The sequence below is a fragment of the Collimonas sp. OK607 genome (genome assembly GCF_900111995.1).
GTDB lineage: Bacteria > Pseudomonadota > Gammaproteobacteria > Burkholderiales > Burkholderiaceae_D > Collimonas.
On sequence record NZ_FOKF01000036.1, the window covers coordinates 1 to 48,347 of the forward strand.

46 protein-coding genes are annotated in these 48,347 nt (G+C 55.1%); 18 read left to right on the plus strand and 28 right to left on the minus strand.

The genetic code is table 11. From position 1 onward, the window contains the following. Positions 1 to 483, plus strand: a 483-nt coding sequence (locus BM029_RS20020; RefSeq protein ID WP_139217304.1) for an IS66 family transposase, incomplete at its 5' end; no start/stop codon positions are given. 279 nt (positions 484 to 762) lie between these two features. On the opposite strand, the gene BM029_RS20030 is transcribed toward BM029_RS20020, so the two are convergent. The 5 genes from BM029_RS20030 to BM029_RS20050 all read right to left on the minus strand — a co-directional run bounded on the left by BM029_RS20030 (position 763) and on the right by BM029_RS20050 (position 4,866). After that, positions 763 to 1,770, minus strand: coding sequence for an NADP-dependent oxidoreductase (locus tag BM029_RS20030; protein ID WP_092439061.1), 1,008 nt, complete (start codon positions 1,768 to 1,770; stop codon positions 763 to 765). A gap of 90 nt (positions 1,771 to 1,860) precedes the next feature. Continuing rightward, the gene (locus BM029_RS20035; protein WP_092439063.1) at positions 1,861 to 2,274 is read right to left on the minus strand and encodes a hypothetical protein; all 414 of its coding nucleotides are present in this window, start codon (positions 2,272 to 2,274) and stop codon (positions 1,861 to 1,863) included. Between the two features lie 4 nt (positions 2,275 to 2,278). Next, complete coding sequence (locus BM029_RS20040; protein WP_092439065.1) at positions 2,279 to 3,355, minus strand: alkene reductase; 1,077 nt, start codon at positions 3,353 to 3,355, stop codon at positions 2,279 to 2,281. 37 nt (positions 3,356 to 3,392) lie between these two features. Next, the gene (locus BM029_RS20045; RefSeq protein ID WP_092439067.1) at positions 3,393 to 4,193 is read right to left on the minus strand and encodes an SDR family NAD(P)-dependent oxidoreductase; all 801 of its coding nucleotides are present in this window, start codon (positions 4,191 to 4,193) and stop codon (positions 3,393 to 3,395) included. 64 nt (positions 4,194 to 4,257) lie between these two features. After that, on the minus strand, positions 4,258 to 4,866 hold the full coding sequence (locus BM029_RS20050; RefSeq protein ID WP_092439069.1) for a TetR/AcrR family transcriptional regulator: 609 nt from the start codon (positions 4,864 to 4,866) through the stop codon (positions 4,258 to 4,260). Between the two features lie 461 nt (positions 4,867 to 5,327). Between BM029_RS20050 and BM029_RS20055 the strand changes: the two genes are divergently transcribed. The 7 genes from BM029_RS20055 (at position 5,328) to BM029_RS20085 (ending at position 12,605) form a co-directional block, all read left to right on the plus strand. Beyond that, on the plus strand, positions 5,328 to 5,903 hold the full coding sequence (locus BM029_RS20055) for a TetR/AcrR family transcriptional regulator (RefSeq protein WP_092439071.1): 576 nt from the start codon (positions 5,328 to 5,330) through the stop codon (positions 5,901 to 5,903). A 74-nt stretch (positions 5,904 to 5,977) separates the two neighbouring features. Next, a complete protein-coding gene (locus tag BM029_RS20060) occupies positions 5,978 to 7,189 on the plus strand; it encodes an MFS transporter (RefSeq protein WP_092439073.1) in 1,212 nt (403 codons plus the stop codon). A gap of 167 nt (positions 7,190 to 7,356) precedes the next feature. Next, on the plus strand, positions 7,357 to 8,109 hold the full coding sequence (locus BM029_RS20065; protein WP_092439137.1) for an SDR family oxidoreductase: 753 nt from the start codon (positions 7,357 to 7,359) through the stop codon (positions 8,107 to 8,109). 191 nt (positions 8,110 to 8,300) lie between these two features. Continuing rightward, complete coding sequence (locus BM029_RS20070; RefSeq protein ID WP_092439075.1) at positions 8,301 to 8,708, plus strand: nuclear transport factor 2 family protein; 408 nt, start codon at positions 8,301 to 8,303, stop codon at positions 8,706 to 8,708. A gap of 87 nt (positions 8,709 to 8,795) precedes the next feature. Then, positions 8,796 to 9,218, plus strand: coding sequence for an ACT domain-containing protein (locus BM029_RS20075; RefSeq protein WP_092439077.1), 423 nt, complete (start codon positions 8,796 to 8,798; stop codon positions 9,216 to 9,218). A gap of 121 nt (positions 9,219 to 9,339) precedes the next feature. After that, complete coding sequence (locus BM029_RS20080; RefSeq protein WP_092439079.1) at positions 9,340 to 10,746, plus strand: glycerophosphodiester phosphodiesterase family protein; 1,407 nt, start codon at positions 9,340 to 9,342, stop codon at positions 10,744 to 10,746. Between the two features lie 500 nt (positions 10,747 to 11,246). After that, the gene (locus BM029_RS20085; RefSeq protein WP_244545142.1) at positions 11,247 to 12,605 is read left to right on the plus strand and encodes an amidase; all 1,359 of its coding nucleotides are present in this window, start codon (positions 11,247 to 11,249) and stop codon (positions 12,603 to 12,605) included. A gap of 51 nt (positions 12,606 to 12,656) precedes the next feature. On the opposite strand, the gene BM029_RS20090 is transcribed toward BM029_RS20085, so the two are convergent. The 3 genes from BM029_RS20090 to BM029_RS20100 all read right to left on the minus strand — a co-directional run bounded on the left by BM029_RS20090 (position 12,657) and on the right by BM029_RS20100 (position 14,506). Continuing rightward, positions 12,657 to 12,971 carry a hypothetical protein gene (locus BM029_RS20090; protein ID WP_092439082.1) on the minus strand — a complete coding sequence of 105 codons (315 nt, stop codon included), beginning with the start codon at positions 12,969 to 12,971 and terminating at the stop codon, positions 12,657 to 12,659. 141 nt (positions 12,972 to 13,112) lie between these two features. Next, complete coding sequence (locus BM029_RS20095) at positions 13,113 to 14,057, minus strand: amino acid ABC transporter substrate-binding protein (protein WP_092439084.1); 945 nt, start codon at positions 14,055 to 14,057, stop codon at positions 13,113 to 13,115. Positions 14,058 to 14,083: 26 nt separating this feature from the next. Next, complete coding sequence (locus BM029_RS20100; RefSeq protein ID WP_092439086.1) at positions 14,084 to 14,506, minus strand: VOC family protein; 423 nt, start codon at positions 14,504 to 14,506, stop codon at positions 14,084 to 14,086. A gap of 127 nt (positions 14,507 to 14,633) precedes the next feature. Here BM029_RS20100 and BM029_RS20105 point away from each other — a divergent pair, with 127 nt between their 5' ends. After that, positions 14,634 to 15,557: a LysR family transcriptional regulator gene (locus BM029_RS20105; protein ID WP_092439087.1), complete on the plus strand. Its 924-nt coding sequence runs from the start codon at positions 14,634 to 14,636 to the stop codon at positions 15,555 to 15,557. A gap of 7 nt (positions 15,558 to 15,564) precedes the next feature. On the opposite strand, the gene BM029_RS20110 is transcribed toward BM029_RS20105, so the two are convergent. From BM029_RS20110 to BM029_RS20140, 7 genes are all read right to left on the minus strand, one after another. Continuing rightward, complete coding sequence (locus tag BM029_RS20110) at positions 15,565 to 16,749, minus strand: M20 aminoacylase family protein (RefSeq protein WP_092439089.1); 1,185 nt, start codon at positions 16,747 to 16,749, stop codon at positions 15,565 to 15,567. 71 nt (positions 16,750 to 16,820) lie between these two features. After that, positions 16,821 to 18,224, minus strand: a complete 1,404-nt coding sequence (locus BM029_RS20115) for a M20 family metallopeptidase (RefSeq protein WP_092439090.1) — start codon at positions 18,222 to 18,224, stop codon at positions 16,821 to 16,823. Positions 18,225 to 18,312: 88 nt separating this feature from the next. Further along, on the minus strand, positions 18,313 to 19,164 hold the full coding sequence (locus BM029_RS20120) for an ATP-binding cassette domain-containing protein (protein ID WP_092439092.1): 852 nt from the start codon (positions 19,162 to 19,164) through the stop codon (positions 18,313 to 18,315). After that, a complete protein-coding gene (locus BM029_RS20125; RefSeq protein ID WP_092439139.1) occupies positions 19,161 to 20,150 on the minus strand; it encodes an ABC transporter ATP-binding protein in 990 nt (329 codons plus the stop codon). Before BM029_RS20125 ends, BM029_RS20120 begins: the two co-directional genes overlap by 4 nt. A gap of 49 nt (positions 20,151 to 20,199) precedes the next feature. Further along, positions 20,200 to 21,081, minus strand: coding sequence for an ABC transporter permease (locus BM029_RS20130; RefSeq protein ID WP_244545143.1), 882 nt, complete (start codon positions 21,079 to 21,081; stop codon positions 20,200 to 20,202). 72 nt (positions 21,082 to 21,153) lie between these two features. Further along, entirely contained in the window at positions 21,154 to 22,071 is a 918-nt protein-coding gene (locus BM029_RS20135; protein WP_092439096.1) for an ABC transporter permease, read from the minus strand. Between the two features lie 74 nt (positions 22,072 to 22,145). Continuing rightward, a complete protein-coding gene (locus BM029_RS20140) occupies positions 22,146 to 23,660 on the minus strand; it encodes an ABC transporter substrate-binding protein (protein WP_244545144.1) in 1,515 nt (504 codons plus the stop codon). A 179-nt stretch (positions 23,661 to 23,839) separates the two neighbouring features. Between BM029_RS20140 and BM029_RS20145 the strand changes: the two genes are divergently transcribed. Further along, positions 23,840 to 24,748, plus strand: coding sequence for a LysR family transcriptional regulator (locus tag BM029_RS20145; protein WP_092439141.1), 909 nt, complete (start codon positions 23,840 to 23,842; stop codon positions 24,746 to 24,748). Between the two features lie 36 nt (positions 24,749 to 24,784). Here BM029_RS20145 and BM029_RS20150 read toward each other — a convergent pair whose 3' ends face one another. Beyond that, positions 24,785 to 25,294 carry an Lrp/AsnC family transcriptional regulator gene (locus tag BM029_RS20150; RefSeq protein WP_092439100.1) on the minus strand — a complete coding sequence of 170 codons (510 nt, stop codon included), beginning with the start codon at positions 25,292 to 25,294 and terminating at the stop codon, positions 24,785 to 24,787. A gap of 213 nt (positions 25,295 to 25,507) precedes the next feature. On the opposite strand from BM029_RS20150, the gene BM029_RS20155 reads away from it, so the two are divergent. Beyond that, entirely contained in the window at positions 25,508 to 26,524 is a 1,017-nt protein-coding gene (locus BM029_RS20155) for a 1-aminocyclopropane-1-carboxylate deaminase (RefSeq protein ID WP_092439101.1), read from the plus strand. A 75-nt stretch (positions 26,525 to 26,599) separates the two neighbouring features. Here the strand turns inward: BM029_RS20155 and BM029_RS20160 are convergent, their stop codons facing one another. The 3 genes from BM029_RS20160 to BM029_RS20170 are packed head-to-tail and all read right to left on the minus strand — an operon-like array spanning position 26,600 to position 30,622. Next, on the minus strand, positions 26,600 to 27,751 hold the full coding sequence (locus tag BM029_RS20160; RefSeq protein WP_092439103.1) for an NAD(P)/FAD-dependent oxidoreductase: 1,152 nt from the start codon (positions 27,749 to 27,751) through the stop codon (positions 26,600 to 26,602). Positions 27,752 to 27,786: 35 nt separating this feature from the next. Further along, positions 27,787 to 29,322: an amidase gene (locus tag BM029_RS20165; protein ID WP_092439105.1), complete on the minus strand. Its 1,536-nt coding sequence runs from the start codon at positions 29,320 to 29,322 to the stop codon at positions 27,787 to 27,789. After that, positions 29,315 to 30,622: an MFS transporter gene (locus tag BM029_RS20170; RefSeq protein ID WP_092439107.1), complete on the minus strand. Its 1,308-nt coding sequence runs from the start codon at positions 30,620 to 30,622 to the stop codon at positions 29,315 to 29,317. The genes BM029_RS20165 and BM029_RS20170 overlap by 8 nt, the downstream gene beginning before the upstream one ends. Before the next feature lie 217 nt (positions 30,623 to 30,839). Between BM029_RS20170 and BM029_RS20175 the strand changes: the two genes are divergently transcribed. Beyond that, positions 30,840 to 31,721, plus strand: coding sequence for a LysR family transcriptional regulator (locus BM029_RS20175; RefSeq protein WP_371329146.1), 882 nt, complete (start codon positions 30,840 to 30,842; stop codon positions 31,719 to 31,721). A 32-nt stretch (positions 31,722 to 31,753) separates the two neighbouring features. Here the strand turns inward: BM029_RS20175 and BM029_RS20180 are convergent, their stop codons facing one another. Beyond that, positions 31,754 to 32,218 (minus strand): Lrp/AsnC family transcriptional regulator, encoded by a 465-nt coding sequence (locus BM029_RS20180; RefSeq protein WP_092439110.1) that lies wholly within the window; start codon positions 32,216 to 32,218, stop codon positions 31,754 to 31,756. Between the two features lie 157 nt (positions 32,219 to 32,375). Between BM029_RS20180 and mdeB the strand changes: the two genes are divergently transcribed. Next, complete coding sequence (mdeB, locus tag BM029_RS20185) at positions 32,376 to 35,063, plus strand: alpha-ketoglutarate dehydrogenase (protein ID WP_092439111.1); 2,688 nt, start codon at positions 32,376 to 32,378, stop codon at positions 35,061 to 35,063. A 3-nt stretch (positions 35,064 to 35,066) separates the two neighbouring features. Here the strand turns inward: mdeB and BM029_RS20190 are convergent, their stop codons facing one another. From BM029_RS20190 to BM029_RS20205, 4 genes are all read right to left on the minus strand, one after another. Continuing rightward, positions 35,067 to 35,546: an acyl-CoA thioesterase gene (locus BM029_RS20190; RefSeq protein WP_092439113.1), complete on the minus strand. Its 480-nt coding sequence runs from the start codon at positions 35,544 to 35,546 to the stop codon at positions 35,067 to 35,069. Positions 35,547 to 35,697: 151 nt separating this feature from the next. Continuing rightward, positions 35,698 to 36,714 carry an ABC transporter substrate-binding protein gene (locus BM029_RS20195; RefSeq protein ID WP_092439115.1) on the minus strand — a complete coding sequence of 339 codons (1,017 nt, stop codon included), beginning with the start codon at positions 36,712 to 36,714 and terminating at the stop codon, positions 35,698 to 35,700. A 78-nt stretch (positions 36,715 to 36,792) separates the two neighbouring features. Continuing rightward, the gene (locus BM029_RS20200) at positions 36,793 to 37,677 is read right to left on the minus strand and encodes an ABC transporter permease (RefSeq protein ID WP_092439117.1); all 885 of its coding nucleotides are present in this window, start codon (positions 37,675 to 37,677) and stop codon (positions 36,793 to 36,795) included. 15 nt (positions 37,678 to 37,692) lie between these two features. Then, positions 37,693 to 38,496, minus strand: a complete 804-nt coding sequence (locus tag BM029_RS20205; RefSeq protein ID WP_092439119.1) for an ABC transporter ATP-binding protein — start codon at positions 38,494 to 38,496, stop codon at positions 37,693 to 37,695. Between the two features lie 145 nt (positions 38,497 to 38,641). On the opposite strand from BM029_RS20205, the gene BM029_RS20210 reads away from it, so the two are divergent. Together BM029_RS20210 and BM029_RS20215 are read left to right on the plus strand one after the other, a co-directional pair. After that, complete coding sequence (locus tag BM029_RS20210; protein WP_092439121.1) at positions 38,642 to 39,307, plus strand: response regulator transcription factor; 666 nt, start codon at positions 38,642 to 38,644, stop codon at positions 39,305 to 39,307. After that, positions 39,304 to 40,671 carry a sensor histidine kinase gene (locus BM029_RS20215; protein ID WP_092439123.1) on the plus strand — a complete coding sequence of 456 codons (1,368 nt, stop codon included), beginning with the start codon at positions 39,304 to 39,306 and terminating at the stop codon, positions 40,669 to 40,671. Before BM029_RS20210 ends, BM029_RS20215 begins: the two co-directional genes overlap by 4 nt. A 21-nt stretch (positions 40,672 to 40,692) precedes the next feature. On the opposite strand, the gene BM029_RS20220 is transcribed toward BM029_RS20215, so the two are convergent. Then, positions 40,693 to 41,163: a ferritin-like domain-containing protein gene (locus BM029_RS20220; protein ID WP_092439125.1), complete on the minus strand. Its 471-nt coding sequence runs from the start codon at positions 41,161 to 41,163 to the stop codon at positions 40,693 to 40,695. Between the two features lie 215 nt (positions 41,164 to 41,378). Between BM029_RS20220 and BM029_RS20225 the strand changes: the two genes are divergently transcribed. After that, positions 41,379 to 41,855 carry a YbhB/YbcL family Raf kinase inhibitor-like protein gene (locus BM029_RS20225; RefSeq protein ID WP_092439127.1) on the plus strand — a complete coding sequence of 159 codons (477 nt, stop codon included), beginning with the start codon at positions 41,379 to 41,381 and terminating at the stop codon, positions 41,853 to 41,855. Between the two features lie 80 nt (positions 41,856 to 41,935). On the opposite strand, the gene BM029_RS20230 is transcribed toward BM029_RS20225, so the two are convergent. Together BM029_RS20230 and BM029_RS20235 are read right to left on the minus strand one after the other, a co-directional pair. Then, positions 41,936 to 43,906, minus strand: a complete 1,971-nt coding sequence (locus BM029_RS20230; protein ID WP_139217305.1) for a hypothetical protein — start codon at positions 43,904 to 43,906, stop codon at positions 41,936 to 41,938. 473 nt (positions 43,907 to 44,379) lie between these two features. Continuing rightward, positions 44,380 to 45,321, minus strand: a complete 942-nt coding sequence (locus tag BM029_RS20235) for a proline dehydrogenase family protein (RefSeq protein ID WP_244545140.1) — start codon at positions 45,319 to 45,321, stop codon at positions 44,380 to 44,382. A 481-nt stretch (positions 45,322 to 45,802) separates the two neighbouring features. On the opposite strand from BM029_RS20235, the gene BM029_RS20240 reads away from it, so the two are divergent. After that, entirely contained in the window at positions 45,803 to 47,284 is a 1,482-nt protein-coding gene (locus BM029_RS20240; RefSeq protein ID WP_170851157.1) for a sensor histidine kinase, read from the plus strand. Positions 47,285 to 47,335: 51 nt separating this feature from the next. Here BM029_RS20240 and BM029_RS20245 read toward each other — a convergent pair whose 3' ends face one another. Beyond that, complete coding sequence (locus BM029_RS20245) at positions 47,336 to 47,824, minus strand: acyl-CoA thioesterase (RefSeq protein ID WP_092439135.1); 489 nt, start codon at positions 47,822 to 47,824, stop codon at positions 47,336 to 47,338. Positions 47,825 to 48,082: 258 nt separating this feature from the next. On the opposite strand from BM029_RS20245, the gene BM029_RS20250 reads away from it, so the two are divergent. Next, positions 48,083 to 48,347: transposase (locus BM029_RS20250; protein ID WP_139217306.1), on the plus strand; the 265-nt coding region annotated here is incomplete at its 3' end.

Sequence of the window (48,347 nt, forward strand, 5' to 3'; positions counted from 1 at the left end):
TTCTTCACGGCCCTTTATGACATTGAGCGAGAGGTCATAGCACTCGCTCCCGAAGAGCGACGTCAAATTCGCGAGACCCGGGCAAAGCCGATCACTGACAGGTTGTACGCGTGGATGCAGAATCAACGCCGGCTGGTGCCGGAAGGATCTGCCATCGCTAAAGCATTGGACTACAGCCTCAAGCGCTGGGATGCGCTGGTGCGCTTCCTGGATAATGGCAATGTTCCCATAGACAATAATTGGATTGAGAATCAAATCAGACCGGTGGCAATCGGTCGCGGCAATTGGCTATTTGTCGGATCGCTACGAGCTGGGAAACGGGCCGCTGCCATCATGAGCTTGATTCAGTCGGCCAAACTCAACGGGCACGATCCATATGCCTACCTGAAAGACGTGCTCACGCGCTTGCCGACGCATAAAGCCAGCGAGATCGCAGATCTGCTACCCCACCGCTGGAAGCACAACCCGCCAGTCAACGCGTAGTAGAACGCATTTGCTATTGGCGGTATCCGTCAACATGACTTTACCAGCCGCTTACAAAAGTAATAAGATTACCGATGTTTTTTCGGAGGCCAATGGGCGGCGCATCGTCGGCCCAAGCCGCCGACGCCATCAGTAGTGTGGTCAGAGTAAATCCGACGACACCTGTTTTTTTTTCAAAGTTAGCATCGCAAAATTCTCCATGGATGAGGTTGTGCTGCAGGCGCAATGATGTCCGCGCCAGCTACCACTGCTGATATCAATTAATGGCTGCAGGCGTGGTCACATCTTTATAATCTGCACAACGACCTTCCCCTTGGCTCGACCCGTTTCGAGATACGCCAGTCCCTCCTTCGCTTGAACGAACGGAAATACTTTATCAATCACCGGGCGGATATGCGATTCCTCGAGAAGTTCACCGATTTTTGCGAGTTGGAGGCCGTCAGGGCGCATAAACAGGAATGAATAGCTGGCATCATGCTTTTTCGCGAGGCGAATGATCTTACTGCTCAGCAGAGCGAACACGAACTTCATTAAAAAATTCATTCCGCGCGCGCGAGCGAAGGTTGCATCCGGCGGACCGATTAGCGAGACGACATTGCTCCCTGGCTTCACAATCTGCAGCGCCTTTTCGAGCCCGTCTCCCCTGATCGTACCCAGTACGGCGTCATAACCCCGCAGCACTTTCTCAAATTCCTGCTTCTTGTAGTCAACCACTTCATCAGCGCCAAGGCTACGTACCAGATCCACGTTACCTGTGCTGGTGGTAGTTCCTACCGTGGCGCCGAGGTGTTTCGCCAACTGGATAGCGAAGGTGCCAATGCCGCCCGCCCCCGCAGGGACAAATACCTTCTGTCCAGGCTTGATCTTTGCACGCTCATTGAACGCCTGCCATGATGCGAGTCCGACCATCGGGATCGAGGCGGCTTGCACAAAATCCAGTTTTACCGGTTTAAGTGCAGCTGCATGTTCAGGTACAACAGCAAATTCAGCGAGGCTGCCAGTACCAAGATCAAAGATACTGGCGAATACGGCATCGCCCACCCTAAAACGGCTAACGCCGCTCCCGACTTCCACCACGACACCGGCGAGGTCACTCCCCATCGTGGCCGGCAGCTGAAACTTGAGGATGGGCTTAAACGTTCCTTTTGGAATCATGTAATCAATCGGATTGAGACCGACGGCGTGAACCTGGACCAGAATTTCGTCCGGCTTGATCGTCGGCCGGGGAATGTCGGCGAACACGAGCTGGCCGGCGCCACCGTATTTTTTCAAAATAAGTGCTTTCATTATTGCCTTCCTTGTTTCGTTAAATAAGCCTGCTGTTCAAGTACTGGCGAAGACGTTATCCAAATCGCAAAGCAGGCGGTCATTGCTGACTTAAGCTTTCCTGCGCCGATGGCTGGTGTCCGACTGTGCGGGATGGCCGCACCCCACATACAGGAGCGCTAGCATGAACGCGAGTTCGATGAAAACGGCTATCAGGATTCTGGGAGTGGCGTTCCCCGCCTTAAACTCCAAAACCCCCAGTGCCGCGAGCATAAAACAGGCAACCACAACTCCTTTGATCAGCGCTGATCTGCCCACTGATGGCTCAGCATTTCTGGCTGAGAACAACATGACGGCGATTCCTGCATACAGCGCTGCTGCACGCCGACTGACCAATCCGGCTGAAGATGTGAATTCAACACCCCAGTCTGACAACAGGAGATCGGGCGCTAACATCCAGGTGAGCGCTAAAACCAAGAAAACGAGCGCAGACAAGATCGCGAGGCCTTGGAAGTTCAGCTTCATGGACTTAGCCTGCGAGCGCCGGATAGTCCGTATAGCCCTGCGGTCCAGGCGTATAGAACGTGCTTGGATCTGGGCTGTTCAACGCTTCGTTTTGGCGCATGCGGTCGATCAGGTCGGGGTTGGCCAAAAAAGCCCGGCCCATCGCTATCAGATCCGAGTGGCCCTCAATCAGCGCTTGCTCCGCGCTATCTTTGTCGAATCCGCCGGCAAGGATGAAGGCGCCGCTGAACGCGACTCGCAGATCGGCCTTCAGCTTGGCTGGAACAGGCGGAGCGCCTATCGCCGAGTGATCCAGGATGTGAACGTACATGAGGCCGAATGCGGAGAGCTCCTTCACCAGCGTCACATACTGCTCATCCACATCCGCGGAGGGTCCGGTGGCGTTAAAAACCCCATATGGCGATAAGCGGATGCCGACTCGTTCGGCGCCGATCTCCTTTGCTGTGGCGCGGACGACCTCAAGCACGAGTCGGTTACGCTCTTCGGGTGTGCCTCCGTAACCATCGGTTCGATGGTTGATATTGGCATTCAGGAATTGTTCGAGCAAATATCCGTTGGCGGCGTGCAGCTCGATGCCGTCGAAGCCGGCATCGATGGCCAGGCGTGCGGCGGTTGCAAATTCGTGAATCGCAGCCGCGATGTCGGCCTCGGTCATCTCGCGTGGCGGCGTGTGCAGCTGGCTCCCCTGGCTATCGGTCCACATCTCGCCGGGGCATGTATCGGATGATGGGCCCAGTACCTCGGCCCCGGTCGGCAGGTTTGCCAGGTGGCTCACTCGCCCGGTATGCATCAACTGCACGACAATCTTGCCACCCTTGGCGTGGACTGCATCCGTTACGAGTTTCCAGCCTTGTACGTGGGCATCATTGAATAATCCCGGTATGCGCGCGTAGCCCAAACCGTTCGGCGATGGCGAGGTGCCCTCAGTAATGATGAGGCCGGCGGAGGCACGCTGGGAGTAATAAGTGGCCATCAGACCGTTCGGCGTGTTGTTCTCGACGGCGCGACTGCGCGTGAGCGGAGACATCACAGCCCGATTGCTGAGATTGATGGCACGTAGAGAGAAGGTGTCAAATAGCATTTTCGGTGATCCTTTAAATAGAATTTCGTTTGCAAAATCAGATAGGTAGAAGGCGTTGTGCGACCTTGCCGGTTTGTGAGGTAGCGAAAAGTGCAAGGCGGGCTGATTCAAATCGCTCGATTACTTCCGTGTCAGCCACCGACGGCCAGGTGATGTTTTCGCCTTTATCAAGCGCGGACAAGGCCGCGTCCACCAGATCCTCCGTCGACATGACGGACTCAGGGGCAAGCGCTGCCAGGGGCACGCCGGAGTGGTCCCAGACCTCTGTGGCCGTGGCTGCGGGGAGCACAACCTGCACCTTCACACCGGTATCGGCTAGTTCTTGCTGAAGTCCGCGACTGAACGCAAGAACGAACGCTTTGGTTCCGCTATATACGGAACTGATAGGCAGAGAGTTTTGCGCCATGACGGAGGAAATGTTGATGATCACGCCTTCATTACGTGACTTCAGCCCAGGCAGGACTGCATGTGTCAAACGCGTCAATGCCGTAATGTTCAACGTGATCTGGGACAAAGAGTCCTGTAAAGGACTGTCTGAGATCGAGGCGAGTCGAGCGATGCCAGCATTGTTTACCAAGACGCTGACCGCCGGATTGCTGGAGAGAAATTGCTCGACACTGGTCTGACCAGCCTCCGTTTCAAGGTCGGCGATCATTGGCGCGATCCTCACGCCGTGTGCTTTTGCAATCTTGACAGCTAGCGACTGCAAGCGCTCCGCGCGACGCGCAACAAGCACCAGGTCATAGCCCCGTTTGGCCAAGCGGTCGGCATAGACCGCGCCGATGCCCGACGACGCACCGGTTACAACTGCAATTTTTCGAGAAGAAGTAGACATTATTAACCCTTAATGTGAAATATATATGATGATCGTCATATTTAAATGTAAAAAACTACCGATAAACTCAAACAGCAGCCGGTGTAAATTGCTTCAGTGCAGCTGCGCACAGCGCCGCGGATAACTTAGGGTCGTCAACGGCACGCGCAATCATGGTAGTGCCAATCAAGGCACAGACCAGCGCCATCGCCTGCTCGTGCGCCTGCGGCTGCCCCCAATCGGGCAACTGGCGTGCGAACAAATCGATCATTTCCTTGATGTGAATGGTTGCGGCACGTCGCACCTCCGGCGCTTGGCGCGGCATTTCCGAACCCAGCGCCGAGACTGGGCAACCCGTCTCGATAGCCCCTATATGCTCCGACGACAAATAAGCCTGCATCATGGCCTGCAGCGCTTGCCCCGGTGGTGCGGTCGCCGCCACGCGCGCCGCCAATGCCACTGATTCGGCACCGGCACGGTCCCCTGCCTCGGCCAGCAAAGCGTCGCGCGATTCGAAGTGAGCGTAAAAACCGCCGTGCGTCAGCCCCGCTTCTTTCATGATGTCGGCTACGCCAGTACCGCTGTAGCCGCTGCGGCGGATGGCGCGTGCGGCCACCTCCAGGATACGTTCGTGTGTGGCTTCTTTGCGGCCGACGGCGGTTTGTTTTGTAGATTTCGTTCTCATGATGATCATCATATACCATTTCAAATTAATCTGCACACGCACCGATTCGGAAAGGACAATTGCGGCGCCTGACAGGGCTGCTAGCGATTGTTTTGCCCGATAGCGTTAGATTACTAATATCTACCCGCACTTCCCCTTGGGGGTTACGTAAAGTCGGTTATTCCCCGCTAGATTTTCGTAAACAATTTTTAATCTAAAACTATCGAGCGAAAAATATGGCTCCCATATAAATCAATGAGTTAGATGGAATTTTGCGCCGACACAATTACATTAGAGCGCTAAAGAATAAAGTCTGTCGAGTTTTAATAAAGTCTGCATGGATTACCGCGGTTTCCCTTTCAGTCCAACCAACCCAATTGTCCGTGCAATATGTAGTGCTTCGCGGAATCAACTATACATCGCTGCTTCCTGAACATTAAAAAATCTGACGAATCTTGCTTGACAAATGAGATGACTGGTCATATTGTATTTGCATGCCAAAGCCAAACGTACACGATCATATATTCGAAGCAGCATTAAAACTCCTCCCCGAGAAGGGTTTCAATGGTTGCAGCGTGCAAGACATTACTGTTGCAGCCGGTGTGCCGAAGGGGTCGTTTTACAACCACTTCGAGAGCAAGGAAGTGCTCGGAGCGGAGATCGTGGCCTATTATGGAACACGCGGCAACTTGCGGGATGTATTGAAAGATCAGTCAATCGCGCCAGTGGAACGATTGAGACAGTATTTTGTTGGACTCAATGAAATGATCGTTAGCCTCGACTTTGAACAAGGTTGCTTACTCGGCAATTTTAGCGCTGAACTGTCGGATCAAAGCCCGATCATCAGAAGCGAGTTGGCTCGAGTGTATGAAGCTTGGACCAACACTATTGGGGCGACCGTTGCTGCCGGCCAAGCCGATCACTCGATAGGGAATGAACTGAGCGCGCGGACACTCGCGGGATTTTTGCTCAATGCGTGGGAGGGGGCGACCTTAAGGGCGAAAGTTGAACGGAGTCGCGATGCATTTGATACGTTCATGGATGTGACGTTTCGTAAAATTCTGGTCTGACCCCCTGTCGCAAACAGTTTTTGGTTTTTTTTCTGACTTTTTTAAGATGACCGGTCATATTAAAGGAGATTTACATGACTGCTGAAAATTCCGCCACATCGACGAATGCCCCACTCTACTTGCTGGCGCTGGGTACTTTCGCTGTTGGCGCCGAGGGGTTCATGATTGCAGGGATACTACCTTCGATCGCCACAGACTTGTCTATAAGTGTCTCGGTCGCAGGACAGCTTGTGGCAGCCTTCGCTTTCGCATATGCAATTAGTTCGCCAATCTTAACGGCGCTTTCGAGCGGCGTTAATCGCCGCAGGCTGCTTATCTTTTCTATGTGCGCGTTCACGCTGGCTAATCTCTTAGCCTGGAGCGCAACCGGTTATTGGTCTTTGATGGGCGCGCGCATTCTACTTGCGTTTGCGGCAGGTTTGTACGTTCCAAGTGCGAATGCTCTCGCGGGAGCCCTGGTTACTCCGCAGCGACGAGGAAGCGCTCTGGCCATCGTCAATGGTGGACTTACGGTTGCAATTGCTCTCGGCGTCCCATTGGGAACCTTCATCGCCAACAAATTCGGATGGCGCATGACTTTCGTTGGCCTTGCCATGGTCGCAGCTATCGCAACCGCAGGGCTGAGTCTGGGATTGCCAGGGAGTATTGGAGCGGGACTACCCGTCGCCAGCCTGCGCGAGCGAATTAACGTCGCACGGCAACCGGCGGTATTGCTGGCGTTGTTGGGCACGACGCTCTGGGCGTTGGGTGGATACACTGTCTATACCTACCTCGCTCTGTTTGTTCAAACAGTGACCACTATTCAAGGCGAGCATGTTGGCTACGTGTTGTTTATGTGGGGCGTGGCTGCGGCGATAGGCGTGGCGCTTGGCGGGACGGCAAATGACAAGTTCGGCTTCCGTTCCGTCATTCTGCCCGCACTCTTCTTTATGGTTGTTTCCTTCTTGACGCTCTCAGCAACAGCTCATCTTCTTCCGCAAACCATGGCGATTGCACCTGTGTTCGTTGCCGTAGCCGTTTGGGGAATAGCTGCGTGGGCCTTTTACCCCGCCCAACAAGCTCGCTTGATGGCCATAGCAGGGATCAAGGTCGCACCGATTGCCCTTTCGCTGAATGCCTCGTTCATGTATCTCGGCTTTTCACTTGGCGCCGGGGTTGGCTCCCTCACCCTAGCTTACAGCCGCGTGTCGAACCTGGGCTTGGTTGCGGCGACATTCGTCGCTTCTTCTTTATTACTGACATTGGGTACGACCCGCCGGAATGTACTCAAGGTCGAGTTGGCTTGAGTGGCGCTTAAACACAACTGATGACTCCAACAGATCACAGGGGGGAACGACATGACGAATTCATGAGACGGTAGGAAGATCGACTGGGAACGCCCCGGTTGACGAACGGGCCAGAGCGCGCCCTGCTGCAAATTGTACTTAAACAAACCAAACAAGAGGAACAGAAAATGAAACTGAGTGGAAATACTATCTTTATTACCGGTGGTGGTTCAGGAATTGGGCGCGGCTTGGCAGAGGCTTTGCACAAACTGGGAAACCAGGTAATCATCTCCGGCCGGCGTAAGGGCCATCTGGCTGAGGTAACCAAGGCGAATCCCGGCATGCAGTCGGTGGAACTCAATGTTGAGGATCCTGCCAGCATCGCAGCGGTCGCAACAAAACTGATTGCAGAGCACCCAAAGCTTAATGTGCTGATCAACAATGCGGGCATCATGCAGATCGACGATGCCGCGAGCACAATCGATGAAGGTCTCCTGGTGTCGACCATCACCACCAATCTGATGGGGCCGATCCGGATGACGTCGGCGCTGATCGAGCATTTGAAGAAACAGGATGCGGCTATTGTCATCAATGTATCGTCGGTACTCGGGTTTGTACCACTGGCGATGACGGCGGTGTATTCCTCCACCAAGGCAGCCATACACTCGTATACCCAATCGCTGCGCTACAAGTTGAAAGACAGTTCGGTGAAGGTGCTGGAGTTAGCTCCGCCCTGGGTGCAGACGGACCTGCTGAATAGTAATGACGAACCTCGGGCGATGCCTCTGGCGCAGTTCATCGACGAAACCATCAAGATCCTTGGGACAGACACGGAGGAGGTATTGGTGGAAGGCACAAAGACGCTGCGCAATAACCCGGGACCGGGCGAGGCTGCGCTTGTAATTCAGTTCAACGACACGATGGAGCAACCGCCACATTGAGCGGAGATCGCTGTGGCGAGCGACGATGATGCGTTGTTGCGATCACCTTTCGAGTTGAGTCCTCTGTGCACATCGTCGCCGTCCCAATGTGGCTTGAGATCAAACTGCGGCGTGGTCTGCGAAGGTTCTTTTTGATAAACAGTGCAGGTATCTTTGCGGCTGAGAGCATAACCGTGAATTTGGAGAACAAAATGAATGAAACGATTGAAACGAAAAATAAAGCACTTGTCCTTGAGGCATTCGACACCTTGTTTAACAAGCGTGATTACGTGACATGCGAACGCTATTGGTCGCCCAATTACATCCAGCACAGCGCTCATATTGAACCCGGCCGCGACGGCCTGTTCAATCTCATCAAAAGCGTTCCAGCTACGCTGAAGTACGAACCTGGCGTGATTGTCGCCGATGGCGATTTCGTGATAGTCCACGGGCGATTTTCTGGTCATGGCCGGCCGAAGAACTGGATCGCGGCAGACATTCTACGCATCGTCGATGGCATTCTGGTCGAGCATTGGGACGTCATTCAAGACGAGGCTTCGCATGAGGAATCAAAGAGCGGCCTTCCCATGTTCGGCAACAAATTTCCTGAAGAACTTTGAATTATCAGAGATGAAATTTCGACAGATTTTATTCTTTCTTTTCAAGTCGTGTAACATGGCAGATCACAAATCAATCATATCTTGCCGATGTGCGCCGTCACCGATCTCGACACATTACTGGCCTCCATGAGCCCGCTTGCGAGCCCAGGTTTGTTTGTTTTCTGTTCCATTCCACATGCAAGTTACGGTATGTATGCGACATTGGCGCCGATTGCATCGTTTCAAGAAAAAGAAGGATTGACGCTGATTCTGGACAAGCAAGCTGCCGACCACGCTCAACTGGCTTACGAAGGTGCGTTCGCCATGATTACGCTTAATGTCCATTCCAGCCTCGCTGCTGTCGGGCTAACTGCCTCCGTGGCGACAGAACTGAGCAAGTCTGGCATCAGCGCCAATGTGGTTGCCGCCTATTTTCACGATCATGTATTTGTGCCAGCGTCGCGTGTCGACGAGGCCTTAACAGTGTTGACTAGACTGGCGCAATGCCATGCCAGCAAAGTCGTTTCGTAAAAAATCAAACCGAATACGGAAGGAAATCAATCCTCCCTTCCTTGTATCGTCATTACGTTGTCGTGTGCCGAGGCTAATATATCCCGGATATCTATTTCCTCTTGTCTATGAAAGACTACTCATGTACATCCGCCTGGGTCCCCTCTTCACCACTAAATTCCTGGCCCGCTCCATCGTTATTGGATCTGGCCTGCTCGTAACTGCTTGCAGCAGTACAAGTGGTGATTTATCTACCACAGGTGCAACAGCATCCGGCTCTTTCAAAACACTTGACGGTACACGTCCTCTAGTCATCGGCCACCGCGGTTTACCCGGTTTGTATCCTGAAGAGACTCGGGCTTCCTACGAGAACGCGGCAGACGCAGGCGCAGATTCGCTTGAATTGGATCTGCACATGACTAAAGACTGCTTGTTGGTGGCGCGACACAACCCATGGCTGAGCGATAACACAAACGTCGCTGAAGTGGCGAAAACGAACGCCATTGTTGCAGCCCGCAAGCGCACCGTCCCAGGCGTATTGGTTAATGTGAAATACCCAGCGATGCCGGGTAATGGCCCAACTCAGTATCTGAGCGACTTGACCAATCCCAACGATCCAAAATCAGTATTGAAATCATTAGTCGTTGATGGCGAAGACCATACCAACGACTGGTCAATCAGCGATTTCACGATGGCTGAACTCAGGCAATGGTTCGGCGGCACCACTTATGATGCCCGCGACCAGCGCCCAACCGATCTGAACGGCAAGTTGCCGATTTTAAGTTTCCAGGAAGTGATCAATATCGCAAAAGCGAAAAGCGCAGCTACAGGTCGCCTCATTACAACTTATCCAGAAAGTAAAAATCCGATCTGGAACAATGCCCAAGCCATTGCCAATGGTTGCGGCGCACCGGGCAGCCATCCGTTTGAGGAGGCTTTTCTCAAAGCGCTCAAAGATAACGATCTCAATCGCAAAGACGCCCCCGTCTTCGTACAAAGCTTTGATCCAGCCAGCTTGAAATACCTGCGCTCTATCGGCCTGAAATCCAAAGCCGTTCAGTTAGTCGATGGAAACGGCATGAACTTCAAGACCGGCGAAACCATTTTCATCACTGATAAACCCAACACTTTCGTTAGCGGCCGCCCATATAGCTGGACCGTAGCGGGCGACCCTCGCTCCTTCGGTGCGATGCTTACACCGGCAGGATTGGCCGAAGTCAAAACCTACGCCGACGGCATCGGTCCGTGGAAGCCGCAGGCAATGTCGCTCACCGCTGCTTCGGCGCGAGATTCGTCGTCCAGAGCTAGCTTAGCTGAGGTCGACACCATCAAACCAACCAGCTTGATTAGCGATGCGCATAAGGCTGGTTTGTTCGTTCATATTTTCACCTTCCGCAACGAAGCTAAATACCTGGCAGGAGTCTACAAGGGGGATCCAACGGCAGAGTACCTGGCTTTTTACCGAGCTGGTGTTGATGGCGTATTTACGGATTTCACGCCAACCGCATTTTCTGCGCGCGCCGCCTACCTTAAAGAAATAACACGGTAATTGATAGTATTGATGTCTTTGGCGCCTCATGCTAAACAGCTTGAGGCGGCCTTTTAATAAACGCTCAGTATTCTTTGCTTGCCGAGCTACCCCGCTCAGTTTGATCCGCCCGCCATACCCTCGTGAACGCCGCAACCCTGTCTTAACATCCCTCAAAACCTGATTCCTTCAGGTCTTCATGACAACAATTTAGTCACTTTTTCCAGACTTGTTATCCCATTGCGTGCGATTTTCCATCCATTTCAATGAGCTAAGTCGCCTTGTGGCGCCACAAAAAGCTATATTTTTCATGCGCTTATCATTTTATGCAATCCTGGCATAGCATGTGCATGTTGATAAATAGCAAGGACGCACGAAAGCCTTGCCCAATAAATTAAAAAAGGAGACAAATGGATATCCAACGACGTCATTTCCTGCAGAAAACTGGCAAGTACGCAGCCCTTGCGGGAGTCGGCACAATCGCACCAGGGGCTTTTGCGCGAACAACTGCCAGTACTGCCATGGGGCACATTTCAATGACGGAAATGTCCCGTCGACTCGCTGCCGGCTCCTTGAGCAGCCGCCAATTAGTTGAAGAAGCACTAGCCGCCATCAACGATCCAAATGGAGAAGGTTCACGCGCCTTCATGACTGTCTACGCCGAGCAGGCGCGTACAGTTGCGACCGAGATCGATGCGCAGCGTCGTCGTGGAATTGTCGCCTCCCCGATTGCCGGCATTCCTATTTCAATCAAAGATCTGCTCGACGAGGCCGGACATACCACCCTGGGAGGCTCCACAGTTCTGGTAGGCCAGCCTCCAGCGCTGGTCGATTCGGCCGTAGTGGCTCGATTGCGTAAGGCCGGTGCTGTCATCATCGGGCGCACCAATACGGTTGAATTCGCCTACACAGGGTTGGGTATCAATCCACACTACGGCACTCCGAAGAATGTTTATGATCGTGCTACCGGCCGCATTCCCGGCGGTTCGACATCAGGCGGCGGCATATCGGTCGCTGACGGCATGGCTGCCGGCGCTATCGGAACCGATACCGGCGGCTCGCTGCGCATTCCTGCCGCGCTTAACGGCTTGGTCGGATTCAAGCCGACGCAACGTCGCGTGCCGCGCGAAGGCGTGATGCCACTATCGACCACCTTGGACTCGGTAGGCCCGATCGCCTGGAGTGTTGCCGACTGTGCGTTGCTGGATGCTGTACTCACAGGCGAGACCGTGCGAGTACCTCACACGCCCGCGTTGCGCGGACTGCGATTCGCAGTGCCGAAGACATTCTTCCAGAATGATTTATCCGATCCTGTAGCGCGTGCATTCACGACCGCGTTGGCACGTCTATCGGCAGCGGGAGCAATCATCGTTGAATTGCCGATGACTGAGTTCGCACAGGCGCCGAACATCAATCCACGAGGCATGATCACTGCTTCGGAGGCCTATGCGTGGCATCGCAAATATATTAAAGACGGGGCAGATAAATACGATCCGAGAGTACTCGCGCGAATCAAAACCGGCGAGACCATCAGCGCGCCAGACTATATTGAACTTCTAACCCTCCGGCGCGAATTCATCCTGTCGATTAACTGGGCCGCGGCTGGTTATGATGCGATGCTGATGCCGACAACACCTGATATTGCCCCTCCCATCGCCGATGTGATCAAGGACGACGAAAGTTACTATCGCATTAACGGACGCATGCTGCGTAACCCATCGGTGGTCAACTTGTTCGACGGCTGTGCGCTCTCGGTGCCATGCCATCAAGCTGGCGACGCACCGGTCGGAATTATGATTGCGGGTATTCAAAATACCGATCACCACATCCTCTCGGTAGGACGCGCCGTGGAAGCCGTTGTTTCTCCGTCTCGAAGCTGACGTTGGCTTCCCGGCAAGACCGTTTGGTCGAGCCGGGAAGGATGTAAACGGTTATCTGGTCCGAGCCTCGATCAATCGCTCCAGCGCCCGCCGAACCGCGTCCGCATGCGAAAGACCACGCATTTTTTCTTTTTCGTCCTGGATCAAACGCTCAGCCTGCTTGCGATCCCCATCGCAGGCACGAATCAGTGCACTGGTGCGATCTGCGCCAGCTTTGCTAGTAACAAGACTTCGAGTAAGTGCGGTTACTTCATGAGGAATATCTGACTCTTGCCGGTTTTTTTGTTTTTTACCGTAATACCAACCGATTAGCCCCATGAGCACCCCGGTTAGCACAGCAACGATCGCAGTTGATGAAATTTCCATAATGCCCCCTTGGCTGACAGGCATTTTATCGTTAACAAGAAGTAATGTTAATCATCGTGATTACAACTGCGAAACGTACAGCCCCTCCCCCTCCTTGTCAGTCGATCACAGCCAATCCCATCCTCGAAATATCAAGACGAATCACTTCTTCCTGGCCACAGACAGCTGTTCCTTTGGCAACGGTGCGTAGTCGGCTGGATTGGATGAGTTGGTCACCTTCGCGATGGCCGCCTGAGTTTCAGGGCTCATCGGCCAGTTCAGATTCTGGCCATGCGGTAGCGCCGGCGATTGAAACCATTTTGCATAGAGTTTGTTGATGTCCCCGGATTTGAAGATGTTCGTGATGCTGCTATCGACCACCTGTTTCAAAGCCGGATCGTTCTTGCGATAGATTAGTCCGAACGGCTCGACGGAAAGCGCATCTTTGCCAACGACCAGTTCATCCTTCATTTTGCTACCACCGGCCAGCGAAGCGAGCACAATATCGTCATTTACGAAAGCCGCAACCCGCCCGGTCTCGACTAGCAGAACTCCCTCTGCAGTATCGCGTGCCGAGACAATATCGATGCCAAGCTTCTGCTCATTATTGAGTATGGTGATCATCTTGATATGGGTAGCGCCGCTGTTGATTGCCAGCTTCTTGCCGCGAAGATCGGCCAGCGTCTGCACGTTGCTGCTGCGCTTGCTCAGGAGGCGGGAACCGCTAACGTAGAACGTAGGCGAGAATTCCACGATATTCTGACGTTCTGCCGTGTTGGTCGTATTGCCGCATTCAATATCGACCGTGCCGTTTTGAATAAGGGGAAGGCGGCTTGACGATGTTACCGGCAACAATGAGATATTCAGTTGCGACATGCCGAGCTGGCGCTGTATGGTCTTGGCGATGGAAAGACACAAGTCGATCGCATAGCCTTCATAGCCCTGTTTATCGTTCAGATAGGAAAATGGCTTGGTCGAATCGCGAACCCCGAGCACAATCTCGCCCTTCTCCTTGATTTTCTTCAGCGTCCCGCTCAGTTCTTCGGCGTGACTCGATTGCACCGTTTGGCCGCCGATGAGGCACAGCGCCAGCATGAGTTTTTTCATTTCTTATTCCCTGATGATTTCAATTATTATTTTGCGAAGATGTAATCCATGTTGGCAAACGATTTGAATTCCAATGCATTACCGGACGGATCCAGGAAAAACATCGTGGCCTGCTCGCCGACCTCTCCCTTGAAACGAATATACGGCTCGATGATGAATTTAATGTTGGCGGCTTTCAGCTTCTCAGCCAGAGCCTCCCAATCGGGCAAGGACAAGATCGCTCCGAAATGCCGTGATGGCACATCATGGCCATCCACCGAATTGCTCACGCTATGCCCGCTTTCGTCTGGAGCCAGGTGCGCCACCAGTTGATGTCCATAAAAATTGAAATCCACCCATTTCTCGGAACTGCGGCCTTCAGGGCAACCCAACAGATCGCCATAAAAGGCACGCGCCTCGGCTATGTCGTTCACGGGGAATGCCAAATGGAATAGTGATGTCGATGTCATATTGAATTCTCTTTCCTAAATGTTGACTGGTTGTTGAATGCTGCAAGGATGTAACACAGTCTATATATACAAATTAATGATGTAAAATCATCATTTTTAATCCGCCTAATTCAAATTTTTCATAAGCATGATTCGCTATCTGAAGACCTTTATCGCTGCAGCACAACTGGGGTCGTTCTCGACTGCCGGCGCCAGGCTTGGCTTGACGCAGTCTGCCGTGAGCATGCAGATCAGGCGCCTCGAAGATGAATTGAATTGCGAACTTTTCACGCGTGTGGGCAAGTCGGTCACCGTCAGCGATCATGGCAAGCAGTTGCTGCGTACTTCGGAGGAAATCATCAGGCTTTTTGAATCCATGAAAGGACAGACCGAAGTCGCCGCTACCCGAGGAAAAATAGATATCGGCGCGATCTCTACCGTTCAACTGAGCTTGCTGCCGGCAGCGCTGGCCGATTTCCGGAAATATTTTCCGTTAGTTGAAGTCAATGTAGTGCCGGGAACATCAGTCCAGCTGATGTCGCAAATCGACAGTAATGATTTGTCGCTCGCGATCATGATTCGCCCCAATCTGAAAATGACCAAGGGCTTAAAATGGGCCACCATGCTGCGAGAAACCTACGTCGCAATTGCGCCGCTGGCGGCGCGCGAGACTTCTGTCAGGGACCTGCTCGCGGCACATCCGTTTCTGCGGTATAGCCGGCGCTCTTACGGCGGCCAGCTGGTCGACCGTTATCTCAAACGCACTCGGCTGCATGTAAACGACACCATGGAACTGGATGAACCGATGGTGATCATGGAGATGGTCAGAAAAGGGCTCGGAGTGGCCATCATCCCTTCCGACCTCGCCGCAGGCGCGTCGAGCAAGAAGCTGCGCGTTTTACCGCTAGGAGACGCAGGATTCTTCCGAGAGATCGGCGTGCTGCGGCGGGTCACTGCTGTGTCGAATGACGCAGTCGATAAGCTGCTCGATTGCATTTCCAAGGCAGCAAGCGCCAAGGGAAGCAGCAGCCTGGAGAATTTGAAATCCGATATTGCAAAAGGGCTGCGCTGAATAACGGCTAAAGAGACAAAAACCGCTCAACCAGCCGACTCCAGTAAGCCGCGCCGACGGTGACATTTTCATCGTTGAAATCGTAACCGGCGTTATGCAGCATGGGCTTGCCCACCCCGTTCCCCAGCCGGACGAAGCAGCCGGGACGTTGTTGCAGAAAGTACGCGAAATCCTCGCTGCCAGCGATCGCTGGAAACGGTGATATCACATTTTCCGAGCCAACCAGCTCTTCAGCGACTTGCATCGCGAATGCTGTTTCAGAGTCGGAATTGACCAGCACCGGATAGCCGTGAATATACTCGATCTCGGCTTGCGCGCCATAGCCTTCGGCGTGCGTCTCGATCAATGCGCGGATTCTCTGTTCCAACAGGCTGCGGACCTCGGGGGTGAATGAACGCACACTCATTTCCAGCGTGGCCTGTTCCGGAATCACATTGGCGGCATGACCTGCGTGCAGTGCACCCACAGTGACCACTGCCATCTCCGCCGGATCGATATTGCGTGCAACGATAGTCTGCAAAGCCATCACCAGGCTGCTGGCGACCACTACAGGATCAATCGACAGATGCGGCCGGGCTGCGTGCCCTCCCCGGCCCGTGATGCAAACCTTCACCGTGTCGCAGGCGGCCATGAAGGGGCCGGAGCGAAACATGAAGGTACCGGTCGGAAAGCCGGGATGATTGTGCATGCCGAAAATGGCGTCGCAGGGAAATCGTTCGAACAAGCCGTCGCGCAGCATTTGTTCGGCACCGCTGTTCGATCCGGCTTCTTCGGCCGGCTGGAAGATCAAGTTGACGGTGCCATGGAAATTGCGGGTGCGAGCCAGATGCCGGGCTGCTCCCAATAGCATCGTGGTGTGCCCGTCGTGTCCGCATGCATGCATTTTCCCATCGTGGCAACTGGCGTAGGACAATCCGGTATTTTCATGGATGGGCAAGGCATCCATGTCTGCGCGGACGCCTATGCTGCGCTTGCTGTCACCCGCGCTCAAGGTACCCACCAGGCCGGTGCCGCCTATGTTGCGCGTGACCGCATAGCCCCAGTCTTGCAGCTTGGCCGCGACCAGGTCAGAGGTATTGAATTCCTCATACGACAGTTCCGGATGTCGATGGATATGGCGCCTGATCCCGATCAATTCATCCTTTGCGTCGTTCAAGTCCGCCAACTGACAATATTGTATTTCCTGTTTCATCGCTTGCCCCGATATCCTGTGAAAGACGCAAAACCGTAAGAGTGAATTGTAGCCTCCCAGGCTACACGTCCTTATGCTCTTTGCGCATGGACTTGCTCGCCCTCTTCGGCCAGATCCCAGAACATGCCAGCCATGATCTGTAGCGATTCGCGCGATACGCTGGCCAGGATATGTTCGTTGGGCGCATGTTGCGAGCATGCCGGATAGGAGTGTGGCACCCATAGCGTCGGCAAGCCCAGCACATCGGCAAAGACATCGTTCGGCAGCGATCCACCCAGATTGGGCAACAAGGTCGGCGCCGTGCCGGTGGTGCGTTGCATCGAGGCCAGGCCCCAGCGCACCCAGGCATCGTCCGGATCGAGACGGGTGGCCTCGAACTGGATACCGGATGGCAAGACCTCGACATCGTCATAACCAAGCGCAACGAGATGGCTGCGGATGTGCGCCAGGAAATTCTTGCTGTCGCTGCCGACCACATAGCGTATCTGGCAATGCGCGAAAGCATGGCCGGGAATCGCATTCACCGGCGCTTCCGGGTTGCCGGTCTTCATCGCCAGCACCTCCAGCGTATTCCAGCCGAATACGCGTTCCGCCGGCGACAGGCCCGGCTCTCCCCAGTCGCTGTCGACTTCCGGATCGCCAACAGAGCCGCCGACCTCGACGCCGTCGAGCGCGTCACGCACGCTCTGCGGCAAACCTTCCGGCAACAGCTGAGCGACTCGGATGCATCCTCTCTCATCGATGAGGCTGGCGATCGCATTGGCCAGCCTCACGCCGGGATTGCGTAGCAGGCCGCCCCAGTTGCCGGAGTGATGCCCGCCATCGCGCAGCTTTACCCGCAGATCGAAATTGACGCCGCCACGCGAGCCCAGGAACATTGTCGGCTTGGCGGCGGAAACGCGCGGACCGTCGGATGCGATGAATACATCGGCCGCCAGACGCTCGGCGTGCAGTACGCAAATTTCCTTCAGGCCGGGGGAGCCGATTTCTTCCCCCATCTCCAGGATCACCTTGACGTTATAGCCGAGCTTGCCGTGGCGTACCGCCAGCACTTGCGCCAGCGCGGCGAAGTTGATCGTATGCTGCGCTTTGTTGTCGGCGGCGCCGCGGCCGTACCAGCGATCGCCCTCGACTATGATTTCCCAAGGATTCAGGCCGCTGCGCCATTGGCTGTCGTAACCGCGCACGACGTCGCCGTGACCGTAGGTGAGAACGGTGAATGCGGCGCCCTGCTCGATCCGCTCGGCCAGCAGAAAGGGACTGCCACCAGCCTGCGGATTGGCGACGACCTGGCAGCTAAAGCCCAGCGCGGTCAGTTCAGGCACGATCTGTTCATCCAGATAGGCTAGCAGGATTGGCGCGCTGCCGGCTTCCTGGCTCTCGGTACGCACCGCAACACGGCGCGCCAGGGTTTCCCGGAATCGCCCGTCGTCGAAATACGCACTGGCCTTGGCGATAGCTTCTGTTCTGCTCATACATTTTCCTCGGTTGACGGCGGCATCGGCGTTGAACCGATGCCAAGGTTAGATATTTTTTGCGTTCATGCTGCAGGTATCCATCGATCTACTGCATGACGATGTCCGGGATGCCGAGACCAGGCTCCGGTGATAATGCCGAGGCCAGCAGCATCCGCGTATAGGGATGCTGCGCCTGCGAAAATATCTTTTCGCGGGTTTCCAGCTCGACGATGCTGCCCTGATGCATCACCGCGACGCGATCCACCAGATGCTCGACCACGCCGAGATCGTGACTGATGAACAGGTAGGTCAAGCCGAATTCCCTTTTCAGATCGAGCAGCAGGTTAAGTATCTGCGCTTGCACCGACACGTCCAGCGCCGACGTCGGCTCATCGCAAATAAGGATGCCGGGCCGCAGAATCAGCGCACGGGCTATCGCCACGCGCTGACGTTGACCGCCAGACAACTGGTTCGGGTATTGATGGTGCGTACGTTCCGGCATGCCGACCAGATCCAGTATCTCGCGCAGCTTGCCGTGTTGCTCGGCGGCGTTGCCGATACGATGCAGCTTGAGCGGAAGGCCGACGATTTGCGATACGGTCTTGCGTGGGTTGAGCGACGAATACGGATCCTGGAATATCGGCTGGATATGGCGCGCCAAGGCCATCCGTTGCGTCGGATCGATCTCCGTGCCATTGATCAGCACATTCCCTGAGCTCGGCGCAAGCAGGCCCAGCAGCATTTTGGCCAGCGTACTCTTGCCGCAACCGGATTCGCCCACCAGCCCCAGCGTCTCGCCGCGATACAGACGCAGGGAGACATCGTTGACAGCCTTGATTTCACCATCGGCCTGAAAAAAGCCGCGATTGAGTTTGAAAGTCCGGCTTAGTGCATATAATTCCAGAGCAATGTCGCTGCTGCCATTGTTGCCGCCTTGTTCTTCAGCAAGCCTATTCATGCCGCCACCTCTGTATCATGCGGATGAACGCTGTTGCAGCGGGCATAGTGCGCGTCATCGATTGCGACATTCGGCGGCAACTGCTCGCAAGCATCATGCGCCTGCGGACAACGGTTGCGAAAGGCGCAACCCTGCACTTGTCCAACCAGGCTCGGCACCACGCCGGGTATAGCCGCCAGGCGGCTACCAGGCAGCGTCTTGCCGCGCACCGGGATGCAGTTGAGCAAGCCGCGCGTGTACGGATGGCTGGGACGGGCGAACAATTGCGCCACCGGCGCCGTTTCGACTATCTCGCCGGCGTACATGACTGCAACCCGATCCGCGATGCGCGCGACCACACCCAGATCATGCGTGATGAATACCACTGCGCTGCCGAACTCCTGTTGCAACTCCCTTATCATCCGCAAAATCTGCGCCTGTATCGTGACATCCAGCGCGGTAGTCGGCTCGTCGGCGATGATCAGATCCGGTTCGCACATCAGGGCCATTGCGATCATCACGCGCTGGCGTAAGCCGCCGGACAACTGATGCGGGTACTGCCGCATGCGGTCCTCGGCATTCTTGATCCCGGTCCGATGCAACAGGTAAATCGCCCGGTCTCGGGCTTCCGCATAAGAGACCCGGCGATGCTGGAGCAAGGCTTCGCACAATTGATTGCCCAGCGTATAGGATGGATTGAGCGAGGTCATCGGATCCTGGAAAATCATGGCCATGCGCTGGCCGCGCAGCTCCGCCATCTTGCGTTCCGGCAGTTGCTGCAGATCGATGCCGTCGAAACGGATGTGAGTGGCGCTGCGTTGTGCCTTGCGTGGCAACAAACCCATCAACGCCAGCGATGTCATCGATTTCCCGCATCCCGACTCGCCGACCAGGCATAGCATCTCGCCGCGCCGAACCTGGAAATCGATGCCGCGCACCGCATGCAGCATGCCATGCTCAGTCGGCAAGTCTACCCGCAGGCCTTTTACGTCTAGCAATGTGTTCATACCGGGCTCCTGGTTGCGCTCATGTCTAACGTTAATCAAGGTCACCGGTTCAATTGCGGCCATCGGGCGCATTCATGTCGCGCAGGTCGTCGCCGACCAGGTTGATCGCCAATACCAGCAATATCAGTGCAATGCCGGGAATCAGGATTACCCATGGCTGGAAAAACATATAGGCTTTGCCTTCGGCCACCATCAGCCCCCATGAAGGCGTCGGCGGCTGTACTCCCAGGCCGAGAAACGACAACGTAGCTTCGAGCAGGATGGCGTGCGCCATTTCCAGTGTCGCCACCACGATCAGCGCGCTCATGATATTCGGCAGGATTTCGCGCAGCAGGATGTAGGGCGTGGACGCCCCCAGCACCTGGGCCGAGGCGATGAATTCTGCATTGCGTAATTGCTGGGTGGCGGAACGCGTGACCACCGCGAAGCGGTCCCACAGTAGCAGACCCAGCAGTACGATGACTACCTTGAGCGAGCCGCCGACCAGCGACGCCATCGCTAGCGCCACCAGCACCACCGGCATGGCCAGCCGGGTCGTGATGATGTAGCTGATCACGGCATCGACGCGGCCGCCGAAATATCCGGCCAGCACGCCCAGCGTGGTTCCTATCAAGCCTGAAATCAATGCTGCCGAAAAGCCGATCAATAGCGACACGCGGGCGCCGAATATCAGACGGCTCAGATAATCGCGTCCCAGCTTATCCGTGCCAAGCGCATGCAACCAGCTGCCATTGGCATGCCACACCGGTGGAATCAGGCGTTGCGTAACATCCTGGCTGTAGGGATCGTGCGGCGCCAGCCAGGGTGCAAACAGCGCTGTCAGGATGATTAGGACCAGTACCACCACCCCCAACGTCAGGCCGTGATGACCAAGAAATCTACGTAATTTGCGGCGCCACATAGGGGCTGGCAAAGCGGCGGCGGATGGCATTGCAGCCGTATTCAACGAAGATGGCAACTGTGACGACAACGAGGATAATAACGGAGGCGACATAAGATTTCCTTAGCGAGTGCGGATGCGTGGATCAAGCACGGCGTTGATCACGTCAGCCAGGAAAGTCAGTGCGATATAAAACACCGCGATGATCAGCACCACCGCTTGCACCACCGGATAATCGTTGCGGGAGATCGCATCCCACGCCAATTGCCCCAGGCCTTGCATCGAGTACACCGATTCGATTACTACCGAACCTCCCAGCATGAAGCCCATTTCCACTGCCGCCAGGGCCACTACCGGAATCACAGCATTGCGCAGCGCATGTTTGAGAATCACCCGGCTTTTGCTCAGGCCTTTAGCTCTGGCGGTCCGTATGTAATCCGAATCCAGCACATCGAGCATGCCGGCGCGCGTCAGCCGCATCATCGCCGGCGTCGCGTAATAACCCAGCGCGATGGCGGGTAGCACGAAATGCTGCCAGGTGGTATTGCCCGCCACAGGTAGCCAGTGCAAGCCGACCGCAAAGATGACGATCAAGGTCAGACCGAACCAGAAACTGGGCATAGCCTGGCCGATCACTGCAATCAGCAAGGCCAGCCGATCCAGCCAGGTGTCACGGAAAATCGCCGCCAGCACGCCCAGCGGGATCGCCACGAATACCGCAAGCAGCAGCGCGATGCCGCCCAGCTTGAGGGTGATCGGCAAACGCTCCGCGACCAGGTCCATCACGGAGCTCTGGAAATAATAGGAACGTCCGAAATCCAGCCGCACCGCATTCCACAGCCAGTCGGCAAATTGTGCCGTGAGCGGGCGGTCCAGTCCGTACTGCACGCGTATCACCTCTACCTGCGCCGCGCTGGCTTCCGGCCCGGCGATGGCAGTGGCCAGATCGCCGGACAGATGCAACAGCATGAAGCTGACCACGGATACCGTGATGGCGACGCTCAACGCGATCATTAAACGACGAAGGATGTAGATCAACATGGCGATGGCTTCCCCTGGCTGGCTTGAAATGGCTTGCGTCGATCCTGAATAAATGGCCTGGGCCGGACGCCGGGTTATTTCCAGCTAGCCTCGTAGAAGCGCGGCAATTCATCTGGATAGCCTTGGAATTTCAACGCCGAGGTGTAGGCATAATTGGTGGAATAGGAAAACAGCGGAGCCGCCAGCGCCTGCTGTGAAATGCGCTGCAATGCCTTGCTGTAGTTTTCCTTGCGCACCGCGGCATCGAGCGAGGAATCGGCTGTGTCGAGCCAGGTTTTTACCTGCGCATCCTTGCTTACATCGTCAGCACCGCCCTTGAACCAGACGCCGGTGAATGCGGAAGTGTCGTTCACTGAAAACGAACCCCAAGCCTGAAAGGTCATCGGCGTCTTGCCGGCGCGGTATTCGGTTTGCAAGGCGGCAAATTTCATGTAATGCAGGCGGGCATTGATGCCGATCTTGTGCAAATCGCCGATCAGCGCTTCCGCGTATTCCCGTTCGCGATACGCATAAATCTCGGTATCGAAACCTTTCGGATATCCGGCTTCAGCCAGCAGGGCCTTGGCTTTCGCCGGATTGTATTCATATTTGACGACCGCCTTGGTTTCGCATCCGAATTGGGCGCGGAAACAAGTTGCATACACTGGCTGGCTACCGCCGCGCACCAGGCTGCCGGCCAGGCCGTTGCGGTTGACCGCATAATTTACGGCTTGCCGTACGCGTACGTCCTTGAACGGCGAATTCGCCGCCGAACTGCCGGTGCTATCCATGGTCAGGAAGCCGATGCGCATGGTCTCGCCGCTCTGCACCGTGATATTAGGCATGCTGCGCATCGCGTCGGCCTGGTCGGCGGCGACCCGCCAGATCCAGTCGATCGCACCGGTCATCAATTGCGCAACCCGGGTTTCCGGATCGGGTATCACAACGAATTTCAGATTACCTATCTTCGGCTGGCCTAGCGGACTGTCCTTGAAGTAGGCGCTGTTCTTCACCATGCTCACGCCCTGCCCCGGGGTAACACTGGTGATACGGTAAGGACCGGTGCCGATTGGCGCCTTGCTGAACCCTTCTACGCCAACCTTCTTGAAATAAGCCGCCGGATAGATTGGCGTAGGACCGGACAGGTATTCGAGCGCCGCCGGGAACGGCTGCTTCAGGTTGATCCGTACCTTATATTCGCCGAGTTTGTCGGCGCTTTTGATCCAATCGGTATTCTGCCGCGTAACCACCTTGGATTCCGGGGAAGCCACGTAGTTGAAGGTAAACACTACGTCGTCAGCGGTGAATTTGTCGCCATTGTGAAATGTGACGCCCTGGCGCAAATCCAGCACCAGCGCCGTCGGCGATTCCCATTTCCAGGAAGTCGCCAGTTGCGGCTTGTATTCGTTGGTTTTGGGATCGCGATATACCAGCGTATCCCACGCCAGGTGCGCAATGATGACTCCTTCGCGCAAATTGTTGTGATAAGGGCCGATATTCTCAACCTCGCTGTCGGACGCATAGACCAGCGTATCGTTGGCTTTGCCGGCCAGTGCCGATGTAGAAAAGGTAGTAACGGCGGCGCCGGCGGCGAACAAGATACAGTGCATCCAGGCAGTGGAAATTTTCATCACAAACATCCTTTTCGAGAATTTTTCTGGGAAAACCGTGGCGTGGAATTGATACTAGGTCACAATACAACTTGCAACAACTATCAAATTTCTAACTCTGCGTTGCTGAAAACAGAACGCAGAAGATGTCGGAAAAAATTAAAGATGAGGCCATTTCCATGAAATCGCATCAATTGCAAGAAACCTCGCTGCGCTATTTTCTCGAAGTCGTTCGTAGCGGTTCGATCAGCGAAGCGTCGCAACGCCTGAACGTAGCGAGCTCAGCAATCAGCCGGCAGATCAGCGGCCTGGAACAGATTCTGGATACCGTGCTGTTCGAGCGCCGCCCACGTGGCATGGTGCTCAGCGCCGGTGGTGAAGTGCTGGCCGCGCACGCGCTCAAGGCGGCGCTGGAAGCCGATCGCGTTGTGGCCGATCTGTTGTCGCTCAAGGGATTGAAAAGTGGCAGGATCAGGATCGCCAGCACCGAAGGTTTCGCCATCGATTTCCTGCCGCGCCTGATCGCGGATTTCCAGAAAAAATATCCGGCGATCGTGTTCCAGCTGTACGTGGGGCCGCCAGCCAGTGTTTCGCGCCAGGTACGCGAGGGTAATGCGGATATCGGCCTCACCTTCAGCCGCATCCCTGAACCGAATATCAAAGTCGTGCACCAGCAACCTGCTCCGGTCATGGCTGTCATGCGCAAAGACCATCCGCTGAACCAGTTCAAGCAAGTATCGTTATCGCAATTGGCCGCCTATCCGATCGCCCTGCCGGAACCGAACACCACCTTGCGCCAGTTGTTCGATATTGCCTGTACCCGCCAGCAATTGCTGTTCGAACCGGTGCTGACCAGTAACTACGTCGAGGCTTTGTATAATTTTGTGATGTACAGCGGCGGCATCTCCATCTCCGGCGAAGTATCGGTTCGGGACCGGGTCGCAGAGGGGAAAATGACCATGCTGCCGGTCCGTGATCGCGGTTTGGATGGCCGCCGGGTCGAAGTGCAAACCTTGATCGGGCGCACCTTGCCTCGCGTGGTCGATACATTCCTGGACTATCTGTTAAATCATCTGAGATCACAGTAAGCCGCTGCAAGTCGATCTGGCACGCGCAATCGGGCCCTAGATCGGTAGTTGGGTAGTAGAGAGAACTTGCTTGAGCACCATGAATGTGCGGATTTGCCGCACCCCCGGCAAATACAGCAACTGCTCGGCATGGAGGCGGTTGTAGCTATCGTTGTCCTTGGTCCGCAACAGCATGAAGTAGTCGAACTCTCCCGTCACCACATGGCATTCGAGGCACCCCGACACTTTTTGCGCCGCCCGCTCGAAATCGGCGAACGACTCCGGCGTCGACCGGTCCAGCACCACGCCGATCATAACCAGGGTGCCGGCATCCAGGGCACGCGGATCGAGCAGCGCCACGATCCCTTTGATCAGTCCCAGTTCCTTGAGCCGCTCGACTCTTCGCAGACATGCCGGAGCGCTCAGATTCACCTTGGCCGCCAACGCAACATTCGACACCGAGGCGTCGCGCTGCAGCGCCCTTAGGATCGCCCGGTCGGTGCGATCCATGGTTTCGGCGGCGGCCTCGACCGGCGACGTTTTCGTACGCAATTTTATTGCTTTCATATGTATTTATACAAAATAAATAATGATTACATTTCTTATATTGACATTTTAAATCTGAATAATTGAAGAAACTTGCAACCATGTTTCTTGCGATTGATTCTAATATGGATTTGATCTCAACATCAATGAAAGCTGGATTTGAGCATGCCTGTTTTCTTTGCCAGCTTTGATGCGTGGATACCCACTCCCACCCCAACCTCAGGAGCCGTTCCCATGAACTTGAAAAAATTCCCACGTCACCAGCTCACTTTCGGCCCGACGCCTATCCAGCCGTTGAAACGTCTCAGCGACCACCTTGGTGGCAAGGTCGAGCTATACGCCAAACGCGAAGACTGCAACAGCGGTCTGGCCTTCGGCGGCAACAAGACCCGCAAGCTTGAATACCTGATCCCTGAAGCACTGGAAGGCGGCTACGACACGCTGGTCTCCATCGGCGGCATCCAGTCGAATCAAACGCGTCAGGTTGCAGCAGTGGCCGCGCATCTGGGCCTCAAATGCGTGCTGGTGCAAGAGAACTGGGTGAATTATTCGGATGCCGTGTATGACCGGGTCGGCAATATCGAGATGTCGCGCATCATGGGCGCTGACGTGCGGCTGGACGCTGCCGGCTTCGATATCGGCATCCGTCAAAGCTGGGAACAGGCCATGGAAGATGTGCGCAAGGCCGGCGGCAAGCCCTTTCCTATCCCGGCCGGCTGCTCGGAACATCCACGCGGCGGCCTGGGATTCGTCGGCTTTGCCGAAGAGGTAAGGCAGCAGGAAGCCGAGCTGGGCTTCAAGTTCGATTACATCGTTACGTGCTCGGTAACCGGCAGCACGCAAGCAGGCATGCTGGTGGGTTTTGCCGCCGACGACCGCGCCGACCGCGTGATAGGTATCGACGCTTCGGCCAAGCCACAGCAGACCTTCGAGCAGATTTTGCGTATCGCGAAAAACACCGCCGGACTGGTCGAACTGGGCCGTGATATCACCGCCAAGGATGTGGTGCTGGATACGCGTTTCGGCGGTCCCGAATACGGCTTGCCGAACGACGGCACGCTGGAAGCCATCCGTCTGTGCGCGCGCATGGAAGGCATGTTGACCGACCCGGTCTACGAAGGCAAGTCGATGCACGGCATGATCGAAAAAGTGCGGCTGGGCGAGTTTCCCGCAGGTTCCAAGGTACTGTATGCCCATCTGGGCGGGGTGCCTGCGCTTAACGCGTATAGCTTCCTGTTCCGCAACGGCTGAGCCCGTTGAAAGCTTGAAAGGTTGTTGCGCGGTGCGCCGCGCGGGCATCCGCAAGGCGCACCGTAAGAAATTATCTTAAACGCAGTTCAACCGTGCGGGACTCAGCGCGGCAGCATCGACCCCATGCGCGAGTATGTGATCCGGGATCGGCAAGCCGCGCAGCATTGCGGCATACGCTTCTCCGGCTGCCGGCGCCGATTGAATACCATAGCCGCCTTGCCCGGCAACCCAGAAAAATCCCGCTATCTTCCGGTCGAAACCGCCAACCAGGCTACCGTCCGCAACGAACGAGCGCAAACCGGCCCAGACATGGCCAGGCCGGCGTACATTGAGTGTCGTCATGTTTTGTATGTGATCGATCGCAATCGCGATATCCAGCTCTTCAGCCTGGACGTCGTGCGGCGCCACCGGATCTGCGTTGGCGGGTGAACCCAGTAGCACGCCAGCATCCGGCTTGACATAGAAGGACTCATCGATCCGCATGAATAGCGGCCAGGACGATGCATCCATACCGGACGGCGGCTGGAAAGTGAATGCCGAGCGCCGCTTTGGCACCAGTCCGACATGGGCGGCGCCGGCCATCTGTCCGATGACGTCAGCCCAGGCGCCTGCAGCATTGATTACTACCGGCGCACTGAACATGCCCTGCGTGGTTGTAACTTCCCAGGTTTGCGTCCGATACATCAACGCCAGCACTTCCGCATCGCAGACCAGTTTGGTACCGGTCGTGCCAGCCCCAACCTTGGCCCCGCGCAGGAAACCCTGGTGCAAGGCATGCACATCGATTTCAGCAGCATCCGCCTCATAGACCGCAGCTGCAACCAGTTCGCGGCGCAATACCGGTACGCGCTGGCAAGCCTGCTCTGCATCGAGGCGTTCGACTTTATCCGATACTGAACGTACGATCGCTTCGTGCTTATCCAGTTCCGCCAGTTGATCCTGCGTCGCAAAAAACAAGGCGCCGCGCGGTGTGAGTAATGAATGGCCGGTAAATCCCGGTGGCGGCTGATCGAAGAAAGCACGGCTGGCGCAAGTCATGGCGCGCACCTGCGGCGGCCCGTAGCTTTCCATATACAACGCCGCCGAACGGCCGGTACTGTGATAACCGGGCTGTGACTCACGCTCAAGGATGATTACGCGTGCGTGTGGCGCGAGCCAATAGGCGATCGACGCGCCTGCAATGCCGGCGCCGATGATGATGTAATCTGCTTGCGTCTCATTATCCATGCAACATCCTTCTCAATTTCATGCGTGGCCCGCCCCTAAACTGCGGGCCTGGTCTCTACTGAAGCCGCGTTTGCATTTGCCTGCGCCATGCTCTGCGGTGGATGGATAACGATAGACGTCAATCCGGCATCGGTCTTTGTCAGCGCTTCCAGGTCGGGCCGCGGCCGTCGCAATTCCGGATGACTGTCGAATAACCGCTCGAACGCACTGGCGCAAGCCAGCAAGTAGCTGTCTGCCCGGAAAGCGCCGATCAACTGCAGGCCGAACGGCATATTCTTGTGATCGCTGCCACATGGTATAGACAACGCCGGATTGGTTGCCAGTGTAACCACATAGGTGAGCGACAGCCAGCGATAATAGTTTTCAAGAACGACGCCGTTGACCTGTTTCAAAAACAGATCGGACCAAGGGAAAGGCGATACCGGAGTGGTCGGCGAAAGTATCAGGTCATAGTCGGCGAACATCGCTTGAAAACGGCGGAACAGACGTGTTTGTTCGGCCTGCGCCCAGGCGCAGTCAGCCAGCGTCATGGCCGCGCCCAGTTCATAGTTGGCGCGCGTATTCGGTCCGAGCGAAGCGGGATCGCGTTTATAGGCGGCCTCGAAACCGGCGACAAAACTCTCGGCCCGGATCACGTCAAAGCAGCGATGCGCGTCGCCCAGGTCAAAGGCCAGCGGCGTGCATTCTTTGACGAACGGGCGCAGTGCAGCGATCTTGCTGCGAAATACCTTGCGTATGTCGTCATCTACTTCGCAAACTCCGAAATCTTCGGTATAGCCGATGCGCAGTTCCGACAAATCAATATCCCGGAGCGTGCTGAACGCATCTGCGGCGATCGGATAGCTAAGCGGATCCGCCGTATGCATGCCGGCGCTGGCCTGCAACTGAAGCAATACATCGGCCATGCTCCTGCCCATCGGGCCGACCACCGAAATCGGGGTCCAGCCCAGCAATTTCCGCTCGCTCGGAATCAAGCCGGGTGAGGGACGGAATCCGACTACGCCGCATTTGGCTGCCGGGATGCGCAGCGAACCGCCGGTATCGGATCCGCTGCACAAAGGTAGCATGTCTACCGCCAGCGCCGCCGCCGAACCACCGGAAGAGCCGCCCGCATTTAAAATTGGATTGAAAGGATTGCCGGTGGCGCCCCATACGGTATTCCTGGTATTGGCCCCTGCTCCCATTTCGGGCACATTGGTTTTACCGGCTACAATCGCACCCGCGGCACGTAAACGCGCCACCAGCGCATTGTCTTTGGCGGGAATGTTATCGCGATAGATCGGCGAGCCGTAGGTCGTCAGCAAGCCTTCGGTTTCCTCTAGATCCTTGATGCCGATCGGCAATCCATGCAATAGCCCCAGGCGCCGCCCTTGCAGCACCGCCGCCTCGGCAGCGACAGCTTCGCTGCGCGCACGCTCGAAACAGGTTGCGGTAACGGCATTGATATACGGATTGATCGCCTCTATCCTGCCGATGCAGGCTTCCAGCAATTCCACCGGCGATATTTCTTTCGATCCGATCAGGCGGCGCAATTCGACTGCGCTTTTCTCGACGATATTTTTTTCAAGCATGGGATTCCTTGGAAGGGTTCACGACTTCAAGCTGCCGCTCGCATTTTTCGATGTCTGCCTGAGTGTTTGTTTCTGTATCAGTTGCGCTTTTCCCGGTCTGGATAAACAAGCTGACGATGACCGAAAAGCATGCCGCGGCAATCAAGAAACCGAACGCGTAGTTGTAATTATTGAAAGCGCTAACCAGGAAACCTATCGCCAGCGGCGAAATGAAACCCGCGGATTGCCCGCCGAGATTGACCATGCCGATACTGCTTCCCACCAGGCGTGCCGGGAATATCTTGGTCGGCAGGGCGATACAAGTCGCCAGAACGAAGGATTTGAAAAAATAGACGATGCATTGGTATGTAATGACGCCGGCGACGCTATCGGCCGTGTACATGAAATACAGGAAAACGGCAGTCAATACCGAACTGGTGATCAGCAGGTAGCGCTCCCTGCCATCGAAAAACCGCGCCATCACCCAACCGCCGATCGCCGTTGAGATGCCCGCAAGCACATAGGGCAGAGGCAGAAGCAAACCGATCGATTTCAAATCCAGCCCGCGTTGCGTCATCAGATAGGCTGGCATCCATGAATCCAGCCCCTTGTTGACGATGCTAAGTCCGAACCACACTGCGACGATCTTCCACATCAAAGATGTCTTAAGCAGATTCCGGAACGCTTCCTTGTCTATTCGTTTCTTCTCGGTGGCCGCCGCGCTGCCCTTACCCTGTTCCATGGCCTTGGCGGGCTTGATGAAGAACCAGTAGGCCGCGCTGAACAACAATCCGGCAATGCCCATGTAGTGAAATACGTTGCGCCAGCCGAAATGGATAATCAACGGCGCGATGATCAGCGGCGCCAGCATGCTGCCGACGTAATTAGAGGACATCAGCAGCGACGACATCTTCGGCCGTTCTTCCTTTGAAAAGACTTCGGCCACGCCCTTGACGCTGGCCGCCGGAAATGCGCCCTCACCCAAGCCGAAAACGAACCTGATCAGCACCATGCTGGTCAAGGACCAGGCAATGCCGGTAACGCCGGTGAAAATCGACCATAACAGTATTGAAACGACAATCACCGGTTTCGAACCGAAGCGATCTGCCAGCCAGCCTCCGGGCAGCTGCATCAGCGAATATCCGAGAAAGAAACTGCTCAGCAATATGCCCAGCTCCGCCGGCCGCAGCTGGAAATCGCTGGCGATATGCATGACGGCGAAAGTAATCGCGGCCCGGTCGATATAGGAAACGCACCATCCCAGATAGAGCAGCGCCAGAACCACATACTTGTGACTGTTTTTTCCTAATGCCGCATTCATGCTCGAATCCTCCGGATCTCGACATACAACAGGTGGCGAGTACAACTGATGAATACAATTGATACAGCCAGTCAGGCCAGCCGCAAAACACAAAACTCATGCTAAGGCGAGCCGAGGTTTGCAACAAGTACAATGTTTCGAATAATCGTTTGCCGTTTCGGCAAACCATAAATAAAATGACAGTATGATAAACACCAGGGTTTTGCAGGAAACAGGGGTGCGCTACTTTCTTGAAGTAGTAAGGAGAGGATCGATCACCGAGGCCGCGGCTACGCTCAACGTCGCCTCTTCCGCCATCAGCAGGCAGATTGCGAGGCTGGAGAGTGAGCTCGATACTGTGCTGTTCGATCGGGTCGCACGCGGCATGAAGCCGAATGCGGCCGGTGAACTCCTGGCCGCCTATGCCTTGCGCATGCAGCTTGAAACCGAGCGCATCGGTAATGAGATCCTGGCCTTGAAAGGGCTCCAGCGGGGCGAGGTAAAGCTGGTCAGCACCGCCGGTTTTGCGGTGGACTTCCTGCCCGCGGCAATAGAAAATTTCAGAAGAAGTCATATCGGCATCCACTTTCATTTATCGGTGGGTTCGGCCGCACATGTCACCCGCCTGTTGCGTGAAGGCGAGGCAGACATAGGACTGACCTTTGCACTCGCGCCGGAGCAAGACATCAAGGTCGAATATAGCCAAAGCGCGCCGATACTGGCCGTGATGGGCACCGGGCATCCGCTGGCGGCAAGAAAGCACGTGGCGTTGTCGGAACTGATCGCCTATCCGATCGCGCTGCCGCAAAAGAAAATCACGATGCGACGGCTCATCGACGCCTGCTGCAGCAAAAAGAACCTGTTGATCGAACCGGTACTCAGCAGCGATTCGATCGATGCGATATTGAGTTTTGTGAACGCTGGCGGCGGCATAGCGTTTTCTGCCGAATTACCGATTCGAAAACTGCTGGCGACGGGACAACTGGCGGCAGTCCCGATTAAAGATCGAGATATGCATGCCCTGCAGATGGAAATTCAGTCGCTGTCCGGACGCACGCTGTCGCAAGCCGCAAAAGCATTTTTAAGCACCTTGATAGTCAAAGCGCCAACACCGGGATAATTGCCATTGCACGTTTGACTGTCGCCACTGCCTTAGGCATTGATCGGCAGCGCCGTCTTGTATTTCACCTGCTTCAAGGCGAAGCTCGAACGGATATTCTTGATACCCGGAATCTTTGTCAGGTGATCCAGGATAAAGCGCTCCAGCGCCTGGATATCAGGTACCACGATGCGCAGCAGATAGTCCTCGTCGCCGGTCATCAAATAGACCTCCATCACCTGCTCGAAATGGCTGACAGCTTTTTCGAAGCGCGCCAGTGCGGCCGACTCCTGCTTTTCCAGGCTGACCTGGATGAAGACGTTCATTTTCAAGCCAAGCGCCGGCGGATCGACCAGCGCGACATATCGCGAAATCACCTGCTCCGCTTCCAGGTTCTTGACGCGCGCCAGCGTTGGCGACGCCGACAGATTGATTTTCTTCGCCAAGTCGATATTGCTGATATTGGAGTTGTGCTGCAACTCCATCAAAATACGCAAATCCGTTGAATCAAGATCCATATGCAGTATAAAAATCTGATTGATTAATAATTAAAGTATTTTATGCTTAATTAATGCAAATACACAGCCAATTTAAGTTACCCATGCCGCTTCTTTGCCGCTACCTTATGTTGAAGGTGAAACTCAGGCTAAAACTCAACGGCAAGGAACGAGGACCATGGAAATGTCATCCGTCAACAATCTGAACAATCCATTCGACAGTGATGCGCAGGAGACCGAAGAATGGCTGGCGGCGCTGCAGGCCACCATGCAAGCCTCCGGTCCGGAACGCGCCCGTTACCTGCTGTCGCGCCTGAGTGCGGCGGCCCAGACGTGGGGAGTCAAATGGCGCGATGCGCGCAATACGCCCTATGCCAACACCATTCGCGTTGAAGATGAACCGCCGTTTCCGGGCGGCGCGGATGCGCTATCGATCGAACAACGCATGGCAAGCCTGATGCGCTGGAATGCGCTGGCGATGGTGGTGCGCGCCAACCGCGCCTACGGCGAACTGGGTGGCCATATCGCCAGCTACGCTTCTGCGGCCGATCTGTTCGAAGTCGGCTTCAACCACTTCTTCCGCGCGCGCACCGACTCTTTTGGCGGCGACCTGGTCTATTTCCAGGCGCATTCGGCGCCCGGCATTTATGCGCGCGCCTTCCTGGAAGGTACATTGACGGAAAAAGAACTGTCGTTCTACCGCCAGGAAATCGAAGCGAAAAAACATGGCGCGCAAGGCCTGTCTTCGTATCCGCACCCGTGGCTGATGGAAAATTTCTGGCAGTTTCCCACCGGCTCGATGGGACTCGGGCCGATCAGCGCCATCTACCAGGCGCGCTTCATGCGCTACATGGAACACCGCGGTTTGCTGGCTCCGCAAGAGCGTAAGGTATGGGGCGTATTCGGCGACGGCGAGATGGACGAGCCGGAATCGCTGGCGGCGCTCAGCCTCGCATCACGCGAAACGCTGGACAACCTGGTATTCGTGGTCAACTGCAATTTGCAACGGCTCGACGGCCCGGTGCGCGGCAACGGCCATATTGTCGATGAGCTGGAAACGATATTTGCCGGCTGCGGCTGGAATGTCATCAAGCTGCTATGGGGTTCGGACTGGGATCCGCTGTTCGCGCGCGACCAGGCGGGTGACCTGCTGAATGCGCTTAACCAGACGGTAGATGGCCAGTTGCAGACCTTCGCCGCCAACGATGGCGCCTTCAATCGGGCCCGCTTCTTTGGACAAAATCCGGCGTTACAGGCAATCGGCGCGACGCTGACCGATGACGAGATCGATCGCCTGCATCGTGGCGGGCACGATATGAAAAAAATCCACGCGGCGTACCTCGCCGCAGCCAATCATCGGGGCCAGCCGACGGTGATACTCGCCCAAACCAAGAAAGGCTTTGGCATGGGCACTGCCGGACAAGGCAAAATGACCACCCATCAGCAGAAAAAACTCGACGCTGGCACCTTGCTCGAATTCCGCGACCGTTTCCACCTGCCGATTTCCGATGCGGACTGCGAAGCGCTGGCGTTCTACAAGCCGGCAGATGGCAGCCTGGAAATGCGCCATCTGCTGCAACGGCGAGCGGCATTGGGCGGTTTCATGCCTCGTCGCAGCGTATCGCAGACAAAGCTTGCGGCGCCGGACATAGCGTCTTATGCAAAGTTTGCACTGGATGCCGATGGCAAGGAAATGTCGACCACGATGGCCTTGGTGCGCATGCTGGGTATCCTGCTGAAGGACGGCAGTATCGGCAAGCACATCGTGCCCATAGTGGCAGACGAAGCGCGCACTTTCGGCATGGCCAACCTGTTCAAGCAGGTCGGCATCTATTCGTCGCAGGGCCAGCTGTATGAGCCTGAGGACATTGGCTCCATCCTGTCTTACAGGGAAGCCAAGGACGGCCAGATCCTGGAAGAAGGCATCTCGGAGGCCGGCGCAATTTCTTCATGGACTGCCGCCGCGACCAGCTATTCGGTACATGGCTTGCCGATGCTGCCGTTCTACATTTACTACTCGATGTTCGGTTTCCAGCGTATCGGCGATCTGATCTGGGCGGCGGCGGACCAGCGGGCGCGCGGTTTCCTCATCGGCGCCACCTCCGGACGCACCACCCTGGCTGGCGAAGGCTTGCAGCATCAGGATGGCTCTAGTCAAGTGATTGCCGCTACGGTGCCGAACTGCGTTTCCTATGATCCGGCCTATGCCTATGAATTGGCGGTGATCGTACAGGATGGCATGCGCCGCATGCTCGGCAACAATGAAGATATCTTCTATTACATCACCGTGACCAACGAAAACGAGGCGCAGCCAAGCATGCCGGAAGGTGTAGAAGAAGGCATCAGGCGCGGCATGTACTGCCTGCTGCCGCAAGAGAATGCCGATGTGCGTTTGCTGGCAGCCGGCCCGATCCTCAAGGAGGCGATCGGCGCAGCTGCACTATTGAAGGAAAAACTGGGTATCAACGCCGAGGTCTGGAGTGTCACCAGTTATACCGAGCTGGCGCGCGATGGCATCGCCGCCGAACGACTGCAGCGCCTGTCCGATTCTTCGGCGCACGCCTCCTACGTCACGCAGCAACTCGGACGCAGCAATGCACCGGTCGTCGCCGCCAGCGACTATGTACGCAGCATTCCCGAAAGCATCCGCGCTTATGTGCCGGCGCGCTATGTCACGCTGGGTACGGACGGTTTTGGACGCAGCGATACGCGCGCCAACCTGCGCGACTTTTTCGAGGTCGATGCGAAATGGATTGCCTTCACTGCGTTACGTGAACTGCCCGCCGGAAAAGATGCTGTGCAGTTGACGAAATTTGCCGAGATACTCGGTTTGGATTTGACGAAACCGTTGTCGATCAAGGAGTAATCCTCAAGTCGGCTTGACCTCTTCAAAGCGGCGCGCCAGTTCCTGGCGCAACTGCTTGCGCAGGATCGCACCTTCAAACCGCCGTTTTTCCTCGGCACTGAACGGACGCAACGGCGGCACCGCAACCGGGCGGCGTTCGCCGTCCACGGCTACCATTGTGAAAAAGCAACTATTGACGTGGCGCACTACTTGGGTCCGGATGTCCTCGGCCACCACCTTGATGCCGACTTCCATCGATGAGGTGCCGGTATGATTGACGCTGGCAAGGAAACTGACCAGTTCGCCTACATGGATCGGCTGGCGAAAGGTTACCTGGTCCACGCTCAGGGTCACCACGTATTGCGCTGCGTAGCGGCTGGCGCAGGCGTACGCCACCTGGTCGAGTAACTTGAGAATCGCGCCGCCATGCACATTACCGGAAAAATTAGCCATGTCTGGCGACATCAGCACGGTCATGGTGAGTTGATGAGATGGCATATCCATAATTGACGGGGTTTCTCTTTGCTTTAAGAAGGGTGCGAAAGCGGCAAGCCTATCCTAAAATGACCGAAACTAGCAAGAAGCAGATGTTGCGAAGCGCCCCTGTGTGCTTCACTATTTCCAGTTTCAGTCCTGCCGCCAGGCACCCTGCTTCTTAACTGCCCTGTCGCCCGCGCACTGATGGAACAAACATGTCCGACCATTTTGCCGGCCGTGTTTTAATCGTACCGGCCTTATCCATGAACATCACGTATTGCATCAGGCCGTTAGGCGTGGTGTGGAACTGGACATCAGGATCCGCCAGCATTTTTTCAACTTCGTCGACTGTCAGCTTGATTTTGGAGACGCGGATAAATGTTTCGGCCGCGCCGTGCCGGTCCTTTTCGATGTAGGTATTAGCCTCTTCCTGCGCAGCCATGAAAGCCTGGACCAGTTTTGGATTGTTCTCTGTGAACTGTTTCAACGCGAACACAACATCCAGCGTGATGTTGCCCAGCACGTCAGAGGAATTCAGAACCCGTGTGATTTTCGGGTTCTTCAGCTCTTGATAAGAGAACGGCGGCGAAGTGAAATGCGCCGTGATCTCGGTTTTGCCGGACATCAGCGAACCCACGGCTTCAGGGTGCCCGAGACTGACTGTCAAAGGGTCCAGCTTGGCATAGTTCTCGGCGCCGAAAGTCTTGGCAACCGCCATCTGCAACACCACCGCTGACAGCGAAGTTTTAATGCCAGGAATAGCAATTTTGTCTTTGGGGGTAAAGTCTTTCAGTGATTTGATATTTGGATTATTGGTATTCAGCCAAAGCGATGATGTGCTCAGCGCCCCCAGCCCGATCACTTCCGAGCGCGGGATTCCTTGTGCTTTGGACCACAGGGTAATGAAACCCGGCGCACCGGTACCGGCAATGTCCAGGTTTCCGGCCAGCATCGCATCGTTAATCACATTGCCGCCGTCCAGCGTCAGCCAGTTGATCTTGATATCGCCCAGGCCCATTTTCTTGGCCTGTTTTTCCAGTAATTGCTGGTCGCGCATCACCATCAACGGCAGATAGAGGATGCCGTAGCCGTGCGAAATACGTACAGTGGATGCCTCGGCGTGCGCCACGTTCATGAAGGTGGACAGTGCCAACGTCCCTGCTACCACCAATTTGCTGAAAGCTCTGCGTTTCATTCATATCTCCTTGTATTTTTATATTCTATGATTTTGCGCGGTATTTTATACGGTCTACCGCGCGTTTCGGACAACTGCTCAGTGCTGCATTCCCCAACGACGGATAGTCCGTTTCTCAATCGTGGCAAAGATAAAGTTTTCAACAAAAAGCCCGATAATGATCACGAAAAACAGGCCGGCAAACACATTCGCCGTTTCGAGCTGGTTGCGATTTTCAAAAATGTACCATCCGAGGCCGCCGCTACCCGACGACACACCAAACACCAGCTCAGCCGCAATCAATGTGCGCCATGCAAATGCCCAGCCGACTTTAAGCCCGGTAAGAATGCTCGGAAAAGCCGCCGGGATCAGGATTGCACCAACCAGCGAGAATCGTTTCAAGCCATAGTTCTGACCGACCATGCGCAAGGTATTGGACACTCCGCGAAATCCGCTGTGGGTATTCAGCGCCACCGCCCACAAAACCGAATGCACGATGACAAAGATAATGCTGCCGGTGCCCAGGCCGAACCAGATCAGCGCCAAAGGCAACAGCGCAATCGCCGGCAGCGGATTGAACATGGAAGTCAGCGTCTCGAGAAAATCGGTACCGATGCGTGAACTGATGGCAATCGTGGTCAACAAGGTCGCCAGTGCAATGCCGAGGCCGTAGCCGATCAGCAACGTCTTCATGGATACAGCTGCTCTTTCAAGCAGAACGCCACTGCTGATACCTGCCCAGAATGCCTTCACCGTTTCCAGGAAGCTCGGGAATAGTAGTGAGTTGTTCAGCCAGCGGCCATATATCTCCCACACCACGGCCAGCAGCAGCAGGATAAATATTTTACGCAGCCATCCGTGGCGATAAAGCGATTCGGCAAGCGACAGTGGGCGCTGGATCTCAGCGGTCTCGGCACGCTGCGGATCGAGCACGAATTCCGGGCGCACAAACAGTTCGGGCAAAGCAGTATTGGTTGAATTCATGGCTAACCTCAATGTTCAATGTGCAAACAGCATGTCGTTAATCCGGGTTTCCAGCTGCGCCTGGCTGGCGCTGCCGAGTTCTTCCGGCGGGATGCTGTTGAGTTCGGCCTTGACCTGGCCCGGATGGGGCGACAGCAGCAAAATGCGATTGCCGATGCGGATCGCTTCTTCGATCGAATGGGTGACGAATAAAACGGTGAAGCGCGTGTCTTCCCACAGCCGCAGCAATTCGTCCTGCATTTTGCGGCGGGTCAGCGCATCGAGTGCTGCGAATGGTTCGTCCATCAACAAGACGTCGGGCTCCATTGCCATGCCGCGGGCGATCGAGACGCGTTGCTTCATGCCGCCCGATAGCGTATGCGGAAAGCTGTCGATAAACTTGATCAGGCCGACTTTTTCGATATAGTAAGCCGCGCGTTCAGCCGCTTCGGCTCCGCGCAGGCGGCCGCTGGCGTGCAGGGCGAACTCGACATTCTGGCGCACGGTTTTCCATGGCAGCAGCTGGTCGAACTCCTGGAACACCATCATCCGGTCTGGACCCGGCTGGGTCACTTCCTTGCCTTTCAGGCGGATCGTCCCATGTACCGGCTCGAGATAGCCGCCAATTGCTTTCAGCAACGAGGATTTGCCGCAACCGGACGGGCCGAGCAAAATATAACGATCGGATGGGTAGACCTTGAAGCTGACTTGCTTGGCAGCAGTCACCAGGTGATCGCTGGTCTTGTATTGCAGGGTAACGTTATCGATTTCCAGCAGCGGCGTGGCAACCGCAGGGGTCGCGGCTGCGCCTTGGTGGACGAGGGAATCGCCTTTTTCCATGTTTGTCTCCATATTTTTTATATTTCCTACGCACCGATGCTAATCTGCGAAACTGTAACGAACCTGACGGTTTTAAATTCATGACAATCACATTGTCAGAATATAAATATACAAGTAAGAATAGAACTACAAATAGAGACACAAGATGCGCATTCTTTTGGTGGAAGACACGACAGACGTAGCCGACGCGATTGTCGCGCACCTGTTACGCCTGGGTCATACGGTGGATTGGGAGGCCAATGGCCGTAAGGCCGCAAACATGGTGACAGACGAGCATTACGACCTGATCATCCTGGACGTCATGCTGCCGGAGCTTGACGGCTATGCCTTGTTGAAACGCATACGCGGCGTGCCGCTTGACACCCAGGTATTGATGCTGACAGCATGCGCCGAAATTGAAGAACGGGTGAACGCACTGGATGCCGGCGCCGACGATTACCTGACCAAGCCTTTTGATTTTCGTGAGCTGGAGGCCCGTATCCGGGTACTGCTGCGGCGTGGTGGCGGCGATTCGACCAACCTGCTGAAGTGCGCCAATCTGACCTTGGACCGCAAGAGCCGCACCGCCAGGGTTAACGACCTGCCGCTGGACCTGACCCGACGCGAAATCACCCTGCTCGAAATCATCATCTCCCATCCGGGCCGGATTTTCGGCAAGGACGAACTGATCGATAAACTATTCACCATCGACGACAATCCCAGCGCCAATTCGGTCGAACAATATATAGCGCGCCTGCGCAAGAAGCTCTCGCACGCGCAGTTTGAAATCCGTACCTTGCGCGGCCTCGGCTATCAGGTTGTGTTGTCATGATTGTCGTCGGCCGTTCGCTCTATCTGCGCCTGGTCACCCGGGTCGGGCTGGTGCTGGTGGTCAGCGCCATTGCGCTATTGATTGCCATCTGGTTTTCGACACGCCTGGCGGCGAATGAAGCCTATGACCGAATCCTGACAGGCAGCGCCCTTTCGATTGCCGAGAACACCTGGTACAACAACGGCACGGTGAACGTCGATGCGCCAATTTCCGCATTCTCCATGCTGACTGCCGGCGATCAGGTGTTCTATGCCGTGCTTGATCCTGCGGGACGGACAGTTGCCGGCGATCCCGAATTCAAACCTGTCATTCCGTGGGATAAGCTGGCCGACGGACCGCTGGTAATCCGCGGCGTGTATCTGGATCTGCCGGTCAGCATCGCCATCGTCGGCAGACGTTTGCCGGCCGCGGGGCCGCAATCCTGGGCGGTGATCATGGTGGCCCAGACCAACAACGGGCGCGAATCGTTTACAAAAAACCTCGGCACCAATGCGTCGCTGGTGATCATCGTGATGGGCCTGTTGACGGTGATTGCAGCCATGTTCACCTTGTACCAGACCTTGTCGCCGCTGAAGAATATCGGTCTCGCGATTCAGCGCCGCGACCTGCATGACCTGTCGCCGCTAAGCATAGAGGTACCGGCTGAAATCCATCCGCTGGTGAGTTCGATCAACCAGTTCATGCACCGCCTTACCGTGCACCGCGAACTGATGCGCCGTGTCATCGGCGACGCCGCCCATCAACTGCGGACGCCGGTGACGGCGTTGATATCGCAGATGGAACTGCTCTCGATGCAGCGCGACGAAAGCGGCCGGCTGCGGCATATTGCCAGGCTGAGCGAGCTGACGCATCATCTTGGCAACCTGATTAATCAACTGATCAACCACGCCATGGTGCAGCATCGGGCAGACTCGGTGCAGCTTGAAACGATTGACCTGACGCTACTGGCCAGGCGCGAAATGACCGACATGCTGTCCGGCCACGCTCAGCGCAACCTCGACATCGCCATGCTGGCGCCGGATGAGCCATGCCTGATCCTGGGTGACAAAATCAGCATCCGCGAAGCGATAAAGAATATTCTCGGGAATGCCTTGCAATATGGCGCGCCGTCCAGGCTGCATATTGAAATCAGCCGGCAAAACTCCGATTGGGAATTGCAAATCCGCGATGATGGCCACGGCATCCCCGAAGCCGACCAGGAACGCATCAGGAAACCGTTTTCGGCGCGTAGCGGTGATCGCCTTGGCGCCAGCCTGGGCCTGTCGATCGTTGAGGAAGTCATGCGCGCGCATCACGGCCACATGCGCTTCGGCTATGCGGCCAACAAAGACTTCATCGTCACGCTCAGTTTCAAGGCGGTCTAATTACACCGCCTTCGCCTGTGGTCACACCTTAACCGGTTCAGTTTCGAACGGCTCGATGTCGCCAGGACGTCGCAGCATCTTGTTGACCTCATCCAGATGGAGCTCCTCCAGAACGATCATTTCCCGCGCATATTCCTCAAGCAGGATCGAGCGGCCTTCGGTCATCTTGAACAAATTGTAATACGCCGCGAGCGCCGTCCTTTCAAGCTCCAGGCTTTCACGCAGGATATCGCCGATATCGTGCTGCGCCGTTTCCAGCAGCGGCCCGATCTTCAGCGACGGATGCCCACCCAGCAGCGTCACCATTTCTCCGGCTTTGTGGGCGTGCCCAAGCCCTTCCAGCGCATTGTCCTTGAGCCATGAAACGATCGGTATGCGGCCATATCCGTAGACCATCAATGAATAATGCGTGTAGCGCACCACGCCAGCCAATTCAAGCTCCATGATGCTATTCAGCGCCTCGATTGTTTGTCGCTTCTCAGTATCGTTCATGTTTGTCCTCGTGTTTATTGAAGCCGCTCAGCCACAGAAAAACGATTACCCGGCAATGATTATTCAATTCAGGGATAGCAAAGATTAAGATGAATAGCAAGGCATTCTTTGAACCAATTGGGCGAGAGGTGTAGGATTGAAGCGCTAAGCGATTTTTTGTGCTGCAACATGCACCGTTGCCAGCCAGCACTGAGCCCCATCCAGGGAGGCGAACCATGATCATGGTGCTAAATTCTCCGGCGTTTTCACATGACGGCTTGATTCCCAGGCGCTACACCTGCGAAGGCGAAGATATTTCTCCCGAGCTCGTATGGAGTGGGTTGCCGCCGGCGACCCGCAGTCTGGTCCTGATCGTCGACGACCCTGATGCGCCCGATCCGGCGGCGCCGCAAACTACCTGGGTGCATTGGGTGCTCTACAACATTCCGCCTGAGGCGGACGGACTCGAGGCGGCGGTTCCTGACGCGAAACTGCCGGCCGGAACCAAAGATGGCTTGAACGACTGGAATCGCACTGGTTACGGCGGCCCCTGCCCGCCGATCGGGCGCCATCGCTATTTTCATAAGCTCTACGCCTTGGATATCGTGCTTCCGGATCTCGGAAAGCCGACCAAAGCGATACTGGAAAAGGCCATGGCGGCCCATATCATCGCCAGTGCCACGCTAATCGGCAGCTACAAGAAGGGAAGCTAGGAAATGGGGTGATCATGATCGCCACGAAAAGACGGCTCCAGGTATGGAGCCGTCATTAGTGCGAACTATCGAGCCAGGCTTCAGGGCTCGATCCGGCTGATGCGCGTTGCCCAGTTAGTCAAGGCGACGCGACTCCCGCTGCAACTGAACAGCGCTGCAGGATCGGTGTATTGCGCCAGCGTGCACGCATGCGCAATGTATTCATTGGCCAGCCAGATATCGTTGCCGTCAACCGCCGCCGCGCCATAATCGCCCCAGCGGCTACGCGGTGTCCCAAAGGCGTTATAAGAACCGAATTCGTCGTCAGGCCCGAGTCCGTTTGCAATTACCTTGACCGTTTCACCTCGATGACCATTGTCGCGGTTGAAATGAATATAACCTGCACTCGGATAGTGATCTGCTCCGACCACGGTAAAGCCGATCACTCCTTTGCCGTTAGGTAATGCAGCGATGGCTGGCCGCGTAACGCTGTTACCGGCAATCGCCAACTGGCCCTGCTTGATTACCGATGCACTGGCGAGGTTGGCTGAAACGGAAGGATTCAGCACATAGTAGGCAATCCCGGTCTGATCCTGGCCGGCGACATTGACGACGGTATCGAGTGCGCCGTATAAACGGCCACCAGTAAAAAACACCTGTTGCATGCGCGAGTCGTTCGGATCGATCGCCGCCAGAGTTTCCGGAACTGTCGGCTGGACTGCAGTTAGATAATTCCAACATCCAATGCCCGCAGGTGTCACCAGGCTGCGGTCGTTCAGGCAGTCCCTCAGGGGCGCGCTTCCCGGTTTCTGCGGGATCGCAGGCGGTACGCCATAGGAATCAACATTGACTACATTATGCGAAAGCGTCAGTGCTGGCGTTGCGTCGTCCAGCGATTTCGTGTTACCAACTGCCCACACCCGCAGGCGACTGTCGTTGCCGGAATTGGAAAACACTGCGACCGAACTCAGGAGATATTCGGTGCCCCGGTTACTGCGCTCAAAATCACTGGCCGGAGATACTGCAGGCCACACAGTGAATCCCGGATTGCCGTCGAGCAGATAATCTGCGGTATCAAGCTGCGTCACTTGAATCGAAGTAGTACCACTGGTCAGCGCCTTTTTCGATATTGCATATATCTGCGCACTGTTGAATCCTCCCGAAAACGGGAATTCGTTGGTTGTCAGGTAGATGCCATTGGCGTCGGCGCCGATGTGCGGATAATCGCCCAGACATGGGCAGTTTGGATGCTGCGGCGTGCCTTGTGTGCCATCATCCTGCACTGCAATCTTGTACACGGTCCAGCTCCCGAGCGGATCGGCTGACGAGCTGACAGCAAGGTCAAGATGATTGGTGCCGGTCTGCGCGCCCGTGGCAGGATCGGTGTCCAGCGTCAACACCAGGTGGAACCAGCGTTTTACGTCTGGATCGAAATAACAGGCCGGGTCGGTGATCGATGGACCGAAAACTCGTGGATTGACCTGGCGGTTAATTGCTGGCGCATATCCATAAAATGCGTTGAGCGCAATATCTCCGCTTAACGCAACGCCTTTACGGTTATAGATCTTCATTACGTCATTCAACGATTCCATGACGTAGCCGTTTCCGGCACAGAGTCCCTGATCCGGTGGCTCAATCGAAAACTGGTTGCCGTTGCTTGCAAGTCGCTGGTTGCGGGAATTTTCGCCGTCGAAACTGAGTTGCACACGCCGGTCTGGCACATCTTTGCCCAACGCTTCGGTCCACTCGCCTTTCCCCTGTGCCTTAGCGATACTGCGGTTTATCTTGAACTTCGCTACGCGCGCGAGCACGCCGGTGGTGCTTTGCGTTCCTTTTGTTCCAGTTGCACCTGTAGTGCCTGCCGCAGTGGGACCGTCGGCGAGATTAGGAACGTTCGAAAATGTCGGCGATGTTTCGGGTGATGACAAACCATCGACACCGACAGAAGTGGTTGGAATTTTGACTGTGCCGCTGCTGGTTATTTGTCTTGTGATGGTGGAGCCGAAAGCCGAGCCTACGGTAAAACAAGCGAAACTGAGAATTAATCCTAATCTACTAAAATTCCGATTCATTTTCTTCTCCAAAAATTGTCATTTTTGAGCCTCTTCAGGGTAAAGAAAAACCTTACTTTGCAGACCGCAGTTCCTCAGCCACAAGATATTTTTTCTAAAAAAATCTTGTAACCGCCTTTTTGCTGCGTTAAATCAAGATCAACCCTGTTCGAGAAATATTTTTATAAATACTTGTTTTTCCCCGAGATCAGCGATGAATTGTGACTGGCAATAATTGCCGTGCGGAAATTATATATACATTTCATCGCGATCCAGCATCTATTTTTTCAGTATTAAAAAAATAATAGTTTCGACTAATCGAAGCAGCGTGCGAGCCTCTCGCGCACAAAGAATGGCTCTGATATAAGAGCCATTCTTTATAGCTTGCCCAACTTTGGAGATGTGATTCGCGTGTCGATCAACATGCTTCGGCCACTCTGAGACAGCCGATCGATTTGAACCTCAAGGGGATCGGCTATCACGGGTATCCGCGTCTATATTTGCGGCGCCATGATGTCCACGAGCGCTTGGTAGAGCCGTATCGGCTCTTCCGCGATCCGGTTCAAAACGTACAGAAAATATTCTTCACCATAAACGGCGTATTCACGCGTTGGAAAACCGCGCTTCTGCAATCCATCCAATTGCTCCGTGCCGAGACCGATCAGCGATTCGAATTCGTAGTGGCGCTGGTCAAACAGATCTTGCTGCAGGATTAAATTCGTGAGGTCTTCCTGAATCGTGCGATCGTGCGTCGCAATCGAACATTTGTGTCCGCTAGTTAGTAGTGCTGTTGCGAATTGCCTGTAGCAAGCGGCCAATTCAGGGCTGTTCCGATCATAGGCAACTTGCACAGGCTCAAGAAAAGCGCCCTTCACCAAACGAATGCGGCCTGGATAGGCCATCAGTTTTGGCAGATCCTGTGCACTGCGATGCAACTTGGCGGGCACTGTGATGCCGACATTCGCCAGTGCAGGATCTGCATGCAGGCGGGCATAGGTGAGATAGATATTATCGGCGCGGTCGGATCCTTCCATCGAAATCATGACTTCGCAGCCGCTTGCGGCAGCAGCGCGGGCAATTTTTCTGCCGTTGAGGAAACCGAGCTCGGGATCGATCACAGAACCAATGTGGGACAGATCGAGTGAAACCGAACAATTCAGGGCTCTGTCCGCACTTCTGTCGCCAATGGCGCAAATCAACGCCAGAAAGACTTCCGTTTCCGCATTAGCCTTGCTCTCGTCGCGGCAACTTTCGCCCATATACTCCGCAGAAGCAGCATGGCCACGGGCATTGATCTGGCTTACGCGCTCCACCACATCTTGCGTTGTCTGCCCAGCTACGTAACGCCGGGCGACACGATGCATGAATGGCCGCAGCGCCGGATCGTTACAAAACCTGGCCTTGGCATCTTCATTCAGTGCCAACTCGCGCAGCACATCGGCAGCCTGGCCGACCAAGGCTCGCCATTGCACAGGAAATATCGGTTGATTATTGTTTGCCATAGTAGATAGTTGAAGCGATAGTTGAAACACTCGTCATGAAATTCCGCCTGAAACGGCGGGCCCTTGTTTCCAGGAATTCATTTTAGAGATTCGACGAGAGGCGGCAAAACCAGTAATTTTCCGTGCTTCTGCCAATTTTTCTCACATCACCAAGGATGCAGGTAGCGCGTGACGCTCAGGTGCGCAATGGGAACCGGTGGAGATCGGTAGTTATAATCATTCGGTAAAAATGCCATTTATGCCATTTGAATGATATATTTCCGCATTGCAACTTATTGTCTGGATGAGGAATAGCGTAATTTGCGCATATCTGCGCATATTTATCCTCGGCCAGACTTGAAGCGACGCCATAAGTTATACAGTAAACAACTTTCATCTATTACTTCACGTGGATACTTACCCTTAAATATTGCCAATGTACTCAATATTGCCCGCCTTAGTCGCATCCGTTTTTCTGGGTTACGGCTTGTACGTACTTTGTACACAAGGCTTCACCCGTATCGGCATCAGCTTTTCTGCGCTGTGCATGATTTCTGCGTTTTGGCAGGGCACTTGGGCTGTTCTTTTCCAGGTTCACACGCCAGGCCTGGCGATGTTCCTGATCAAGTTTGGCTACCTCCTGATCCTGTTCTTGCCGACCAGCCTGTATCATTTCCTGACAGAAGTCTCCGATCGTCCGAATGAACGCCATCTGGTTTATCTGTCGTATGGAATAGCCTCGATCCTGGCACTCTTTCTGATCGGTGGCGATCTCTTCGTTGCCGGCTACTATGAATATTTTTGGGGATACTATCCAAAGGCTGGGCCGCTCCATCCGGTGCATGTGCTGCAAACCGTGGTGGTGGTATGCCGTGGTCTCTATATCACCCTTCTCCAGCAAAAAACCGCACCGCCGAATAAACGCATCAGGTTGCGATTGTGCATCGCCGGCATCCTTACTTATTTTTTTGCGGCCGTCGATTATCTGTGTAATTACGGATTCGAGTTTTACCCGCCTGGCGTGTTGTTCATCGCTGTCAGCCTTGGCATCATCACGGTCGCGATTGTCAAATACGGCTTGTTCAATCCGATGGCAATTGCCGCCAGCGTCGCCCACGAGATGCGTACTCCGCTGCTCTCGATCCGCAATCAGGCGCAAGGAATCAACAAATATATCCCGACACTTCTCCATAGCTACCAACTGGCGGTTGCCAACAATCTTTGCCCCCCCTCTTTGCCGCCGTTTGCCTTGAACTATCTTGCCACCATAGGTAAAACGCTTACCCATGAAGTAGATCGGACCAGTGCGGTACTGGACATGATGCTGGCCTCTATCAAAATGGATCAGATCGACAAAAGTTCATTTGCGCAGCACGACATGGGACATTGCCTGAACGAGGCGATTGAACGCTACACCTACGACCGCCAGGACCGGGAGCGCATCGTTGTCAGTGCTGCTGAAGATCAGGATTTCAGATTTTATGGGTCGGATACGCTGCTGATACTGGTGCTGTTCAACTTGCTGAAAAATGCACTGTATGCGATCAAGGTAGCCGGCAAGGGTGAAATCCAGATATGGACGGTGGGTGGACCGTCCATCAATCGTTTGTATTTCAGGGATACGGGAACCGGGATTGCCGGCGACGCGCTGCCTAATATCTTTGACGGTTTTTTCACGACCAAACAAAGCGGCGGCACCGGTGTCGGGCTCACGTTTTGCCATCGGGTGATGGCATCTTTCGGCGGTCGCATACGCTGCGATTCCGTTGCTGGTCAATATACGACATTTACCCTCGAATTTCCGGTGGTGGAAAACGCTCCGGATACCGCTCCGGATAAAATGGTTTCTCCAATTGTTGCAACATCGCTGCGACAAACGGAGGAAAGCACGGCGCACTCTCCTCCGCATGTTCTCTAGTTCAAATCAAACATTTTCAAAACCAGACTTTGCCTCTTTCTTTTGCGCCCTTCATTGAACTTCATATTCCCGGATTTTTTCAAGAATGTGATCAGGCAAGCGCGTGATTCTCTTTTCCTTGTTGGCGAAAACTATTTGCTGATGGCCCTTCGCAACCAGCTTGCCATCTACAAGAAATCGGAACAACAATGAAAACGAACATTGCTTGATAGCGAAAGTATTGACCTCGCACGCGATCTTTTGAAATGCGAACGTCTCGCACACATACTCCTGTTGCGCTTCCTTGGTAATGAAAACCCCAAGCGATTGCAACATGTCGGCAGAAATGCACTCGAAAAACCAACGTTCGCGGCAGATCCCTTGCCATTCGAAATGCCGGGCAAAATAGATATTGCCGGTAGCATTCGAGTCTTTCAGGTAAACATCGATCGAATGGTGGAAGGTTTTTGGCAACTCGGGGCGCAAAATGATAAACGGCAGCGGGGTAACTTCTGCTTTGTTTTCTTTGGTGACCGGATGCTTGGACAGGATAGCTGACATGATGGAACTCCATAAGCAAATAGAAAAAAGGCTGAATGAACAGCCGCTATTGCCGCCTCGTCTCTTTCAAGTCCGAGGAAGCAGCTTATAGTGTTGATCAAGTTCTATTACTTGCAAGTAATCAACTGCAAATAACGTAGGAAAGTTCGTAGCAAGTGGTATCAACACGGAAGCGGTCGATATGTCGTAATTGAGCTTCCCCTGAAATTTAGTCTTCCACGGGTGACGTAAAATAACGTTACTTTGGAAGAAGCGGAAATGAAGAAAATACCAAAACAGGCATACACGACCGAGTTCAAAGAGCTTGCCGTCAAACGGGTGGCTGACGGGCAGGCAATTTCGCTGGTGGTCAAGGAGCTAGGCTTGAGTGACCAGACGTTGCGCAACTGGATCAAGGCCGCCGCGGTAGGTGAGCTCAAAGGTGCCGGTAGCAAGGTGGTCACGCCGGAAGCGATGGAGTTGTCCCGTCTGCGAGCTGAGGTCGCTCGCCTGAAACGGGAGAACGAAATCATAAAAAAAGCAG

What these genes read in the sequence shown, in the direction of transcription:
- BM029_RS20030 (WP_092439061.1), bottom strand. Translation starts at nt 1,770, where the DNA reads ATGAAAGCACTTATTTTGAAAAAATACGGTGGCGCCGGCCAGCTCGTG.
- BM029_RS20035 (WP_092439063.1), bottom strand. Translation starts at nt 2,274, where the DNA reads ATGAAGCTGAACTTCCAAGGCCTCGCGATCTTGTCTGCGCTCGTTTTC.
- BM029_RS20040 (WP_092439065.1), bottom strand. Translation starts at nt 3,355, where the DNA reads ATGCTATTTGACACCTTCTCTCTACGTGCCATCAATCTCAGCAATCGG.
- BM029_RS20050 (WP_092439069.1), bottom strand. Translation starts at nt 4,866, where the DNA reads ATGATGATCATCATGAGAACGAAATCTACAAAACAAACCGCCGTCGGC.
- BM029_RS20055 (WP_092439071.1), top strand. Translation starts at nt 5,328, where the DNA reads ATGCCAAAGCCAAACGTACACGATCATATATTCGAAGCAGCATTAAAA.
- BM029_RS20060 (WP_092439073.1), top strand. Translation starts at nt 5,978, where the DNA reads ATGACTGCTGAAAATTCCGCCACATCGACGAATGCCCCACTCTACTTG.
- BM029_RS20065 (WP_092439137.1), top strand. Translation starts at nt 7,357, where the DNA reads ATGAAACTGAGTGGAAATACTATCTTTATTACCGGTGGTGGTTCAGGA.
- BM029_RS20070 (WP_092439075.1), top strand. Translation starts at nt 8,301, where the DNA reads ATGAATGAAACGATTGAAACGAAAAATAAAGCACTTGTCCTTGAGGCA.
- BM029_RS20075 (WP_092439077.1), top strand. Translation starts at nt 8,796, where the DNA reads ATGTGCGCCGTCACCGATCTCGACACATTACTGGCCTCCATGAGCCCG.
- BM029_RS20080 (WP_092439079.1), top strand. Translation starts at nt 9,340, where the DNA reads ATGTACATCCGCCTGGGTCCCCTCTTCACCACTAAATTCCTGGCCCGC.
- BM029_RS20085 (WP_244545142.1), top strand. Translation starts at nt 11,247, where the DNA reads ATGGGGCACATTTCAATGACGGAAATGTCCCGTCGACTCGCTGCCGGC.
- BM029_RS20090 (WP_092439082.1), bottom strand. Translation starts at nt 12,971, where the DNA reads ATGGAAATTTCATCAACTGCGATCGTTGCTGTGCTAACCGGGGTGCTC.
- BM029_RS20095 (WP_092439084.1), bottom strand. Translation starts at nt 14,057, where the DNA reads ATGAAAAAACTCATGCTGGCGCTGTGCCTCATCGGCGGCCAAACGGTG.
- BM029_RS20100 (WP_092439086.1), bottom strand. Translation starts at nt 14,506, where the DNA reads ATGACATCGACATCACTATTCCATTTGGCATTCCCCGTGAACGACATA.
- BM029_RS20105 (WP_092439087.1), top strand. Translation starts at nt 14,634, where the DNA reads ATGATTCGCTATCTGAAGACCTTTATCGCTGCAGCACAACTGGGGTCG.
- BM029_RS20110 (WP_092439089.1), bottom strand. Translation starts at nt 16,749, where the DNA reads ATGAAACAGGAAATACAATATTGTCAGTTGGCGGACTTGAACGACGCA.
- BM029_RS20115 (WP_092439090.1), bottom strand. Translation starts at nt 18,224, where the DNA reads ATGAGCAGAACAGAAGCTATCGCCAAGGCCAGTGCGTATTTCGACGAC.
- BM029_RS20120 (WP_092439092.1), bottom strand. Translation starts at nt 19,164, where the DNA reads ATGAATAGGCTTGCTGAAGAACAAGGCGGCAACAATGGCAGCAGCGAC.
- BM029_RS20125 (WP_092439139.1), bottom strand. Translation starts at nt 20,150, where the DNA reads ATGAACACATTGCTAGACGTAAAAGGCCTGCGGGTAGACTTGCCGACT.
- BM029_RS20130 (WP_244545143.1), bottom strand. Translation starts at nt 21,081, where the DNA reads ATGCCATCCGCCGCCGCTTTGCCAGCCCCTATGTGGCGCCGCAAATTA.
- BM029_RS20135 (WP_092439096.1), bottom strand. Translation starts at nt 22,071, where the DNA reads ATGTTGATCTACATCCTTCGTCGTTTAATGATCGCGTTGAGCGTCGCC.
- BM029_RS20140 (WP_244545144.1), bottom strand. Translation starts at nt 23,660, where the DNA reads ATGCACTGTATCTTGTTCGCCGCCGGCGCCGCCGTTACTACCTTTTCT.
- BM029_RS20145 (WP_092439141.1), top strand. Translation starts at nt 23,840, where the DNA reads ATGAAATCGCATCAATTGCAAGAAACCTCGCTGCGCTATTTTCTCGAA.
- BM029_RS20150 (WP_092439100.1), bottom strand. Translation starts at nt 25,294, where the DNA reads ATGAAAGCAATAAAATTGCGTACGAAAACGTCGCCGGTCGAGGCCGCC.
- BM029_RS20155 (WP_092439101.1), top strand. Translation starts at nt 25,508, where the DNA reads ATGAACTTGAAAAAATTCCCACGTCACCAGCTCACTTTCGGCCCGACG.
- BM029_RS20160 (WP_092439103.1), bottom strand. Translation starts at nt 27,751, where the DNA reads ATGGATAATGAGACGCAAGCAGATTACATCATCATCGGCGCCGGCATT.
- BM029_RS20165 (WP_092439105.1), bottom strand. Translation starts at nt 29,322, where the DNA reads ATGCTTGAAAAAAATATCGTCGAGAAAAGCGCAGTCGAATTGCGCCGC.
- BM029_RS20170 (WP_092439107.1), bottom strand. Translation starts at nt 30,622, where the DNA reads ATGAATGCGGCATTAGGAAAAAACAGTCACAAGTATGTGGTTCTGGCG.
- BM029_RS20180 (WP_092439110.1), bottom strand. Translation starts at nt 32,218, where the DNA reads ATGGATCTTGATTCAACGGATTTGCGTATTTTGATGGAGTTGCAGCAC.
- mdeB (WP_092439111.1), top strand. Translation starts at nt 32,376, where the DNA reads ATGGAAATGTCATCCGTCAACAATCTGAACAATCCATTCGACAGTGAT.
- BM029_RS20190 (WP_092439113.1), bottom strand. Translation starts at nt 35,546, where the DNA reads ATGGATATGCCATCTCATCAACTCACCATGACCGTGCTGATGTCGCCA.
- BM029_RS20195 (WP_092439115.1), bottom strand. Translation starts at nt 36,714, where the DNA reads ATGAAACGCAGAGCTTTCAGCAAATTGGTGGTAGCAGGGACGTTGGCA.
- BM029_RS20200 (WP_092439117.1), bottom strand. Translation starts at nt 37,677, where the DNA reads ATGAATTCAACCAATACTGCTTTGCCCGAACTGTTTGTGCGCCCGGAA.
- BM029_RS20205 (WP_092439119.1), bottom strand. Translation starts at nt 38,496, where the DNA reads ATGGAAAAAGGCGATTCCCTCGTCCACCAAGGCGCAGCCGCGACCCCT.
- BM029_RS20210 (WP_092439121.1), top strand. Translation starts at nt 38,642, where the DNA reads ATGCGCATTCTTTTGGTGGAAGACACGACAGACGTAGCCGACGCGATT.
- BM029_RS20215 (WP_092439123.1), top strand. Translation starts at nt 39,304, where the DNA reads ATGATTGTCGTCGGCCGTTCGCTCTATCTGCGCCTGGTCACCCGGGTC.
- BM029_RS20220 (WP_092439125.1), bottom strand. Translation starts at nt 41,163, where the DNA reads ATGAACGATACTGAGAAGCGACAAACAATCGAGGCGCTGAATAGCATC.
- BM029_RS20225 (WP_092439127.1), top strand. Translation starts at nt 41,379, where the DNA reads ATGATCATGGTGCTAAATTCTCCGGCGTTTTCACATGACGGCTTGATT.
- BM029_RS20230 (WP_139217305.1), bottom strand. Translation starts at nt 43,906, where the DNA reads ATGAATCGGAATTTTAGTAGATTAGGATTAATTCTCAGTTTCGCTTGT.
- BM029_RS20240 (WP_170851157.1), top strand. Translation starts at nt 45,803, where the DNA reads ATGTACTCAATATTGCCCGCCTTAGTCGCATCCGTTTTTCTGGGTTAC.
- BM029_RS20245 (WP_092439135.1), bottom strand. Translation starts at nt 47,824, where the DNA reads ATGTCAGCTATCCTGTCCAAGCATCCGGTCACCAAAGAAAACAAAGCA.